This is a genomic window from Enterobacter cloacae complex sp. IR5422 (assembly GCF_049238165.1).
GTDB classification, from domain to species: Bacteria; Pseudomonadota; Gammaproteobacteria; order Enterobacterales; family Enterobacteriaceae; genus Enterobacter; species Enterobacter roggenkampii.
The window spans coordinates 1-55,778 of the sequence record NZ_JBMKHT010000024.1 but is presented as its reverse complement, the minus strand read 5'-3'; the positions used below and the strand labels follow the sequence as shown (position 1 = coordinate 55,778).

The 55,778-nt window shown below is 57.3% G+C and carries 57 protein-coding genes (1 of these 57 running past the window's edge); 15 read left to right on the top strand and 42 right to left on the bottom strand.

Translation table 11 applies throughout. The annotated features are described in order from the left end of the window. From ACOTXT_RS13380 to ACOTXT_RS13345, 8 genes are all read right to left on the bottom strand, one after another. Positions 1-468, bottom strand: the start of a protein-coding gene (locus ACOTXT_RS13380) for a cytochrome c biogenesis protein/redoxin (RefSeq protein ID WP_063418582.1). The gene continues 723 nt to the left of window position 1, outside the view; 468 of the gene's 1,191 nt are visible here — the first part of the coding sequence; it begins with the start codon at positions 466-468; its stop codon lies beyond the left edge, outside the window. Between the two features lie 137 nt (positions 469-605). Further along, complete coding sequence (locus ACOTXT_RS13375; RefSeq protein WP_333164215.1) at positions 606-1,907, bottom strand: ATP-binding protein; 1,302 nt, start codon at positions 1,905-1,907, stop codon at positions 606-608. Further along, complete coding sequence (locus ACOTXT_RS13370; protein WP_008503213.1) at positions 1,904-2,644, bottom strand: response regulator; 741 nt, start codon at positions 2,642-2,644, stop codon at positions 1,904-1,906. Before ACOTXT_RS13370 ends, ACOTXT_RS13375 begins: the two co-directional genes overlap by 4 nt. 44 nt (positions 2,645-2,688) lie before the next feature. Continuing rightward, positions 2,689-3,684 (bottom strand): alpha/beta fold hydrolase, encoded by a 996-nt coding sequence (locus ACOTXT_RS13365; RefSeq protein ID WP_063435468.1) that lies wholly within the window; start codon positions 3,682-3,684, stop codon positions 2,689-2,691. A 145-nt stretch (positions 3,685-3,829) separates the two neighbouring features. After that, positions 3,830-4,270 (bottom strand): GNAT family N-acetyltransferase, encoded by a 441-nt coding sequence (locus ACOTXT_RS13360; protein WP_333164218.1) that lies wholly within the window; start codon positions 4,268-4,270, stop codon positions 3,830-3,832. A gap of 12 nt (positions 4,271-4,282) precedes the next feature. Continuing rightward, complete coding sequence (locus ACOTXT_RS13355) at positions 4,283-4,753, bottom strand: GNAT family N-acetyltransferase (RefSeq protein WP_063418577.1); 471 nt, start codon at positions 4,751-4,753, stop codon at positions 4,283-4,285. 11 nt (positions 4,754-4,764) lie between these two features. Further along, positions 4,765-5,352, bottom strand: a complete 588-nt coding sequence (locus ACOTXT_RS13350) for a hypothetical protein (RefSeq protein WP_023292418.1) — start codon at positions 5,350-5,352, stop codon at positions 4,765-4,767. Beyond that, on the bottom strand, positions 5,352-5,609 hold the full coding sequence (locus tag ACOTXT_RS13345; protein WP_333164221.1) for a hypothetical protein: 258 nt from the start codon (positions 5,607-5,609) through the stop codon (positions 5,352-5,354). The genes ACOTXT_RS13350 and ACOTXT_RS13345 overlap by 1 nt, the downstream gene beginning before the upstream one ends. A 172-nt stretch (positions 5,610-5,781) precedes the next feature. Between ACOTXT_RS13345 and ACOTXT_RS13340 the strand changes: the two genes are divergently transcribed. Then, the gene (locus ACOTXT_RS13340; protein WP_333164224.1) at positions 5,782-6,330 is read left to right on the top strand and encodes a GNAT family N-acetyltransferase; all 549 of its coding nucleotides are present in this window, start codon (positions 5,782-5,784) and stop codon (positions 6,328-6,330) included. On the opposite strand, the gene ACOTXT_RS13335 is transcribed toward ACOTXT_RS13340, so the two are convergent. The 9 genes from ACOTXT_RS13335 to sad all read right to left on the bottom strand — a co-directional run bounded on the left by ACOTXT_RS13335 (position 6,318) and on the right by sad (position 16,688). After that, on the bottom strand, positions 6,318-7,232 hold the full coding sequence (locus ACOTXT_RS13335) for a bestrophin family protein (RefSeq protein ID WP_008503207.1): 915 nt from the start codon (positions 7,230-7,232) through the stop codon (positions 6,318-6,320). The two genes, ACOTXT_RS13340 and ACOTXT_RS13335, sit on opposite strands and share 13 nt — an antisense overlap. Before the next feature lie 201 nt (positions 7,233-7,433). After that, complete coding sequence (locus ACOTXT_RS13330) at positions 7,434-8,885, bottom strand: tagaturonate reductase (RefSeq protein WP_333164228.1); 1,452 nt, start codon at positions 8,883-8,885, stop codon at positions 7,434-7,436. Between the two features lie 119 nt (positions 8,886-9,004). Next, positions 9,005-9,532 (bottom strand): GNAT family N-acetyltransferase, encoded by a 528-nt coding sequence (locus ACOTXT_RS13325; protein WP_039025068.1) that lies wholly within the window; start codon positions 9,530-9,532, stop codon positions 9,005-9,007. Between the two features lie 82 nt (positions 9,533-9,614). Further along, positions 9,615-10,580: a sensor domain-containing diguanylate cyclase gene (locus tag ACOTXT_RS13320; protein WP_023344142.1), complete on the bottom strand. Its 966-nt coding sequence runs from the start codon at positions 10,578-10,580 to the stop codon at positions 9,615-9,617. Between the two features lie 110 nt (positions 10,581-10,690). After that, complete coding sequence (locus tag ACOTXT_RS13315) at positions 10,691-12,139, bottom strand: GGDEF domain-containing protein (protein WP_333164231.1); 1,449 nt, start codon at positions 12,137-12,139, stop codon at positions 10,691-10,693. A 113-nt stretch (positions 12,140-12,252) separates the two neighbouring features. Then, entirely contained in the window at positions 12,253-12,609 is a 357-nt protein-coding gene (locus ACOTXT_RS13310) for a DUF4186 domain-containing protein (protein WP_021242499.1), read from the bottom strand. Beyond that, positions 12,609-13,535 (bottom strand): glutaminase B, encoded by a 927-nt coding sequence (glsB, locus tag ACOTXT_RS13305; protein ID WP_333164234.1) that lies wholly within the window; start codon positions 13,533-13,535, stop codon positions 12,609-12,611. The genes ACOTXT_RS13310 and glsB overlap by 1 nt, the downstream gene beginning before the upstream one ends. A 62-nt stretch (positions 13,536-13,597) precedes the next feature. Beyond that, positions 13,598-15,187: a methyl-accepting chemotaxis protein gene (locus ACOTXT_RS13300; protein WP_333164237.1), complete on the bottom strand. Its 1,590-nt coding sequence runs from the start codon at positions 15,185-15,187 to the stop codon at positions 13,598-13,600. A 112-nt stretch (positions 15,188-15,299) separates the two neighbouring features. Next, complete coding sequence (gene sad, locus ACOTXT_RS13295) at positions 15,300-16,688, bottom strand: succinate-semialdehyde dehydrogenase (protein ID WP_333164240.1); 1,389 nt, start codon at positions 16,686-16,688, stop codon at positions 15,300-15,302. Between the two features lie 98 nt (positions 16,689-16,786). Here sad and ptrR point away from each other — a divergent pair, with 98 nt between their 5' ends. Further along, entirely contained in the window at positions 16,787-17,665 is an 879-nt protein-coding gene (ptrR, locus tag ACOTXT_RS13290) for a putrescine utilization regulator PtrR (protein WP_021242502.1), read from the top strand. On the opposite strand, the gene ACOTXT_RS13285 is transcribed toward ptrR, so the two are convergent. From ACOTXT_RS13285 to ACOTXT_RS13275, 3 genes are all read right to left on the bottom strand, one after another. Further along, complete coding sequence (locus ACOTXT_RS13285) at positions 17,619-18,101, bottom strand: GNAT family N-acetyltransferase (protein ID WP_023292427.1); 483 nt, start codon at positions 18,099-18,101, stop codon at positions 17,619-17,621. The two genes, ptrR and ACOTXT_RS13285, sit on opposite strands and share 47 nt — an antisense overlap. A 92-nt stretch (positions 18,102-18,193) precedes the next feature. Then, on the bottom strand, positions 18,194-18,985 hold the full coding sequence (locus tag ACOTXT_RS13280; RefSeq protein ID WP_055321918.1) for a PhzF family phenazine biosynthesis protein: 792 nt from the start codon (positions 18,983-18,985) through the stop codon (positions 18,194-18,196). A gap of 27 nt (positions 18,986-19,012) precedes the next feature. Continuing rightward, on the bottom strand, positions 19,013-19,801 hold the full coding sequence (locus tag ACOTXT_RS13275; protein WP_055321919.1) for a PhzF family phenazine biosynthesis protein: 789 nt from the start codon (positions 19,799-19,801) through the stop codon (positions 19,013-19,015). Positions 19,802-19,978: 177 nt separating this feature from the next. Between ACOTXT_RS13275 and ACOTXT_RS13270 the strand changes: the two genes are divergently transcribed. Further along, entirely contained in the window at positions 19,979-21,175 is a 1,197-nt protein-coding gene (locus ACOTXT_RS13270) for a sugar transporter (RefSeq protein ID WP_008503194.1), read from the top strand. Between the two features lie 95 nt (positions 21,176-21,270). Here the strand turns inward: ACOTXT_RS13270 and ACOTXT_RS13265 are convergent, their stop codons facing one another. Further along, a complete protein-coding gene (locus tag ACOTXT_RS13265; RefSeq protein ID WP_008502235.1) occupies positions 21,271-21,936 on the bottom strand; it encodes a MarC family NAAT transporter in 666 nt (221 codons plus the stop codon). A gap of 255 nt (positions 21,937-22,191) precedes the next feature. On the opposite strand from ACOTXT_RS13265, the gene marR reads away from it, so the two are divergent. Genes marR through marB form a run of 3 tightly spaced genes read left to right on the top strand, consistent with a single transcriptional unit; the run spans position 22,192 to position 23,280 of the window. Continuing rightward, positions 22,192-22,626 carry a multiple antibiotic resistance transcriptional regulator MarR gene (marR, locus tag ACOTXT_RS13260; RefSeq protein ID WP_008502236.1) on the top strand — a complete coding sequence of 145 codons (435 nt, stop codon included), beginning with the start codon at positions 22,192-22,194 and terminating at the stop codon, positions 22,624-22,626. A gap of 21 nt (positions 22,627-22,647) precedes the next feature. Beyond that, on the top strand, positions 22,648-23,028 hold the full coding sequence (marA, locus tag ACOTXT_RS13255; RefSeq protein WP_008502237.1) for an MDR efflux pump AcrAB transcriptional activator MarA: 381 nt from the start codon (positions 22,648-22,650) through the stop codon (positions 23,026-23,028). A gap of 33 nt (positions 23,029-23,061) precedes the next feature. Further along, positions 23,062-23,280: a multiple antibiotic resistance protein MarB gene (marB, locus tag ACOTXT_RS13250; RefSeq protein ID WP_008502238.1), complete on the top strand. Its 219-nt coding sequence runs from the start codon at positions 23,062-23,064 to the stop codon at positions 23,278-23,280. A 31-nt stretch (positions 23,281-23,311) separates the two neighbouring features. Here marB and eamA read toward each other — a convergent pair whose 3' ends face one another. Then, positions 23,312-24,217, bottom strand: coding sequence for an O-acetylserine/cysteine exporter (gene eamA / locus ACOTXT_RS13245; RefSeq protein WP_421625323.1), 906 nt, complete (start codon positions 24,215-24,217; stop codon positions 23,312-23,314). Between the two features lie 194 nt (positions 24,218-24,411). Between eamA and ydeE the strand changes: the two genes are divergently transcribed. Beyond that, positions 24,412-25,605, top strand: a complete 1,194-nt coding sequence (gene ydeE / locus ACOTXT_RS13240; RefSeq protein WP_055321920.1) for an efflux MFS transporter YdeE — start codon at positions 24,412-24,414, stop codon at positions 25,603-25,605. Between the two features lie 46 nt (positions 25,606-25,651). Here the strand turns inward: ydeE and zinT are convergent, their stop codons facing one another. The 8 genes from zinT to ACOTXT_RS13200 all read right to left on the bottom strand — a co-directional run bounded on the left by zinT (position 25,652) and on the right by ACOTXT_RS13200 (position 33,668). Beyond that, positions 25,652-26,293, bottom strand: a complete 642-nt coding sequence (gene zinT, locus ACOTXT_RS13235) for a metal-binding protein ZinT (RefSeq protein WP_008502241.1) — start codon at positions 26,291-26,293, stop codon at positions 25,652-25,654. A gap of 52 nt (positions 26,294-26,345) precedes the next feature. Next, positions 26,346-27,044: an urea ABC transporter ATP-binding subunit UrtE gene (urtE, locus tag ACOTXT_RS13230; RefSeq protein WP_049120503.1), complete on the bottom strand. Its 699-nt coding sequence runs from the start codon at positions 27,042-27,044 to the stop codon at positions 26,346-26,348. Positions 27,045-27,053: 9 nt separating this feature from the next. Then, complete coding sequence (urtD, locus tag ACOTXT_RS13225; RefSeq protein WP_008502243.1) at positions 27,054-27,851, bottom strand: urea ABC transporter ATP-binding protein UrtD; 798 nt, start codon at positions 27,849-27,851, stop codon at positions 27,054-27,056. Further along, a complete protein-coding gene (urtC, locus tag ACOTXT_RS13220) occupies positions 27,851-28,924 on the bottom strand; it encodes an urea ABC transporter permease subunit UrtC (RefSeq protein WP_058654421.1) in 1,074 nt (357 codons plus the stop codon). The genes urtD and urtC overlap by 1 nt, the downstream gene beginning before the upstream one ends. Next, positions 28,924-30,498 carry an urea ABC transporter permease subunit UrtB gene (gene urtB, locus ACOTXT_RS13215; RefSeq protein WP_059364014.1) on the bottom strand — a complete coding sequence of 525 codons (1,575 nt, stop codon included), beginning with the start codon at positions 30,496-30,498 and terminating at the stop codon, positions 28,924-28,926. Before urtB ends, urtC begins: the two co-directional genes overlap by 1 nt. Before the next feature lie 24 nt (positions 30,499-30,522). Then, positions 30,523-31,794, bottom strand: coding sequence for an urea ABC transporter substrate-binding protein (gene urtA, locus ACOTXT_RS13210; protein WP_008502246.1), 1,272 nt, complete (start codon positions 31,792-31,794; stop codon positions 30,523-30,525). Between the two features lie 200 nt (positions 31,795-31,994). After that, positions 31,995-33,098 carry a cobalamin-independent methionine synthase II family protein gene (locus ACOTXT_RS13205; protein ID WP_046092665.1) on the bottom strand — a complete coding sequence of 368 codons (1,104 nt, stop codon included), beginning with the start codon at positions 33,096-33,098 and terminating at the stop codon, positions 31,995-31,997. A gap of 156 nt (positions 33,099-33,254) precedes the next feature. Next, entirely contained in the window at positions 33,255-33,668 is a 414-nt protein-coding gene (locus tag ACOTXT_RS13200) for a rhodanese-like domain-containing protein (RefSeq protein ID WP_008502248.1), read from the bottom strand. A gap of 73 nt (positions 33,669-33,741) precedes the next feature. Between ACOTXT_RS13200 and ftrA the strand changes: the two genes are divergently transcribed. The 3 genes from ftrA (at position 33,742) to ACOTXT_RS13185 (ending at position 35,881) form a co-directional block, all read left to right on the top strand. Further along, positions 33,742-34,749, top strand: a complete 1,008-nt coding sequence (gene ftrA, locus ACOTXT_RS13195) for a transcriptional regulator FtrA (RefSeq protein WP_021242516.1) — start codon at positions 33,742-33,744, stop codon at positions 34,747-34,749. 40 nt (positions 34,750-34,789) lie between these two features. Continuing rightward, a complete protein-coding gene (locus ACOTXT_RS13190) occupies positions 34,790-35,326 on the top strand; it encodes a dihydrofolate reductase family protein (protein ID WP_232945575.1) in 537 nt (178 codons plus the stop codon). A gap of 324 nt (positions 35,327-35,650) precedes the next feature. Further along, positions 35,651-35,881: a DUF2554 family protein gene (locus ACOTXT_RS13185; RefSeq protein WP_008502251.1), complete on the top strand. Its 231-nt coding sequence runs from the start codon at positions 35,651-35,653 to the stop codon at positions 35,879-35,881. Here ACOTXT_RS13185 and ACOTXT_RS13180 read toward each other — a convergent pair whose 3' ends face one another. After that, positions 35,882-37,846: a peptidase U32 family protein gene (locus ACOTXT_RS13180; RefSeq protein WP_025911165.1), complete on the bottom strand. Its 1,965-nt coding sequence runs from the start codon at positions 37,844-37,846 to the stop codon at positions 35,882-35,884. It lies immediately after the preceding gene. 80 nt (positions 37,847-37,926) lie between these two features. Then, entirely contained in the window at positions 37,927-38,454 is a 528-nt protein-coding gene (locus tag ACOTXT_RS13175) for a helix-turn-helix domain-containing protein (RefSeq protein ID WP_008502254.1), read from the bottom strand. Positions 38,455-38,543: 89 nt separating this feature from the next. On the opposite strand from ACOTXT_RS13175, the gene ACOTXT_RS13170 reads away from it, so the two are divergent. Beyond that, positions 38,544-39,710: a benzoate/H(+) symporter BenE family transporter gene (locus ACOTXT_RS13170; RefSeq protein WP_055321926.1), complete on the top strand. Its 1,167-nt coding sequence runs from the start codon at positions 38,544-38,546 to the stop codon at positions 39,708-39,710. Here ACOTXT_RS13170 and ACOTXT_RS13165 read toward each other — a convergent pair. Next, positions 39,690-40,562, bottom strand: coding sequence for a helix-turn-helix transcriptional regulator (locus ACOTXT_RS13165; RefSeq protein WP_023292442.1), 873 nt, complete (start codon positions 40,560-40,562; stop codon positions 39,690-39,692). The two genes, ACOTXT_RS13170 and ACOTXT_RS13165, sit on opposite strands and share 21 nt — an antisense overlap. Positions 40,563-40,735: 173 nt before the next feature. Between ACOTXT_RS13165 and ACOTXT_RS13160 the strand changes: the two genes are divergently transcribed. Continuing rightward, entirely contained in the window at positions 40,736-41,632 is an 897-nt protein-coding gene (locus ACOTXT_RS13160) for a DMT family transporter (protein WP_008502257.1), read from the top strand. Positions 41,633-41,666: 34 nt separating this feature from the next. Here the strand turns inward: ACOTXT_RS13160 and ACOTXT_RS13155 are convergent, their stop codons facing one another. Continuing rightward, entirely contained in the window at positions 41,667-42,341 is a 675-nt protein-coding gene (locus ACOTXT_RS13155) for a DUF3313 domain-containing protein (RefSeq protein ID WP_008502258.1), read from the bottom strand. Between the two features lie 135 nt (positions 42,342-42,476). Next, on the bottom strand, positions 42,477-44,072 hold the full coding sequence (locus tag ACOTXT_RS13150) for an ABC transporter substrate-binding protein (RefSeq protein ID WP_055321927.1): 1,596 nt from the start codon (positions 44,070-44,072) through the stop codon (positions 42,477-42,479). 111 nt (positions 44,073-44,183) lie between these two features. Here ACOTXT_RS13150 and pepT point away from each other — a divergent pair, with 111 nt between their 5' ends. After that, positions 44,184-45,413 carry a peptidase T gene (gene pepT / locus ACOTXT_RS13145; RefSeq protein WP_055321928.1) on the top strand — a complete coding sequence of 410 codons (1,230 nt, stop codon included), beginning with the start codon at positions 44,184-44,186 and terminating at the stop codon, positions 45,411-45,413. Here the strand turns inward: pepT and tehB are convergent. Beyond that, positions 45,410-46,003, bottom strand: a complete 594-nt coding sequence (gene tehB / locus ACOTXT_RS13140) for a tellurite resistance methyltransferase TehB (RefSeq protein ID WP_333164255.1) — start codon at positions 46,001-46,003, stop codon at positions 45,410-45,412. The two genes, pepT and tehB, sit on opposite strands and share 4 nt — an antisense overlap. Positions 46,004-46,138: 135 nt before the next feature. Between tehB and ydcK the strand changes: the two genes are divergently transcribed. Next, positions 46,139-47,119, top strand: coding sequence for a YdcK family protein (gene ydcK / locus ACOTXT_RS13135; protein WP_232928964.1), 981 nt, complete (start codon positions 46,139-46,141; stop codon positions 47,117-47,119). Here the strand turns inward: ydcK and rimL are convergent. The 4 genes from rimL to ACOTXT_RS13115 form a co-directional block, all read right to left on the bottom strand. After that, on the bottom strand, positions 47,114-47,653 hold the full coding sequence (rimL, locus tag ACOTXT_RS13130) for a 50S ribosomal protein L7/L12-serine acetyltransferase (protein ID WP_032651826.1): 540 nt from the start codon (positions 47,651-47,653) through the stop codon (positions 47,114-47,116). The genes ydcK and rimL overlap by 6 nt on opposite strands. A gap of 103 nt (positions 47,654-47,756) precedes the next feature. Continuing rightward, positions 47,757-49,412 carry a glucan biosynthesis protein gene (locus tag ACOTXT_RS13125; protein ID WP_333164260.1) on the bottom strand — a complete coding sequence of 552 codons (1,656 nt, stop codon included), beginning with the start codon at positions 49,410-49,412 and terminating at the stop codon, positions 47,757-47,759. Positions 49,413-49,654: 242 nt separating this feature from the next. Beyond that, positions 49,655-50,428: a transporter substrate-binding domain-containing protein gene (locus ACOTXT_RS13120; protein ID WP_023292447.1), complete on the bottom strand. Its 774-nt coding sequence runs from the start codon at positions 50,426-50,428 to the stop codon at positions 49,655-49,657. Between the two features lie 10 nt (positions 50,429-50,438). Continuing rightward, positions 50,439-51,608: a pyridoxal phosphate-dependent aminotransferase gene (locus ACOTXT_RS13115; protein ID WP_277738464.1), complete on the bottom strand. Its 1,170-nt coding sequence runs from the start codon at positions 51,606-51,608 to the stop codon at positions 50,439-50,441. A 114-nt stretch (positions 51,609-51,722) separates the two neighbouring features. Here ACOTXT_RS13115 and ACOTXT_RS13110 point away from each other — a divergent pair, with 114 nt between their 5' ends. Further along, positions 51,723-52,565, top strand: coding sequence for a LysR family transcriptional regulator (locus ACOTXT_RS13110; RefSeq protein ID WP_008502268.1), 843 nt, complete (start codon positions 51,723-51,725; stop codon positions 52,563-52,565). On the opposite strand, the gene ACOTXT_RS13105 is transcribed toward ACOTXT_RS13110, so the two are convergent. Together ACOTXT_RS13105 and hglS are read right to left on the bottom strand one after the other, a co-directional pair. Then, a complete protein-coding gene (locus tag ACOTXT_RS13105) occupies positions 52,552-54,057 on the bottom strand; it encodes a carboxylesterase/lipase family protein (protein ID WP_045415998.1) in 1,506 nt (501 codons plus the stop codon). The two genes, ACOTXT_RS13110 and ACOTXT_RS13105, sit on opposite strands and share 14 nt — an antisense overlap. A gap of 43 nt (positions 54,058-54,100) precedes the next feature. Further along, positions 54,101-55,444, bottom strand: a complete 1,344-nt coding sequence (hglS, locus tag ACOTXT_RS13100) for a 2-oxoadipate dioxygenase/decarboxylase HglS (RefSeq protein ID WP_059360506.1) — start codon at positions 55,442-55,444, stop codon at positions 54,101-54,103. Positions 55,445-55,778: the final 334 nt, after the last annotated feature.

The window sequence follows — 55,778 nt, the reverse complement described above, 5'->3', positions numbered from 1 at the left end:
AAGCAGTGCGCCTGTGGCGATGGCCGAATGCCCCGCAATATTAATGCTGAAAATCGCGCCCAGAATAGGCCCGGCGCAGGGAGACCAGAGCAGCCCAACCGCTAGCCCGGCCAGAAAAGCCGATGCCATTCCGCGCGTTTGCCCGCTACGGCTGTTGAGAACATTTCCCGCGCTGACGGCCGGTCCCGCAATACGCTGGGCGAAAGACGGGAAAATCAAGGCCAGCGCGGCGGTGGCCAGAATGACGAGCGCGATCCAGCGCCCGACAATGGTTGCCTCTGTTATCCACTCGCTGGCGACGGTGACGACCATTGCCACCAGAGTGAACATCACGATCATCCCCGCAAGCAGGGCCAGAATATGCCGACGCTGCCCCTGGAAACCGGCGAACAGGAGTGGAATAACCGGGAGCGTACATGGGCTGAGCAGGCTTATCATCCCGCCCAGAAAAGCGATTACCAGAAACATAGTGACCTCACATGACATGTCCTGCGACACTGCAGTGAGGCTATTTCATCGTGCGGATGTGTTCAGGGTATGTGTAAACGCGTGGGTTTTGTCTGGCTCTGTATCGCCCAGGCCGGGAGATACAAAGCCGTACAATTCTACGAACGACGCGGTAGCGTAATGGCGACATCCAGTCCGCCCCCGGCGCGGTTCGCCAGCCTGAGTTTTCCTTCCAGCTGTGCGGTCAGCTGCGCGGCAATCGCCAAGCCGAGTCCTGTCCCGCCGGTATCGCGGTTACGCGAGGTTTCAACCCGATAAAACGGCTGCAGAACCGCCTCCAGCTCGGCTTCGGGTATTCCCGGTCCGTCGTCCATAATGTGAATAATGACCTCGCTGTCCGACGAAACGTCTATCGCAATCGCAGCACGCTCGCCGAATTTGAGGGCGTTATCCAGCAGGTTGGTCATCACCCGGCGAAGCGCCTGCGGCCGCGTGACGATGGGCAAGCGGGTTTCGCTTGCCTGAAAGTGCACGTTTTTACCGATGTCCTGATAATCGCAGGCGATGCTGTTGATCCAGGCGTTCAGCTCCAGCTTCAGTGACGTCTCCTCCAGTGATTCCGATGACCGGGCATACGCAATGCCCTCCCGTACCAGACGAGACATATTATCAAGGTCGTTCAGGAGCTTGTCGCGAAGTTCAGGCTCTCCGGCCATTTCGACGCGCAGCTTCATGCGGGTAATGGGCGTCTGGAGATCGTGAGAAATCGAGGCCAGGATCTGCGCGCGTTCCCGGAGATAAGACTGTATGCGCGCCTGCATGACGTTGAAGGCATGCGCTGCCCGCTGCACCTCAAGCGGCCCTTTTTCCGTCATAGGCGTGCTGGCCGCCGGATCCAGCGCATCCACCGCGCGGGTAAAGTGTGAAAAAGGCCGTACCACCTGCCGCACGGCGATCCAGGCGCAGACGGCCAGCACGAGCAGCTGCAGGATGAGGACGACCGGGAGCCAGCTGGCGACGGGCGGCATGCGTGGGATCAGGTCAATGGTCAGCGGTGCGCCATCACGTAACGTAAGGTGGGCCTGAATATGTGAAATGGCGCCAGGAACGGCGGTAAAGCGAAGCGGGTAATGCGCGGCCAGCGTCGCTTTTAAGGTTCTGATGGCGTCCTGCGAACGCTTATCCGTCGGCGCTTCGCCGGGTTCCCCTGTGCCCAGGATATAACGATAGTTACCTCGTTCAAGCCGCGGCAGCCAGGCGGCGCGTTCGCTGGCCGGTAAGCGGTCTAAAATGGCGACGCTGGTTGCGACATCGTTTTCCAGATTACCGAGCATCACCGTGCGGGCGCTGTGCATGCGTTCAACCATGACCAGCGTCAGGCTCAGCGCGTTAGCCAGCAGCAGACCGGCCAGCACGACGAGCAGCAAACGGGCCAGCAGCGAGCGCGGCCAGATCGTCATTCGTTAACCTCTTTGATGGTCACCGGCATCGTAAAGACGTAGCCTTCGCTGCGCACGGTTTTGATATAGGCGGGCGTGCGGGCATCTTCATTGAGACGCTGGCGAACCCGGCTAACCAGCAGGTCGATTGAGCGTTCAAACAGCTCGGCGTCTCGCCCCTGCGTCAGGTTGAGCAATTGGTCTCGGGTCAGCACGCGCTGCGGATGGTCAAGGAAAACGCGCAGCAGACGATACTCCGCTCCGCTGAGCGCGACGATCACCCCTTCCGGGTCGATTAAGTGGCGAGCGACGGTATCGAGCTGCCATTCACCGAACATCACCAGCCGCCCTGCTTCCGTTACCTGTAAATTGGGCGGCATTGTGCGAAAACGCCGTAAAATCGCTTTAATGCGCGCCAGCAGTTCACGCGCGACAAACGGCTTCACGACGTAATCATCCGCCCCCATCTCCAGCCCCAGGATTCTGTCCGTCTCCTCGTTGCGCGCGGTCAGCATCAGAATGGGCAAATCTTTATACTTCCCGACGCGCAGCTCTCGACACAGCGTAAGGCCGTCGTCACCGGGCATCATGATATCCAGCACCACCAGGTCGATATGCTGTTTATCCAGCACGGCACGCATCTCTTTGCCGTTCGCCGCGCCGGAGGCGCGATAACCGGACTTAACGAGATAGTCGACAATCAGTTCACGAATATCCCTGTCGTCATCGACGACAAGGATGTGGTCAATATGTTCCACCGAACTCTCCAGACCGAAGGGTAACGTACTGAAAATAGCACATTTCACAGCTTATCCGCGTCGATAACCGCCTTAACGAAATCCTGCGGATCTTCCTGAGGCGGATTGTGCCCCACGGTTGCGCCGAAGGTGCGGTGCTCATATTTGCCGGTAAATTTAGCTGCATAGGCCTGCGGTGCCGGATGCGGCGCGCCGTTGTTGCCGCCTTCGATGGTGATCGTTGGTACGGTGATATTCGGCAGCGTGGCCAGTTTTTGCTCGTAGCGGTCGTATTTGCGCTCGCCTTTTTCCAGCCCTAAACGCCAACGATAGTTACTGAGCGTCACCGCGACGTGGTCCGGGTTATCGAGGGATTTGGCGCTGGCGTTAAAGACCGCGTCGCTGAATTTCCAGTCAGGCGAGGCCTGCGACCAGATTAAGCGTGCAAAGTCATGCGTGTTTTTGGCATAGCCTTCAGCACCGCGCTCGGTGGCGAAATAGAACTGATACCACCACTGCTGCTCTGCTTTTGGCGGCAGCGGCTGTTTGCCAATCTGCTGGCTGCTGATGAGATACCCGCTCACCGACACCAGTGATTTTACGCGCTCTGGCCACAGCGCCGCGACGATATCCGCCGTCCGGGCGCCCCAGTCATAGCCTGCAAATACCGCCTGCCTGATATTCAGGGCATCCATCAGATTAACGATGTCTTTCGCCATCGCCGAGGGCTGGCCGTTGCGCGGTGTGTTTGCTGACAGGAAGCGCGTGGTACCGTAGCCGCGCAGAGACGGCACAATGACCCGGTACCCTTTTGCCGCCAGTACGGGTGCAACCTCGGCATAGCTGTGAATATCGTAGGGCCAGCCGTGCAATAAAATAACCGGCTGACCGTCTTTCGGGCCAATGTCGACATAACCGACGTTCAGATCGCCAGCGTTAATTTGCTGGGGATGATCAAAGGCGGCCGCGAAATTCGTGCCGGTGGCTTCCGCCTGACAGGACATCACGGTGCCAAGCGAAACGGTCAGTGCGAGGGTTGAGTAAGCAAGTTTGCTGAACAAGTTGGTATCTCCGGTTGAGTACAATTCACGGGGATATCACAACACCTCAATGTATAGCGGATATGTGCGAAAGCGGGTTTATTGCAAGCCTGTGTATGTATCCGGGACGCTGATACAGTGTGATACAAACACAGGCCTTGAAGTCTTAGAGGGAGAGACGGTAGCGGACGTAGTCGTCAGCTTCACCATATTTGTCATAAAGTTTACGCGCCGGGTTGTTCTCCCGGGTGACCCAGTACAGTTTCGACCACCCTTCGCGCTTGCCTTCCTCAATCAGAGCGTCAATGAGCGCCTTACCGGCCCCCGTCCCGCGTTCGGCAGCATCAACAAACAGATCTTCCAGGTAGCAGATGGGCGCGGTTGACCAGGTGCCTTCGTGCAGAATACACATTGCGAAACCGATGATCTTTTCGTCCTTCTCCACGACCCGGCAGAACATCGATGAATGCGCTGAGAGCGCCCTTTCCCACGTCGCTGCGGTGACGGATTCCTCAAGGTAGCAATCATAAAAATGGGTATAGCCGTCCCACAGCGGTCGCCATTGGGAATAGTCGTCTTTGCATAGAGATCGTACCGTAACAGCCATGTTTTCCTCACATTACAGAGTAATCGCCATTTCAAAACAGCGTAAATCAGCCCCCGCCATACGCGAGTGATGATAGTTTTCGCGCAGCGTCACAAACCCCAGCTTCTGATAAAACGACTGGGCGTTAGGCGTTGCATCAAGCGTCAGGCGGGTTATCCCCCGGCTACGGGCCTCATGTTTGAGGACCTCGATAATCCGGGTCGCCATGCCTTTGCCGGAGGCTGCGGGCAAGGTGAAAATCGCCTCCAGGCAATGGGTATCCAGATCGAGGTAGCCGGTTGCCGCAACATCGCCCTTTTCATCTTCAACCACGTAAAAAGGGTATTCAATGACCATTTGCCGATAGCGTTCGGGCATCAGATCGGGCGTCCAGCGCGCAATGACCTCAGCGTCGTAACTGGTTGTACAGCCGTGACGAATCGCCTGATTGCGTATATTCCAGAGTGTTTCGGCTTCCTGTGGCGTGGCTTTTCGTAATGTCATAACCTCCCCCTTTAACGGCTTTTTAGCCGCATTTCCCGTGCCAATCTGGCAAGACGCTGAGTACGACAATAGAGCGTAAACAGAACAAAGCCGCTGCCGTTCATCACCACCCGACAAAGTAACAGCGCGAAAGATGCAATGACGTGTGGCCAGAGGCTTCCATCATGAGAAAGCATGACATGTAGAACCTGAACGAGGGTCGTTATCAGCAGGATGATGAACAACGCCATAAAGCCCGACAATCCCGACGTCTTTCCACGAGCCAGGAGTACGCTTGTCACAATGAGCGCGCCTGTCATCGTCAATGATGGTAAGAAAAAGCTCAATGCATGATGTAAAGGTGACAAACCCTGCAACGTGCTGAGAAAAGGCAAAAGGTTTAGCGCAAACGCCACTAAAAACAAAGGTAACAGCATAGCTACCGGGTAAGGATTTTGACGCGGAAGCTCGCTGAGGGGGCGCGAAAAATACCGTTCCAGCTCGGGAGTGGAATTATCCAGAAGGCGGGTATCACGACGAGCAATAGCCTCCTCTATATCTTTACCATGTTGCAGGAGATCCTGGAAAACCCGTCCGGTTAACAAACTCAAAAACTTCATCAGAATACCGCCAGTGACTGAATGGTACCGATAATGTTTTTACCACTTTGGCCATTAGGATGACGCTGACCAGAGCGAACCAGGTAGCGTTGAGTACCATCAGAATAAATGACACCGGCCTGAGCAAATTCGCGATTACAGTCCATGGCGGAACCCAGTGCTTTGAAATCGAAATCTGCAGCCCCTAAACCTGCCATTCGCGCATAATCATAACCGGGGAGATTGGTCTCAGGATTCATTCCAGGCAAACCATACATTATTCCTTATGTGGGTAGGTAAGTTAGCCCAACTAATCTGATGGTAGTCGAACGCTCAGCAGAGCAAAATTTTGGTAGTAAATACGTTACAACGCAACTAAACAGAACGTCATATAGATGAAAATACCAGAACGCAAACAAAAGCATAACGCCTAAAAAGGGAGATCCGCGGATGACCATACCGACGCTCATGACAGAACGCTTACTGCTGAAACCGCTGGTTGCCGAAGATGCCGCCCAGATACAAACGCTGTATCCGCGCTGGGAGATCGTCCGTTATATGGTCTCTTCCGTCCCCTGGCCCTACCCGGATAACGGCGCGGAAAACTATGTCAACAACGTGGCGCTGCCGGATATGGCAAAAGGGATTGCCTGGTTCTGGAGCATCCGGCGACGTGAGGAGCCGGATGAATTGATGGGCATTATTTGCCTGTACGACGTCGAGGATAACAACCGCGGGTTCTGGCTCGCGCCGGAGTTTCAGGGGCACGGATATATGCGCGAAGCCAGCATTGCCGCGACGGATTACTGGTTCAACACGCTAAACAAATCCGTTTTGCGGGCCCCGAAGGCCGCCGCCAACAGCCGCTCCCGTCGTATTTCGGACAGTAGCGGCATGCGGCTTATCAGAACGGAGAAGAAAGCCTACGTCAGCGGGATGCTGGACTCCGAGCTGTGGGAGATTAACCGCGACGAGTGGAACGCCCGTCAGGTCAGCTGATAGTGCTTATCCGGCATCAGCCTGTCCGGAATGTTCTCTTCATCATTCATCTGCAGCAGATCGCGTTCCATCATGTTGCAGATGGCGTCCAGCGGCAGGTCGTTATCTTCTGTGCCAAACGGGTCTTCCAGCTCTTCCGCCAGGGTGTCCAGCGAAATAAAGGTATAAGAAATCAGCGCAGAGACAAAGGGCGTCATGTAGTGCAGGTCCACAACCAGCGCGAACGGCAGCATGATGCAGAACAGATATACCGTGCGGTGCAAAATCAGCGTGTAGGCAAACGGCACCGGCGTGGTCGCAATGCGCTCGCAGCCGGAAAGGACGATAGACATGTCGTTCAGACGGTTGTTCAGGCTATGGAACAGAATGTCTGAGAGTTGCCCGTTTCGCCGCCGCACGGCCAGCCACTCCCCCATGATCAGCAAAATACGGTTCGCCGGTGAGTTGGCGTCCATGACATTACGTAAATCCTCCGCAGCAAGATAACGAGAGAGCTGCTCAGCATTCAGTTCCCGGCGCAGGGTCATGCGCAGACAGTTGGCGAAAGCAATCTGCAGACGGACAAATTCGCCGAGGTGCTTATCGTCGGGTAAGGTGTTTTTTACCTCGCGAAACAGCGAGCGTGCCGCTATCATCAACTGCCCCCAGAGCAGCCTCGCCTCAACGTAGCGGGAATAACAGGCGTTGTTTCTGAAACCCAGAAAGATAGCGATCGCCACGCCGAGAATGCTGAATGGCGCCACGGTAAATTTGATACCGAGCGAGGTATACCACGGTAACATCAGGATAACGGCGATAGAGAGCAGGAAGTTGAGCAGCAATCGGGTATAGATCTTGGGAAGTACCGAACCGTGCCAGACAAAAATCAGTTGTAGCCAGTGCTGTTTAGGACGAACGATCATAGTGAGTTTCAGGCAAGAAAAGAGCGAGGCTATTAAACGTGATCCCCGTCACCGTTGCAAGCTTGTTAACGGGACATTGCATTTTCTCCCCTGATTAGCGAAATTCGCACGGTGCTGCATGTGCTTTTTTAAAAATAAAGCACATAGTATGTTGTAACTAAATGGGGCCTATTCAAACCCGGCCGAAGCCGGGTGAATGCATTAGCAAAGCGGTTTAACCGCGGCGCGCATGCCCTTAAGCAGAATGGCATCCAAATCCAGCGTCACCTGGTCGACAAGACCGCTTACCTGCGTCAAGTCCTGCTCCCAGTGGTCGCGTGCGCTGAGCACCGACTGCACCAGTTCACGGGTGCTAAGCTGCCGATCGCGGTGCTGCGCCCACAGCTGCTGATAACGTTCCAGCCAGCGTGCATCATCCTGCACCGGATAGCTCTCCCCGTTACGCTCCGCGCGATAAAACGCGATCAATGCGGCCAGAGCAAACGTCAGGCGAGCCGGTAATTGCCCCGTTGCCTTCTGCCCTGCCAGCAGCTGCGGCAGAATGCGGGTGCGGTATTTGGTCATACCGTTAAGCGCGATGGAGAGCAGCTGGTGTCTGATGTAGGGATTACGAAAACGTCCTGTCACCGCACTGGCGAACGATTCCAGCTCGTTACGCGGCAAATCGAGGACCGGAATGATCTCCTGATAAATCGCTTTTTCGACGAACGCGCAGATCTCCGCATCATTCATCGCCTCGCCTACCGTATCCAGCCCGGCCTGGAAGGCGACCGGCACCAGCGCCGTGTGCGCGCCGTTCAGAATGGCGACCTTGCGTTCTTTGTAGGGCCTGATGTCATCGACAATCAGCACGTTTAACGGGTACTTATCCAGACGAAGTTCGTGCGCAAGAGATGCCGGTCCCTGAATCACAAACAGATAAAAATGTTCGGCCGTGTCGAGGAACCCATCGTGATAACCCAGTTCAGCCTCCAGTGCGGCCGCTTCATCGCGGGGATAGCCTGTCACGATACGGTCAACCAGCGTCGAGCAGAAGCTGTTGGCGTCGTTGAGCCACTGCATAAAGGCGGCAGGCAGCGCCCACTCCTGCGCATAGCGTAAGACGAGTTCACGCAGTGCGTCACCGTTGTAGTCAATCAGCTCGCAGGGAATGATGATCCAGCCCTTGTCAGCCGCACCGTTGAAGTGGCTAAAGCGCTCAAACAGCAGACGCGTCAGCTTCGCCGGATAGCTCACCGCAGGGGCATCGTCGACGCTGTCACCCGCGTGGTAGCTGATACCCGCTTCGGTGGTGTTCGAGAAGACAAACCGCATATCGGGATTGTGAGCCAGTTTCAGAAATGCGCCATAGTCGTCATAGACGCTGATTTCCCGGTTAACGGAGCGGATCAGCCGGGCCTCGCTCACCGCCTCGCCCTGCTCATTCAGGCCACGAACGATCGTGGTGTACAACCCATCCTGAGTGCTTAACGACGGCGGGAAGTCGCTCTGAATCGGGCGAACGATTACCACGCCAGCGTCAAGATCGGTATGTTCGTTTAACAGGTCAATTTGCCAGTCGACAAACGCACGCAGGAAATTGCCTTCACCAAACTGAATGATGCGTTCTGGATAGTGCGCACCGGGAAAATCACGACGGTTGAGCGTGTTCACAAGGGGGGTTCCTTTTATGATTAGTCATACAGCTTGATAAGATTGGTACGATAACTTATCAAAACTTAACGACCAGAAACCCTGTTTTGATCAATCCGCGGTGCGGTTGTGCAAAATAATTATAAGAACTTATAAAACACAGAGGTGGCGGTAATGGCGCCGTCAGGCATCAGCGCGTAGCGCGGGATCTCACCAACCTTTTGCCAGCCGGCACGCAGGTAGAAAGTTTCGGCCCCGCTGCCGGTGGAGGTATCGAGCACCAGCACAGAAATGTCTCTGGCCCGGGCCTCAGCCTCCAGCGCTTCCATCAGCGCCATTGCGGCCCCTTTTCGACGCGCTTTTTCATGCACCAGCAGCTTCGCCACATCCGCCCGGTGCGGCTGGTTTTCCGGCTGGTCTGCGATCAGCTGCACCGTTCCAATGACCCCGTCCTGCGCATCGACGCAGGCAAACACCAGCCGCTCGCCTCGCGCGACGCTTTCGGCAATACCGCGCCAGAAAGTACGGGCCTTGTCGAGGCTAAAAGGGAGCATAAAGCTGACGGATGCCCCGCCGTTTACGCAGTTTTCGAGGATCCCGGCCAGCGCATCAAGATGGATGAGGATCTCTTCCCGGGTGAGGGTTTTGATTTGCAGTGAGGTATTCATTGTTTTTCCTTACGTTGAATACGCTCACTTTGGGTTTAACAACTTATTAACGCAAGCGGTTCGGACATAGGCTTTTATTATGTCACCGGGCGCGCTGGCGCTGCTGCTTCATGGCATACATCTTTTCATCGGCATCTTTTAACCACTGCTGCAGGTCGTTGCCGTTATGATCGAATTCACTGAGCCCCCATGAGAAGTGTAGCGACCACGGGTGAAGCTTGCGGGCGTTATAGCTTTCCACCTGCTCGGCGAGATACTGCATGGCTATCCAGGCGCCCTGCTCGTCGGTATCCGCGAACAGCACCGCGAACTCATCCCCGCCAAAACGCACCAGCATATCGGCCTCACGGAAAGCGCTGCGCATCAGCTGCGCCATAACTTTAAGCGCCTTATCGCCCTCTTCATGCCCGTAGCGATCGTTAATCTCCTTAAAGCGATCCAAATCCAGCCAGCCGAGCGTCAGCGGCTCCGCCCGGCGTCGGGCAACCGAAAGCGTAAACCGCACCAGCTGATTAAAGCCCCGGCGGTTGAATAAGCCGGTTAACTCATCCGTGGTCGCCGCGCTGATGGCGGCAAACTCATCTTCTGCCAGCGCGCCCAGGTCTCCCAGCACGGCAAGATCGGCCGCCGAGAACTCACGGGGGGCGTAATCAATCAGACACAGCGAGCCCACGCTGGCGCCGTCACGCAGGCGCAGCGGGAAGCCCGCATAAAAACGCACACGAGGTTCACCCGCCACCAGCGGATTATCCGCAAAACGATCGTCCTGCAGCATATCCCCTACCACCAGCGGTGCTTCGGTGAGGATCGTATGGCCACAAAACGAGATATTACGCGGAACGGTGTCAGGCGCCTTGCCATCGGCCGACTTCACGATCAGCGAGTGCTCATCAATGAGGTTGACCATTGCCAGCGGCACCTGGAAGAAGCGCTTCGCCAGACGCGTAAGCCGGTCAAACGCCGGGGAATTGTCGATCTCAAGCAGACCTGATTCGCGCAGCGAGTTCAGTCTGTCTGTTTCATTTTCAGGGGTTGCAGGTGCTTTCATAATGTCTCCTGACGTAAAGCGTTACTAAAAGCGTAGCTTAAACAGTGACATTGTCAGTGTTCTGACAGTCTGTTAAGCCACTTGCTATTCACGTCAATGCCTTATGACGATTAACGCAGCTCTGTTTCATGCCCGGTGGCGGCAGTAATATGCTCGTCCGCGACCCGGGCGCTGGTACGATTTCGACCCGCTTTTTTTGAACGATAGAGGTAATCGTCCGCTTCGGTCATGAGTTTGTTGAAGACCTCGGTCAACTGCCATGCCTCCGCCTTCCCGCTTCCAAGGCCAATACTGACCGTCAGAGAGAGCGTTTGCTGACGCCATGTAAAAGGATGGTTAGCGACGGTAGTTCTGATACGTTCCGCCAGTTCATAACCGTGTCGAGCGTCGCCAGAGTTGACCACCACCGCGAACTCTTCCCCGCCCATACGCGCGACCATCCCGTCTTCACCGACCACCTGCTGAACCTGCCGGGCGAATGACGCCAGCACGCGGTCGCCACACTCGTGGCCGTAGTTATCGTTGATGCTTTTGAAGTAATCGATATCCAGCAGCATAACGGTCAGGAAACGCGAATGGCGGTGCGTCTCTTCGTGTTTTAACGCCTCATAAAGCCCGGAACGCGAATAAACCTGCGTTAAAAAGTCATAATCCGCCCGCAGGGAAACCTGACGGATCAGGGAATTAATGGCTGCCATGCTGACGGAGACCAGCACCGGACAGATCGCCATCGTGGCAATACCCAGCCGGGCAGAAAACATCATTGGGGTGGTCAGCGGTGTCGCCACGGCAATATTAATCACCGAGTTGGCGACCAGAATAATTTCAATGGCGCCCGTGACAAACGTCAGCAAGCAGGTCACAGGCAATGGGTAGCGTACCGCACACCAGATAAGCGCAGGCAGTGGAAAAGAGAGGCTCCCCGCGCCGCCAATCACGACTGACGCGACCACCGAGACGATCAGCGCAATAACCGGTAATAGCTGCTCCAGACGTAACCTGAATTCGCGCACGGGCATGCCTATCGTGAGCATACACGGCACAACAAGCACGCCGGTTGAGAACTGCTCGCTAAACCAGTCGGCAAAGAGCGGCCAGAAGGTGTGGCTGTCAATCCCGACCGACCCTACCGCGCCGAGCAGTGCGCACAGCAGCGCAGCAATCAGGCAGTAGTTGAACAGGCGTAATGCGTTAAGCGGATCCGGGGTTTTCTTCATCAGCCGCCTGTCACGCTGGATCAGCACGGCGACCACGACGATAAAGACCATGTTAGACAGGTTGATCACCACGGAGGCTATCCCCCAGTTGGTCGTCACCGCGTCGTACATCAGCATGGCGACATAGGATACCGCGTAGTAATGCAGGCGATTCAGAAAAACATAGCGGGCAAAGATCCCTGCCATCACGCCGTTGAGGGGCCAGAACAGCGACAAGGCCTCCACGAGACGTAATTCCGCCCCCACAAAATAGAACAAAGTGGTGAGGATAAAGATCGTCGATGCATTTCGCAGCGGCGTGTCAGGCTGGAACGGCCTGAAAGCGGTAAGAGCAGAACGCATTAAATTTCATTCCATATGAAAGCTTATGGCAGTTATTGCGGTCGTCAGCACGATCGGCGCTCACTTAGGATGAATCTATAACACAAATATAACGGGATCATAACTCGTCAAATTTAGGCGTTCATCTGGAGCACCAGCCAGTGGTGAATCACGCTGACGATATACTGCTGCTGCTGCGCGGTGAGCTGAACACCGTGAGGAATATTATGCCATTTCGCCAGACAGCCCCGACAACAGGTGGCGGTGGCATGCTGGGCGATAAATACCGGGTGACCGCGCATGGGCGTCTGTTTGCCGTCATTCGCGGGTTGTGCAGGGGCAAGGCGCTTTTCGACAAAATCAGCGGCATGCTGATCAATGGTATCGGGGCCTTTGTCCCAGCAATACTGCCGTTCCTTATCGCCTAAGCGGAAGCGCGAGCGAAACGTCGATCGCGCCAGACGGGAAAAAAGGGGATCCAGGTCAGACATCAGTAAACGGAACGTCCCATACGCTGGGTCAGTTTCTCCAGAACCGCGACACCGGCAAGCGAATTTCCGGTTTCATCCAGCTCCGGGCTCCAGACCGCAATCGCCATTTCATGCGGTACAATCGCCACCACTCCGCCGCCCACGCCCGACTTGGCCGGGAGACCAACGCGCCAGGCAAACTCGCCGGCGTTTTGATACATCCCGCTGGTTGCCATCAGCGCGTTGACCTGGCGCGCCTGCAGAGGAGAAACCACCTCCTGGTCGAGGTGCGGCGCATGCCCCTGATGCGCAAGGAACAGGAACGTCTGAGCCAGCTCAACGCAGCTCATTTTCAGGGCGCAGTAGTGGAAATAGTTTTGCAGGACGGTCGCCACGTCGTTATTGAAGTTGCCGAAGGATTTCATCAGCCACGCGATGGCCGCGTTACGGGCAGAGTGTTCGAACTCCGAGCGGGCCACCACCGGATCGTAGGCAATGTCGTCAACCCCCGAGAGCTGGCGTACTATCTCCAGCATTCGCTGACGCGGCGCGCTGAGGCGGCTCTGCAACATATCGCAGACCACCAGCGCCCCGGCGTTGATAAAGGGATTTCGCGGTTTACCCTGCTCGATTTCAAGCTGAAGCAGCGAATTAAAAGGCTGGCCGGACGGATCTTTACCCACGCGCTGCCAGATTTCGTCTTCTTCATACTGGCGCATCGCCGCAACCAGACTGAGCACTTTCGAAATGGACTGAATGGAAAAACGTTCTGTTGCATCCCCTGCCTGGAATCGCTGTCCGTCGATGGTGCTGATAGCAATACCCAGCTTATTCCCGCTGACCGAGGCAAGGGCCGGAATATAGTCGGCAACCTTCCCCTTTCCAATTAACGGACGAACCTGCGCCAGAATCTCGTCCAACATCTCATTATGGATGACCGCAGCCACACTTTGCTCCTTGCCCTCAGGCTAAAACGGGCTGCGAGTATAACAGAGGCTTATGTATTGCGTCAGGCGCTAAGACGAAAACGCGAAACGGCCTGCAATAAAAGATCGGATTGCTTTTGCAGCCGCTCAGAGGCCTCCGAGGCGTCAGAGACCAGCAGGTCCGTCTGACGGGAGACCTGGTTCAGCGACTGAAGCTGACGCGTCATCAGGTGAATACGCTCTCCCTGACTGAGCGTGGCGGTGGAGATCTCATTCAGCAAACTGCTCAAATTGCCCACCAGACCGGTGACCTGCTGCAAATTCTCTTCCATCAGGGTGACGGCACGGGAACCGTCTTCGATACCCTGCAGTGAACGGTTGATCAGCTCCTGAATGGTCTGCGTCGAGTGGCTGCTCTTTCTGGCCAGCAGTCCAACCTCGCGGGCGACGACGGCAAACCCGCGCCCCTGATTTCCGGCATGGGCGGCCTCAATGGCGGCATTCAGCGCCAGGATGTTCGTCTGAAACGCCACGCTGTCGATCATCGCCACGATCCCGCGCATCTCAGACGATCGGTCGACGATCGCCTGCATAGACGCGTTTACGGTCGACATCATCTGGTCGCCGCCCACGGCTGCCTGGCGTGCTTCATCGGCCCGGGAGCTGGCGAGTCTGGCATAGCCGGTATTCCCTTCCACGTGGCTTTCCAGCGCCGCAATATGCGCCGTCACATCCTCAAGCTCTTTCGCCTGACGTGCCGACTGCTGATACAGCTTCTGGTTACCCTGCGCCAGAGAATCAATGTTCTCCACCATGGTAGCCGTGGCGTGGCTGACCTGCGTCACCAGCTGCTGCAGGCCGTGCTGCATCGTGGCAATGCTGTCGCTAAGCTGCCCTATCTCCCGGTTGAAGCGCATGACGTTCGGCGGCGTGCCGGAGAGATCCCCTGCTGCCAGCCGGTTGATATGCGCGATGAGCCGACGCAGCGGCGTAATCACCCATCGGGACATACCGAACCAGACGACAGCGGCAATGGCGACTAACAGCAACGGGGCAAACAGGAATAACGTTTGCAGGTCAGAGAGCTGCGCCATGAGGCTCTGACGCCCCTGCATGGCCTGCTTCTCGCTTGCCTGCTGGTAGCGCGCATAGTTGTCGTTAAAATCAGTCTGAAAAGCCTGCGCCGGGACGGCAAAAAAAGCGTCGATGGTATTGGTTTTGACCAGACCTTCCGCCTGCTCTTTGATCGCGCCGTAGAAGAGCTGATAGCTGTTCACCAGGGCGTCGTCTTTCGGTGGATTCAGCGCCAGCCAGGCCTTCCACGCCTGCTGAGACACCGTCAGCGCCTTTTGCGCGTCATCCATCAGGCTGTGCCAGCTTCCGTCGGATCCGGTCTCTTTATCCTGCATAAACCACACCCCGGAGCGGTTAAGGAGATCGCTTGCCGCCAGCAGAGAGACGCGGGCCAGATCCAGCTTGCTCTGCTGCTGCCACGCCAGCAGGTTTTGCTGCTCGTTGCGCTGGGCTTCGTTCAGGGAGGCGTTAAGCAGGAATGACGAGGAGAGCTGCAGCGCGGAGAAAAGGCCAATAATGCAAAAGATCCCTGTCAGCAGGCCAAAGTGACGGGGAGTGAGACGCTGCGCAATACGGCGAAAAATTTGCGTTAGGTTCATAATTAGCTTCATTTACAAGGCGTTAGACGCGAGCGAGTCTACGAAATGAAAATGACAGAACCATTGCAGATTAATGACAACGGCCCTCGCGATGAGGGCCGACATCGCGGGATTACACGCGATCCTTCCACACCGTCTGCACGTTGCAGAACTCGTGCAACCCAAAGTGGGAAAGTTCGCGGCCAAAGCCACTTTTCTTCACGCCGCCAAAGGCCACGCGCGCATCGCTGGCGCTAAAGCCGTTGATAAACACCCCGCCGCACTCCAGCTCGCGGGAGAAGGTCTCTGCCAGCGCATCACTGGCGGTAAAGACCGTGGCAGACAGGCCAAAATCGCTGTCGTTGGCAAGCATCAGGGCATGCTCCGCGTCTTTCGCGATAGTAATGGCCGCGACCGGACCAAACAGCTCCTGCCGGAAGGCCGTCATCGCCGGGGTGACGTTCGCCAGCACGGTTGGGGCGTAATAATTCCCCTCACCGCTGATTTTCTCACCGCCCAGCAGCAGCGTTGCACCTTCCGCCAGCGTCGCCTGCACCTGCTGATGGAGTTCATCGCGCAGGTCAAAACGCGCCATCGGGCCAATATAGTTTTCTTCCTGGTCCGGCGCGCCCAGCTTCAGCGCAGCAACCGCGTCGACAAAGCGCTGGGTAAAGGTCTTCGCAATACCCTCTTCCACAATGAAGCGTTTGGCCGCCGCGCACACCTGCCCGGTATTCTGGTAGCGGCCTGCTACCGCCGCCTTCACGGCAAGATCCAGGTCGGCATCGTTGAGGACGATGAACGGGTCAGAGCCGCCCAGCTCGAGAACACATTTTTTCAGCGCGGCCCCCGCCTGAGCACCAATGGCAGCCCCGGCACGCACGCTGCCGGTGACGGTCACCGCCGCAATACGACGATCGTTAATCGCCTGGCTGACGCCGTCATTGGTGGCGTTTACCCAGCCGAACACGCCTTCAGGGAAACCGGCATCCGCAAAGATCTGCGCGATAAGCTCCGCCGAGCCGAGGACGTTGGGCGCGTGTTTGAGCAGATAGCTGTTACCTGCCAGCAGAATCGGCACCGCGCCGCGCAGCACCTGCCAGAGCGGGAAGTTCCACGGCATGACCGCGAGGATCGGCCCCAGCGGACGGTATTCAATGACCGCATTCTCGTTTTCGACCAGCGTCGGTTCCGCGTGCAGCATCGCCGGGCCGTGCTCGGCGTACCAGTCGCACAGGCCGGCGGATTTTGCCACTTCTGCCCGCGCCTGCTGAATAGGTTTGCCCATTTCTCGGGAGATCGTCTGCGCCATCTCTTCAGCGCGATGACGCAGCGCGGCGCCAAGATCGCGCAGCTTTTGCGCCCGGTGGGAGACGCTTTCGCGACGCCACTGGCGATAGCCCGCGTCGGACTGAGAAATCGCGCGTTCAACCTGTTCCGGCGTCGCCCACGGATACGCGGCGAGGGTTTCACCCGTGGCCGGGTTGACAGAGAAGGCATGTGTTGCAGAGGAATAAGTCATGGTGTTCTCCACGTTTTTCGGTTGATTCATTGTGGCCCACTCTGCTATTTCTTAAAAATGAATAATACTAACCACCTTATTCACGAAACGAGAACGCTATGGATTTAACCCAGCTTGAAATGTTTAACGCCGTCGCGCTGACGGGCAGTATCACCCAGGCGGCGCAGAAGGTGCATCGCGTGCCGTCAAACCTGACGACCCGCATCCGCCAGCTGGAAGCCGATCTTGGCGTTGAGCTGTTTATTCGTGAGAACCAGCGTTTGCGTTTATCCCCGGCTGGCCATAACTTCCTGCGCTACAGCAAGCAGATCCTCGCCCTGGTGGATGAAGCGCGCATGGTCGTCGCGGGGGATGAGCCGCAGGGGTTATTTGCCCTCGGCGCGCTGGAAAGTACCGCCGCCGTGCGCATTCCTGAAACGCTGGCACAGTTTAACCAGCGCTATCCGCGCATTCAGTTTGCCCTTTCTACCGGGCCGTCCGGGACGATGATTGATGGCGTACTGGAGGGAACCCTGAGCGCCGCCTTTGTCGACGGGCCACTGTCGCACCCGGAGCTGGAAGGAATGCCGGTCTATCGGGAAGAGATGATGCTGGTCACGCCTGCCGGGCAGGCGGAAATCTCACGCGCCGCGCAGGTGAGCGGCAGCGACGTTTATGCCTTTCGCGCCAACTGCTCTTATCGCCGGCACCTGGAGAGCTGGTTTCACGCTGACCGCGCCGCGCCCGGCCGCATTCACGAGATGGAGTCCTATCACGGCATGCTCGCCTGCGTCATTGCGGGCGCGGGCATCGCGCTGATGCCGCGCTCGATGCTGGAGAGTATGCCCGGGCATCATCAGGTTGAAGCCTGGCCGCTGGCCGAAAACTGGCGCTGGCTCACCACCTGGCTGGTGTGGCGACGCGGGGCAATGACCCGCCAGCTGGAGGCCTTTATAGCGCTGCTAAACGAACGTCTTCAACCAGCGCCTTCTCCATAAACAGGCTGAGCGGATCGTCAACGTACGGGGGAAACGCCGGACGCAAATCGTATCCGCACTGTTCATAAAGACGCACCGCGGCGCGCTGCTTGATGCCCGTCTCCAGCCGTACCGTATGGCAATGACGGCTCAGGGCCTCATCTTCCAGGGCGGCCAATAGCGTCTCCCCAAGGTGCTGCCCACGATGGGCCGGATCGATATAGACCCGCTTCATCTCCCCCGTACCGTCGCCGTTGAGCACGATGGCGCCACAACCAACGGCCTGAAGCTGCTGGTCGCGAATGACCATCAGGATCAGCGACGTTTCCGGCAGCGCAGCCAGATCGATCAGATGATTGCTTTCGGCGGGATAGAGTTCGCTCTGATAGCGGTCCAGCGCCGCGATCAGGCTGAGAATGTCCGGGTGACGTGCAGATTCAGAGGTAATGGAATACATGGCAGGCTCCTTGCTTTTTTTGTGAGGCTAAATGTCAACATAGCGCAGGCCTGCCAGGGTGCTTCATACAATTAACTTATCGTACCGCTCCGTTAGCGCAAAAAGATTTTCCCTTTCAGGTACAGGGTGGCCTGACCGCCAATCAGCACGCGGTCGCCCTTCATTTCGCAGCGCAGATCCCCGCCACGGTGCGCCCCCTGGTGGGCATAAAGTGACGTTTTACCCAGCTTTTCGCTCCAGTATGGGATCAGCATGCTGTGGGCGGATCCGGTAACCGGATCTTCCGGCACCCCTTCCCCCGGGCAGAAGAAGCGGCTGACGAAGTCATATTTTTCGCCCGGCGCCGTCACGCAGACCATTTTATCCAGCGGGATCATCGCCCCAATATCCGGCGTTAACGCTTCCACCTGCTGCTGGCTCTCCAGCACCACCAGGTAATCACGTCCGACGCGCACCTCTTTTGCGTCTGGGATGCCCAGCGCGCTAAACAGCAGCGCAGGTGGGTTCTCGACCACCTCCGTTGACCACGCGGGGAAGTTCAGCGTCAGCCAGTCGCCGCTGCGTTTAACCGTCAGTTCGCCCACGAAGCGCGTGGTGAAGGTAATTTCAGTATACGGATAGTCAAGGTATTCGAAAATAACGTGCGATGCGGCAAGCGTAGCATGGCCGCACAGGTTAATTTCATCGAGCGTGGTAAACCAGCGCAGTTCAAACCCACCGTCGGTGCGTACAAAAAAGGCGGTCTCAGACTGGTTATGCTGCTGCGCCATTTTGAGCAGCGTCTCGTCCGGCAGCCACGCTTCCAGAGGACATACCGCTGCCGCGTTGCCGCCAAAGGTTTTGTCGCTGAAGGCATCCACCAGATAAAAATCAATTTCCTGCATTGTCTCTTCCTCTCTTGTTATGGGTATTTAGCGCAGAAAAACTGTGCCTTTCAGATAAAGTGAAGCCTGTCCGCTCATCAGCACGCGCGAGCCTTTCAGCTCACAGCGCACGTCGCCGCCGCGCGCGGAAACCTGACGGGCAAGCATGGCTGTTTTCCCCAACCGTTCACCCCAGTATGGGATCAGCATGGTGTGCGCGGAGCCGGTGACCGGGTCTTCCGGAACGGATACCCCGGGGGAGAAAAAGCGGCTGACAAAATCGTATTCCCCCTCACCCCGTGCCGTCACGCTCACCTTATGCTCGCCCGGCGTCATCGCCGAAAAGCGTGGCGCGAGCGCTTCAATCTGCTGGCGATTGTCCAGCACGATCAGCCAGGCGCGCCCTTTGCGGGCTGCAACGTAATGACGGATACCGAGCGCCGAGAGCATCTCCGGCGGCGGCGTCTCTTCTTGGGTTGGACATGCCGGGAAGTCCAGCGTCATCCACTCCCCCTCCCGGCTGACCGTCAGGCGGCCAGAGGCGGTATCAAAGTGGATCCGCGAGTCGGGATAATCCAGTTCATTAAACAGAACGTACGCGGCGGCAAGGGTGGCGTGGCCGCAGAGATTGACTTCGGTAAGCGTGGTAAACCAGCGTAGCTCAATGCCTCCTTTAGTGCAGACGAAAAAGGCCGTTTCCGACTGATTATGCTGCTGTGCCATTTTCAGCAAGGTCTCATCGGGTAACCATTCCTTGAGCGGACAAACGGCGGCCGGGTTGCCGCCAAACGTGGTATTGCTGAACGCATCGACCAGATAAAAATCAATCTCCTGCATTGTCTTACCGCCTGTTTTTATTGTGTTGTTCTTTTATATTCAATGAAAACAGCGCTCCCGGCTACCGCTTTCATAAGGTAAATATTGAGATCTGCGTCACATAATGGTTGAGTTTTCGCCATTCAACGTTTTAAGATCGTCTCCTCTTCTTTTCAGCAACGAATCTCCGACATCCCTATGACAACGAACACAGTTTCCCGCAGGGTTGCGTGGCTACGCGTGGTCACGCTGGCCATCGCCGCGTTTATTTTTAACACCACAGAATTTGTGCCGGTTGGGCTGTTGTCTGACATCGCTGACAGTTTCCAGATGGAAACGGCGCAGGTGGGCATTATGTTGACCATTTACGCCTGGGTGGTGGCGCTGATGTCCCTGCCGTTCATGCTGCTGACCAGCCAGATAGAGCGGCGCAGGCTGCTGATCGGTCTGTTTGTCTTGTTCATCGCGAGCCACGTGCTGTCGTTTATGGCGTGGAATTTTACGGTGCTGGTCATCAGCCGCGTCGGTATCGCCTTTGCCCATGCGGTGTTCTGGTCGATCACCGCGTCGCTGGCGATTCGCCTGGCACCGGCGGGTAAACGCGCGCAGGCGCTAAGCCTGATTGCTACCGGTACCGCACTGGCGATGGTGCTGGGCCTGCCGATTGGCCGCATCGTGGGGCAATACTTCGGCTGGCGTACCACCTTCTTCGCCATCGGCATGGGCGCGCTGGTGACGCTGGTGTGTCTGATTAAGCTGCTGCCCGCGCTGCCGAGCGAGCATTCCGGCTCGCTGAAAAGCCTGCCGCTGCTGATGCGTCGCCCTGCGCTGCTGAGCATCTACCTGCTGACCGCCATCGTGGTAACGGCCCATTACACGGCGTATAGCTACATTGAGCCGTTTGTGCAGGTGGTAGCAGGCTTTAGCGCCAACTTTGCCACCGTCTTACTGCTGATCCTCGGCGGCGCGGGGATTATTGGCAGCGTGCTGTTCGGCAAGCTGGGTAACCGGCATGCCTCATCGCTGGTGAGCAGCGCTATCGGCCTGCTGCTGGCCTGTCTGCTGTTGCTGATGCCCGCCGCGGGCAGTGAAAGCCATCTGGCGATCCTCAGCCTGTTCTGGGGCGTGGCGATCATGATTATTGGCCTGGGCATGCAGGTGAAGGTGCTAGCCCTGGCGCCGGATGCGACGGACGTCGCCATGTCGCTGTTCTCGGGAATTTTCAATCTGGGGATTGGCGCGGGTGCGCTGGTGGGAAACCAGGTCATCCTGCACGTGTCGATGTCGGCGATTGGCTATCTGGGTGCCATTCCGGCGCTGATGGCGCTGATCTGGTCCGTGCTTATCTTCCGTAAGTGGCCGGTGGCGCTGGAGGAACAGGGGCAGCACGGGTGAGGTTTGTTGGTGCCGGGTGGCGCTGCGCTTACCCGGCCTACAAAAAGACGGATTTCGTAGGCCGGGTAAGGCGAAGCCGCCACCCGGCAATGAACTTAATGGTAAGTCTTAATAATCTCCAGCACGCCGTTAATAATAAACTGCACGCCCATACAGACCAGTAAGAAGCCCATCAGGCGGGAAATCGCCTCGATACCGCCCTTGCCTACCCAGCGCATGATGGCGCCGGAGCTGCGCAGCGATGCCCACACGATAATCCCGATAATCGCAAAAATCAGCGGCGGTGCCACCGTCAGCACCCAGTCCGGGAAGGTTGCGCTGTCACGCACCGTCGACGCGGAGCTGATGATCATCGCGATGGTCCCCGGCCCCGCCGTGCTCGGCATGGCAATCGGCACAAAGGCGATATTCGCGCTCGGTTCGGTTTCCAGCTCTTCCGATTTGCTGGTCGCTTCCGGCGATTCATGCGCTTTTTGCGCCGGGAACAGCATGCGGAAACCGATAAAGGCCACGATCAGCCCCCCGGCGATACGCAGGCCAGGGATGGAAATCCCGAAGGTATTCATCACCAGTTGCCCGGCGTAGTAAGCCACCATCATGATGGCAAACACATACACCGAGGCCATCATCGACTGATGATTGCGCTCGGCGCTGTTCATGTTCCCTGCCAGCCCGAGGAAAAGCGCCACCGTCGTTAACGGGTTAGCCAACGGCAGCAAGACCACCAGCCCAAGGCTGATTGCTTTAATCAAATCCAACATAGTGCGTTGTCGTCCTTATCCATATTTAACACAGCAATTATAGGGGGAAAGCGTGACATTCAGCCATGGGCGCAACGTAACGATTATTTTCCTTCTGAAAAGATAACAGGAAGTTATCCCTATGATTTGAAACACCTTAAAAAAAGTTCATGAAACGTTTTAGCAATTCGTGGCATCGGCTGATTCATTCAGTTGACTTATACTTGCCTGAGCAATAATATCTGCCGTGACTAATTACTTGCCAGGGCAACCATTGTGAAAAGCACCAGTGATATCTTTAACGACGTTGTTCCGCTGGGTCGTCTTATTCATATGGTCAATCAGAAAAAAGATCGCCTGCTCAATGACTATCTGTCACCGCTGGATATCACCGCAACACAGTTCAAAGTGCTGTGTTCCATTCGCTGCGAAGTGTGTATCACGCCGGTTGAGCTGAAAAAGGTGCTCTCTGTCGATCTGGGTGCGTTAACCCGCATGCTCGATCGTCTCGTCTGCAAAGGATGGATAGAACGAAGCCCTAACCCGAATGACAAACGCGGCGTACTGGTGAAGCTGACCAGCGATGGCGCGGCCATGTGCGAGCAATGTCATCAATTAGTAGGACAAACACTGCATCAGGAACTAACAAAAAACTTAACGGCAGATGAAGTGGCAACCCTTGAGCTTTTGCTGAAGAAAATCCTGCCGTAAACAGAAAAAAGAGGTATGACGATGTCCAGACGCAATACTGACGCTATCACCATTCATAGCATTTTGGACTGGATCGAGGATAACCTGGAATCGCCGCTCTCCCTTGAAAAAGTGTCAGAGCGTTCGGGTTACTCCAAATGGCACCTGCAACGGATGTTCAAAAAAGAGACCGGCCATTCATTAGGTCAATATATTCGCAGCCGCAAGCTGACGGAGATTGCCCAGAAACTGAAAGAAAGCAATGAGCCGATCCTTTATCTGGCGGAGCGTTACGGATTTGAATCGCAGCAAACCCTGACGCGTACGTTCAAGAACTATTTTGACGTGCCGCCTCATAAGTACCGAATCACCAGCGTGCCGGGCGAATCCCGATACCTGTATCCGTTAAAACACTGTAGTTAATCATCGCCTGTCACAGACGTAACCGAGGAAATCATGAAAGTTATCGCCTCCGCCGCCCTCGCCTTGCTGGTGCTGTTCTCCAGCCAGACCTTCGCGGAGCAAACCCCTCGTGCAACGCAGCAAAATAATCCGGATACGATGATTTTGCCGTCCGCACATGACCAGTCGCCCTATGATTTCAACCATATGGGTGCTGGTAGCGACAAATCCGACGAATTAGGCGTGCCTTATTATAATCAGCACGGCTTCTGATTCGTTTTTGCCCCGCAGACGCGGGGCTTTTTTATGCCTTTTCGCTTACCCGCGTCGTCCGACGAACCCGCAGACCAAACACGTTAATGTACAGCCCGGCCATGATCAGCACGGCACCGAACAGCTGCAGCGCGCTTAGCGTTTCATCCAGCAATATCGCCGCACTGGCAAGCCCTACCACCGGCACCAGCAGAGATAACGGCGCGACGCGCCAGGTCTCATAACGCCCCAGCAGCGATCCCCAGATCCCGTAGCCCACAATGGTGGCGACAAAGGCCAGATAGACGAGAGACAGGATCGTGGTCATATCGATGTCAACCAGACTGTTCAGCATCACCGCCGGACCGTCCAGAATACTCGACGCCAGCAGAAACGGGATAACCGGGATCAGTGCGCTCCACACCACCAGCGACATCACCGCCGGGCGCGCCTCGTGCTGCATGATCAGCTTGTTGAAGATATTTCCGCAGGCCCAGCTCAGCCCCGCCGCCAGCGTCAGCATAAACCCGAGCAGCGCCACGTGCTGACCATTCAGGCTGGCCTCGATCAGCACCAGTACGCCAAACACCGCCAGCGTGATCCCCGCCAGCTGTTTGCCCTGCAGGCGCTCGCCAAACACAAACGCCCCGAGAATAATGGTAAAGAACGCCTGCGCCTGTAACACCAGCGAGGCCAGACCGGCCGGCATATCGAACTTGATGGCGCAAAAGAGAAACGCAAACTGGCCAAAGCTGATGGTCAGACCGTAGCCCAGCAGCAGTTTAAAGGGGATCTTTGGACGCGCCACAAAGAAGATGGCCGGGAAAGCGACCAGCATAAAACGTAAGCCGGCTAGCATCAGCGGCGGCATATTGTGCAGCCCCAGCTTAATGACCACAAAATTGAGTCCCCATACTACGACCACCAGCAACGCCAGCAGCCCGTCTTTCCGCGTCATATCCCGCCCCTGAATTATTAATAATTTGTTAACACTTCAAGGTAACAGAAAAAAGTGCGTCACGAGAAGATCATTATTTCTGGCAGGCAGCTGAAGCACTTAGGGATAAATCGGGTGCTATACAAGCCCCTTATGTCATGGTAATCCTGTTAACACACATCGAATAAAAGCATAAGCAACTGTCGGGCAGGAATATGAAACCATCTCTCAGGCGCTCAACCGCAGCGCTGCTGGCATCGTCATTGTTATTAACCATCGGTCGAGGGGCAACGCTGCCGTTTATGACCATCTATCTCACGCGCGTCTACAGCATGAGCGTTGAGAATATTGGTTATGCCCTGACGATTGCGCTGACTATCGGCGTGGTGTTCAGCCTGGGATTTGGCATTCTGGCCGATAAGTTTGATAAAAAACGCTACATGCTGATCGCGATTGTGGCGTTTATCGCCGGATTTGTGGCGATCCCGCTGGTCAATAACGTCACGCTGGTGGTGCTTTTTTTTGCGCTGATCAACTGCGCCTACTCCGTCTTTTCGACGGTGCTGAAAGCCTGGTTCTCCGAGGTGCTCACCTCCAGCCAGAAGGCGCGGGTCTTCTCGCTAAACTACAGCTTCCTGAACATTGGCTGGACGGTCGGCCCGCCGATTGGCACCCTGCTGGTGATGTACAGCCTGCAGCTGCCGTTCTGGCTGGCAGCCTTCTGTGCCGCCCTGCCGCTGGGCTTTATCCACTTCTTTGTGCAGAAAAGCGTGGCGTTAGATACCGCCGAGGAGAAGACGCCGTGGCAGCCGTCGGTCTTGCTGAAAGATCGCGCGCTGTTCTGGTACACGCTCTCTGGCCTGCTGGCGTCGTACGTGGGCGGGTCGTTCGCGAGCTGTATTTCGCAATACGTTCTGGCCGCACATGCGGACAGCGATTTCGCCGAAAAGGTGGTCGCCGTGGTGCTGCCCGTCAACGCCGCCGTGGTGGTAACGCTGCAATATGCGCTGGGCCGTAAGATCTCAGCCAGCAATATCCGCCCGCTGATGTCCCTCGCCACCCTGTTTTTTATCGTGGGGCTGGGCGGCTTTATGCTCTCCGGGGAAAACCTGGTTTACTGGGGTATCGCTGCCGCCATCTTTACGCTGGGTGAGATTATCTATGCCCCGGGTGAATACATGCTGATTGACAACATTGCGCCACCGGGAATGAAGGCGAGCTATTTCTCCGCGCAGGCGCTGGGCTGGCTCGGCGCGGCGGCAAACCCGATGATCACCGGCATCATCCTGACCAACCTGCCGCACTGGTCGCTGTTTGTGATTATGATGGCCGCGATTATTGTGGCGTGGCTGATGATTTTGCGCGGGATGAGCGTGAAGGCATGGTGCGAGTCACCCAAAGCGGCGTAGCAAATGTAGGCCGGGCAAGGCGAAGCCGCCACCCGGCAATAAAGCATCAGTGGTGCAACATCTCCTCCACGACCTGCTCTTTATACATCTCGTTCGGATAATAGGTCGGCCAGTTATCCATCTCTTTCAGCAGCGCCTCGTGGGAGGTATTGCCCATGAAAATATGGAAGTGCGAAGAGGCCTTCGGGCCGATGGTATGGTCGCTGAACTGGACAAACTTCGGCGCCTTGCTGCTGGCGTCCTTGCACTCAAAGAGATAGCGCACGCCTTTCTTGCCTGACGCGTAGGTCAGAATTTTATAGCCGCTGTAATCATACTGGCAGCGGCTGACCGCTTTCCCCTGATGGAACTCCATCACGTTATTTTCGATGCCGATGGCATCCACGTCCGTCGCATAACCCGTGCGGTAGTAGGCTTTCACCTCATCAAAGGATTTGCTTTTATCCTTCTGCGCTTTCTGCTTAAAGACCGGATCCAGCGAACCATCGAGCAGGAACGGATAGACCGACTGCCAGGTGCCGTCCCAGTCAGACAGCGCTCTGTCCTTCACGTCTTTATCCTCAAACACGCCGTTCGCCGCTTTCTGTTCTGCTTCGGTCATCTGGTGGCCGTGCGAGTGAGCAAACAGCTGGCCGCTGACCAGCAGCGCCCCCAGAGTCATGGCAAATTTCCCAATATGTGCAGCCAAAGTAACGCCCTCATTCCGTTTTATAAGAATGAAGATGTTATATTATAACATTTCAGATCGCAACCAGCCCGCGAACGCCCTCCTGCTCCATATTTTCACCCCGCCCGCGCTGAATAATGGTGCCGCGGGACATCAGCAAATAGCTGTCGGCCAGCTCGGCGGCAAAGTCGTAAAACTGCTCAACAAGCAGGATCGCCATGTCGCCTCTGTTTGCCAGGGTGCGGATCACGTGGCCGATCTCTTTAATGACGGAAGGCTGTATGCCTTCGGTCGGTTCATCCAGGATAAGCAGCCGCGGACGACTCGCCAGCGCGCGACCAATCGCCAGCTGCTGCTGCTGCCCACCCGAGAGATCGCCCCCGCGACGGTACTTCATCTCTTTGAGCACCGGGAACAGCTGCCAGATCTCCTCCGGCACCTGCTTCGCCTCGCGGGCGGAAAACCGCGATAGCCCCAGCAGGAGGTTCTCCTCCACGGTCAGGCGCGGAAAAATCTCGCGTCCCTGCGGGACATACGCCACGCCAGACTGCACCCGCTGGTGCGGTTTGCTGTGGGTAATCGTTTTCCCCTGCCAGATGACCTCCCCGGTTTTCGCCGGGATCAGCCCCATCAGACACTTCAGCAGCGTAGTTTTCCCCACGCCGTTGCGCCCCAGCAGGCAGGTGACTTCGCCGGTGACCGCCTCAAAGCTCACGCCGCGCAGGATATGGCTGCCGCCGTAATACTGATTCAGTTCGTTGACCTGTAACATTCCCTCTCCTTAACGTCCCAGATAGACCTCAATCACCTGCTCGTTGGCCTGCACCTCACGCAGCGACCCTTCCGCCAACACCCGCCCCTGATGCAGCACCGTCACGTGGTCGGCAATCGTTTCTACAAAGCCCATATCGTGCTCCACCACCATCAGGGAGTGTTTGCCCGCCAGCGTTTTGAACAGCTCTGCGGTGTATTCCGTTTCCGCGTCGGTCATTCCGGCTGCGGGTTCATCCAGCAGCAGCAGATGCGGGTCCTGCACCAGCAGCATGCCGATCTCCAGGAACTGTTTCTGCCCGTGGGAAAGCAGCCCGGCCCGTCGGTCGCGCTCCGCGCTAAGGCGCAGCAAAACCAGCATCTCGTCAATGCGGTCACGCTGCTCGCCGTTGAGTTTTGCCCGCAGGCTCGCCCAGACGGACTTATCGGTTTTCATGGCGATCTCCAGGTTTTCCCACACCGTCAGCGCTTCAAAAACCGTGGGCTTCTGGAATTTACGCCCGATGCCCTGGCGGGCGATGGCCGCAGGCTCCAGCGCGGTCAGGTCGATGGACTGATCGTAAATCGCCCTGCCGCTCTTTGGCCGCGTTTTGCCGGTGATGACGTCCATCAGCGTGGTTTTACCCGCACCGTTGGGGCCAATCACGCAGCGCAGCTCGCCCACGCCGATATTCAGCGAGAGATCGGTCAGGGCCTGAAAACCATCAAAATTGACGTTAATGGATTCAAGCTGAAGCACCGGGTCAGTCTGGTCCCGGTAGCGATCGCCGGGCAGCTGGCGGGTAAATAATCCTTCCGTTGGCTGCATTATTTCTCTCCCTTACGCAACAGACCGTAGACGCCGCGCGGCAAGAACAGCGTGACGGCGATAAAAATCAGCCCCAGAAACAGCTGCCAGTACTCCGGCATCGCGACGGTGAAGAAACTTTTCGCCCCGTTCACCAGCGCCGCGCCAATCACCGGCCCCACCAGCGTGCCGCGCCCGCCCAGCGCCACCCAGATGGCCGCTTCTATCGAGTTCGTCGGCGACATTTCACCGGGGTTAATAATGCCGACCTGTGGGACGTAAAGTGCCCCCGCCAGACCGCACAGCACGGCAGAAAGCGTCCACACCAGCAGCTTGAACCCGCGCGGATCGTAGCCGCAAAAGGTCAGGCGGTTTTCGGCGTCGCGCACGGCGGTCAGGATGCGGCCAAACTTGCTCTTCGCCAGCGCAAACCCGGTGCCCAGGGCCAGAAGCAGCAACAGCACGGTCGCCAGGAACAGCGCGATGCGGGTGGTCGTTTCCGTTACCGAAAACCCGAGCAGCGTGGTAAAACCGGTAAAGCCGTTATTGCCGCCAAACCCGGTTTCGTTGCGAAAGAACAGCAGCATCCCGGCATAGGTCAGCGCCTGGGTCATAATCGAGAAATAGACCCCTTTGATCTTCGAGCGGAAGGCAAACCAGCCAAACACCAGCGCCAGCAGGCCCGGCACCAGCACAATCAGCACCAGCGCCCAGGCAAAATGCTGGGTGCCCCACCAGAACCAGGGCAGCTCGCTCCAGGAGAGAAACGACATAAACGCGGGCAGACCGTCACCTGCCGCCTGGCGCATCAGGTACATGCCCATCGCATAGCCGCCCAGGGCGAAGAAGAGGCCGTGCCCAAGGGACAGCATACCGGCGTATCCCCACACCAGATCCAGCGCCACCGCCACGATGGCATAGCAGAGGATCTTGCCAATCAGCGTCAGCATCCAGGTCGACAGCGCCAGCGGATGCGTCGCAGGCAGTAAGGCGAAAAACGGCAGTATCAGCAAACACACCACCAGCAGGCTGCCCACTATCTGCGTGGTGCGTGGCGCTTTGCGCGCCAGCGTTAAGGTCAGCGGCTGGCTCATCAGTCAATCACCCTCCCTTTCAGCGCAAACAACCCCTGCGGGCGTTTCTGAATAAACAGCACGATCGCCACCAGAATCACGATCTTGCCCAGCACCGCCCCCATCTGTGGTTCAAGGATTTTATTAAAGATCCCCAGCCCAAACGCCGCGGCCACGCTGCCTGCCAGCTGGCCTACGCCTCCGAGCACCACCACAAGGAAGGAGTCGATGATATAGCCCTGGCCCAGCTCAGGCCCGACGTTACCGAGCTGCGATAGCGCCACGCCGCCTAACCCCGCAATCCCGGAGCCAAGCCCAAACGCCAGCATATCGACGCGCCCTGTCGGTACCCCGCAGCAGGCGGCCATGCTGCGGTTTTGCGTCACCGCCCGCACGTTAAGCCCCAGACGGGTTTTATTCAGAATGAGCCAGGTAAAGAACAGCACCAGCAGCACGAAGCCCAGCACCACGATGCGGTTCCACGGCAGCGTCAGGTTGGCAAAAACCTGCACCCCGCCGGAGAGCCATGCCGGGTTCGCCACCTCCAGGTTCTGGGCACCAAAGGTCATGCGCACCAGCTGGATAAGCATCAGGCTGATGCCCCACGTCGCCAGCAGCGTTTCCAGCGGACGACCGTACAGATGACGGATCACCGTGCGCTCCAGCACCATTCCAATGCCCGCCGTCAGGCAGAACGCGACCGGCAGCGCGATAACGGGATAGAGCGCCAGCCACTGGGGCGCAAGCCCGGCCATCGCCTGCTGCACCATCCAGGTGGCATATGCCCCCAGCATCAGCATCTCGCCGTGGGCCATGTTAATCACCCCCAGCAGGCCGTAGGTGATAGCCAGCCCCAGCGCGGCCAGCAGCAGCACCGACCCAAGGGACAGCCCCATAAACGCCTGGCCCAGCAGGTCGCCCCACATCAGGCGGTGCTGGATCTGGCTAAGACTCTCTTCTGCGGCCGCGCGCACCGCGCTATCCGGCTCCGTCTGTGGCAGGGTAAACGGGGTAAGCCTGGACTGCACGTCCGGATCGTCTGACTGGCCTAACAATTCGACGGCCTTGCGGCGCACTTCCGGCTGCGGGCTGGCCAGCTGGAGATTCGCGACCGCCAGCAGCAGCGCCTGACGCGCCACGGCGTCCGTCTCATCGTTCACACGCTTTTCCAGAAAAGCGAGCATCCCGGGCTGGGCATCGCGCTGCAGCTGACGCGCCGCCGCCCGTCTTTCGGTGACACTGTCACTCACCAGCTGATGCGTGGCGATAGCGGTTGCAGCCAGCACGCGCAGCCGGTTCGTCAGACGAACGGCTTTGGTTGGGCCCTCTGCCGTCTGACTGTCCCCCAGCGGGATGACGTTGCCATCGCGTTGTGCAAAGGCGTGCTTTTGCGTATCGACGTAGAGATTTTCCTTTTGTAGCGCCTCAAGGAGCGGCAGTCTTGACGCATCCGGCGCGGCGGCCCACTGCGTCAACAAATCCGCCTGCTGGCTGCGGCTGGCGGCAACAAAACGATCGGCATCCGATGCCTGCACCATCCCTGGCAGCAGTCCGGAAAGCCATACAAGAGCGATGAACAGGCGCATGGCGTTCATGACGTTTCTCCCTGCGGTGATGGCTTAGTTGCTGGCGGTTTTCATCGGCTGGTCGGGCTTTTTATCATTCCCGGCGATGAACGGGCTCCACGGCTGGGCGCGTACCGGCTGTTCGGTCTGCCACACCACGTTGAACTGGCCGTTGCCCTCGATTTCACCGATCATGACCGGCTTGTGCAGATGATGGTTGGTGGCATCCATGGTGAGCGTAAAGCCTGACGGCGCCTTAAAGGACTGACCGGCCATCGCCGCACGCACTTTGTCCACATCGGTAGTGCCCGCTTTTTCCACCGCCTGCGCCCACATGTGAATACCTACGTAAGTGGCTTCCATCGGATCGTTAGTTACGACGGTATCGGCGTTCGGCAGCTTGTGCGCCTTCGCATAGGCTTTGTAATCCGCGACGAAGGCCTGGTTGGTCGGGTTATCGACGGACTCAAAGTAGTTCCAGGCCGCCAGGTTACCCACCAGCGGTTTGGTGTCGATCCCGCGCAGCTCTTCTTCACCCACGGAGAACGCCACCACCGGCACGTCCGTCGCCTTCAGCCCCTGGTTAGCCAGCTCTTTGTAGAACGGCACGTTGGAATCGCCGTTGATGGTTGACACCACGGCGGTTTTGCCGCCCGCAGAGAATTTTTTGATGTTGGCGACGATGGTCTGGTAGTCGCTATGGCCAAACGGGGTATAAACCTCTTCGATGTCCTTATCCTCCACCCCTTTCGAATGCAGGAACGCGCGCAGGATCTTGTTGGTGGTGCGCGGATAGACGTAATCGGTGCCCAGCAGGAAGAAGCGTTTCGCCGCGCCGCCGTCTTCGCTCATCAGGTATTCCACCGCCGGGATAGCCTGCTGGTTCGGCGCCGCGCCGGTATAGAAGACGTTTGGCGACATTTCCTCGCCCTCATACTGCACCGGATAGAACAGCAGGCCGTTCAGCTCCTCGAAAACCGGCAGTACGGATTTGCGCGACACCGACGTCCAGCAGCCGAATACCACCGCCACTTTATCCTGGCTCAGCAGCTGACGCGCCTTCTCGGCAAACAGCGGCCAGTTTGAGGCCGGATCCACCACCACCGGCTCCAGTTTCTTGCCCAGCACGCCGCCTTTGGCGTTGATCTCATCGATGGTCATCAGCGCGACGTCTTTCAGCGGGGTTTCGGAGATGGCCATGGTGCCGGACAGCGAATGCATGATCCCCACCTTGATGGTATCGGCCGCCTGCGCGCCAAAACTCATCCCCATCGCCACGACGGACGCGGATAACGCAAAAGCTTTTAATAAGGTACGACGCTGCATATTTTCACTCCTGAAAAAGAACGCTGTGCGAAAACGTCCGGTACGGCGTGGACGCGGAAAAAAAGTGTCAGCGAAACAGGAGCAAAAAGAGTGCCAGAATGGAGATAGCGCTATTTCTGGGAGGGGAACGCCGGATGTAAAGAGAACGACTCAGAATGGTACAGCGCTGCACTTTTATAATGCAGCGCCGTATAACGGGGTTACCAGACTTCGCTGGCGATCTGCGTGACCAGCCGGACTTTGTCCCACTGCTGGGCTTCGCTCAGGCTGTTGCCCTCTTCGGTCGAGGCAAAACCGCACTGCGGGCTGAGGCAAATCTGCTCTTTCGCCACGTATTTCGCCGCCTCTTCGAGACGGGCTTTAATTCCCTCCGGATTCTCCAGCTCGCCGTTTTTTGTAGTGATAAGACCCAACACAACCTGCTGTTTGCCCGGGCGAACAAAGCGCAGGGGCGCGAAATCCCCGCTGCGGTCGTTATCATATTCGAGGAAGAAGGCGTCCACGTTGACCGTTCCGAACAGCACTTCCGCTACCGGCTCGTAGCCGCCTTCGGAAATCCAGGTGGAACGGAAATTGCCGCGACAGACGTGCAGTCCGATGGTCAGATCGTCCGGCTTGCCCTCCAGCGCCTTGTTCAGCACGCGGGCATAGATGCGCGCCAGCTCATCGGCGTCGTCGCCGCGCTCGCGGATCTGACGGCGCTGGTCGTCCGAACAGAGATAGGCCCAGACGGTGTCATCCAGCTGCAGATAACGGCAGCCCGCGTCGTAGAAGGCCCGGATGGCATCGCGCCACGTGGTCGCCAGGTCATCGAAATAGACGTCAAGGTCCGGATACACGGTCGCATCAATATCTTTGCGACCGCCGCGGAAGTGCAGCACGCTTGGGCTCGGAATGGTCATTTTTGGCTGGGCGTTACCGCTGATGCTTTTCAGATAGCGGAAATCGTCCAGCATCGGGTGCTCGCCAAAGCCCAGCTTGCCGGTAACGCGCACGCCGTGGGCTTTGGTTTGCACGCCGTTAAACTGGATGCCCTGCTGGGAATCGTAACGCTCAACGCCCTGAAGACCGTCGAAGAAGTCGAAGTGCCACCAGGCACGGCGAAACTCACCGTCGGTCACCACATGCAGGCCGCACGCACACTGCTGCTCGACGACGTGGCGAATGGCCTCGTCCTCCACCGCACGAAGCTGCCCGGCATCAATCTCGCCGCTGGCAAATTTCAGGCGAGCCTGCTTGATGGCATCCGGGCGTAAAAAACTGCCGACTACGTCGGCGCGGAACGGGGCGTGGTGTCGTTGCATGGCAATCTCCTCAGTCTGCCGGCAATAATTGCCCGCAGTGATAATTTATCATTTGAAGCTTTAGACTTCTGGATGTCTAAATGTCCAAAAACAATGTCATACCTCACCGGTGCCGGCAAACGAGAAAATTTCACGTATGTTGAAAAAAATTCATCTTCACAGCGCGGCGACGGACGCCTCGCTGGCAAACGCGTAGCGTTCATCTTCCCAGCCGGTGATCCCACCGAGCATGATTTTGACCGGCAGCCCGAGACGCGCCAGCTTCAGCGCGGCTCTGTCCGCGCCGTTACAGTGCGGCCCTGCGCAGTAGACGACAAACAGCGTCCCTTCAGGCCATTGGGCCATGCGCTCAGCGGTCATCTGGCTCCACGGCATATGCAGAGCGCCCGGCACATGGCGACGGGCAAACTGCTCCGGGCTCCCCACCACGTGCAGCAAAACAAAGTCCTGCTCGTTATGCGTGATGGCATGATGCACATCGGCGCAGTCGGTTTCGACGCTCAGGCGACGCAGAAAATGGGTAACGGCTTCCTGCGGTTCGGCAGCCGGAAATTCAGTAACATAGCTCATGATCCTTCCTCATCTTTGGCGTTTGTGTTAACACTACTCTATCCACAAATTCAGCTCATGAATGCGCTCGCTTATGCCAGAAAACAGCAAAAAGATGACAACGTTAAGACAGATTGCCCGCCCGAAGGTGGTGGTGCTGGCGTATGACGGTCTGTGTACCTTTGAGTTTGGCGTGGCGGTGGAAATCTTCGGCCTGCCGCGCCCCGAGCTGGGCGACGACTGGTATCGTTTTGCCGTGGCAAGCGTTGATAACGGTGAGCTTCGGGCGACAGGCGGGATCCGTATCATTACCGATGGCGATCTCTCCCTGCTTGCGTCTGCCGATCTGATCGTGGTGCCGGGCTGGCGGGGGGTGGACTCGCCGGTCCCGGACGCGCTCTGCAACGCATTACGTCAGGCCAGCGCGCGGGGCTGTCAGCTGCTCTCCATCTGCTCGGGTGTGTTTGTGCTGGCCGCCTCCGGTCTGCTCAACGGACGCAAAGCCACGACGCACTGGCGTTACATTGAGACGCTTAAAGCCCGCTACCCTGACATCGACGTGGTCGAGGATGTGCTCTACCAGGACGAAGGCGAGATCCTGACTTCCGCAGGCAGCGCGGCGGGGATCGATCTCTGTCTGCACGTCGTGCGTCGGGATTTCGGGATGGAAACCGCCAACAGCGTGGCGAGGCGGCTTGTCATTCCCCCTCACCGGGATGGATCTCAGCCGCAACAGCTGAGCCGCCCGGTAGCGCAGCTGCGGGAAAGCCAGCGCCTCGGTCAGCTGTTTGATTTTCTGCACACGCATCTCACCGAGCCGCACAGCGTCGACTCGCTGGCGCGTCGTGTCGGTATGAGTCAGCGCACGTTTCTGCGTCGCTTCGAAGCGGCAACGGGAACGACGCCTGCCCGCTGGTTACTCAATGAGCGCCTGCTGCGGGCGAAAGATTATCTGGAAAGCAGTCGTTTAAGCATCGACAGCATCGCGGAACAGACCGGGTTTGGTCAGGCATCGACGCTGCGTCATCATTTTCGCCAGCAGTTCGCGATTTCCCCGGCCCAGTACCGTAAACAATTTTCTCATGCCGGTACTGCCCGCTGAGGCGTCAGTCTTTTGGTTTCGCTGGAATACGGAGAACCTGATGGTCACCACACACGTTTTTATTGCAACCAGTCTTGATGGCTACATCGCCCGACACAATGATGATATCGACTGGCTGCTGCAGCGCGATGACCCGAATGAGGATCATGGCTACACGGCGTTCATCGCAGACAAAGACTGGATCGTGATGGGCCGGGGGAGCTATGAGAAGGTGCGGACCTTTGAGACATGGCCTTATGACCGGCCCGTGCTGGTGCTCTCCCGACAGCTGGTCGACACGCCCGTACCCGACGCGCTGAGGGGCAAAGTACAGTTTTCCGGCCGCACGCCAAAGGAGGTGCTCGACGATCTGGCGATACAGAACGCCCGTCGCGTCTATCTCGATGGTGGGCAAGTCATACAGTCGTTCCTGAGAGAAGGACTGGTGGCCGATATTGTGATCACAACCGTTCCTGTCCTGCTCGGTTCGGGAAAATCGCTATTTGGCGCCCTTCCCGGGGATATCGATTTGACGCTGGTCTCCAGCCGCAGCTTCCCTTCGGGTCTGGTGCAGTCGCACTATCGGGTGACGCCATAACCCCACGGCCAACACCGCTACGTTATGCGCAAAAAAAAACCGCCAAAAAATGGCGGTAAATGCTTGCATGGATAGATTTGTATTTTGGTCTCTACGTCCCGACACTCCATGGCCGGGCTGCGGATCCCATACAACCTAACACTCGTTGTCTTAACGAAGGTTAAACAGCCTTTTTAACCCGCACTGGTAATGATCTCTGATGAGATGCAGCGCGCCCGAAATCATCCTCTTTGACATTCCCTTTGCGCTAATTTTAACTTTTGAATAATAACCATAATAAATAATCGTCATCATTAAGCCGCAACGTTATTCGGCGGTGACTTCATGGTTAAAAAAGGTTTATCTCTCGTGATGCTTATCTGTGCCCTCTTTTCAGGCCAGCTTATGGCCGGGCACAAAGGACATGAATATCTGTGGGTAAAGAATGTGGATCATCAGCTGCGTCATGAAGCCGATAGCGATGAATTGCGAAGCGCGGCGGAGGAGTCGGCGGAGGGTTTGCGCGAACACCACCTGTGGCAGAAATCGCGCAAACCGGACACGCACGTTCGGTAGTTAGCTGCCCTTGCGTTTTGGCAGGGTTTTCATCAAATCGTCCGGGCTGACGGACGCCACAATACTGCCGGGCTGCGGCATTTTGAAGATGTGGTTTTTCATCTTGCCAATCACATGCATTTCGCACGGACGGCAGTCAAATTTGAGGGTCAGCACTTCGTCACCGTTTACGAGCTGCATAGGCGTGGCCTTCCAGCTCTTGATGTTGCCTTTCGCCTGCTTAGGACACAGGTTAAACGCGAAACGAAGGCAGTGCTTGGTGATCATCACCGGCACATCGCCCTTCTCTTCATGCGCCTCATAAGCCGCGTCGATCAGCTGCACGCCGTGGCGATGATAGAATTCACGCGCTTTATGGTTGTAGACGTTGGCGAGGAAGGATAAATGCGTATCCGGGTAGACGGGCGCAGGAACGGTTTCCGCTTTACGGCTAGCGCGCGGGTAGTTCGCCAGGCGCGCGTCATCCAGCATCTCGGCGGTTTCACGTCGGAACTGGTTGAGCAAACTGTTCGGCACAAAGAGGGCATCCGGCAGATTGACCTCAACGTTGCGGGCGTAGTAAATCGTCTGCCCCAGCTTTGCGACGCCATCCTTCAGGCTGTTGCGCGCTTTCTCCGCGTTGTTTGCCACCTCGAACAGGCCATCAAGCGTATGCGTTACGCTGATGCCGTCTTCACAGGTCATGGTCAGAATCAGCTGCTCTTCCCAGCCGCCCAGTTCAATATCCACCGCGATACGACGCTCGCTGGAGGTTTTCAGCAGCGCCTGCTGCCAGTTATGATCGAGGTTACGGTTAAGCGCCGCGTTCGGCCGCGCCTTGTAGAGATCGGCCGGCATTTCATTCGGCCATACGCGGTAGCGGTTCTCTCCGGTTTTCTCGACCGTGTTGGCGCGGAAGCCCACGACCTCACGCTTAATCATCACGTTAAGGCCATCGCCGTTCGCCAGCGGCTCCGTCACCGCAACATCAAGGTGATCTTTCGCCACTTTCAGCACTTCCCCCACCGGCAAACCGATAAACTTCGGTGAGTCAAACGCACCGATATCCCCTTTACGGGCATTCACGAAATAGTCCGTGCTGCCGCGGTGGAACGTTTTGTCCGTCGACGGAATAAAGAAATGCTCGGTACGGCCAGCCGACGCGCGCGCCAGGTCACCGCGATCTTCGATGATGGCGTCCAGCATCTGGCGATAGTGCGCGGTGATGTTCTTCACGTAGCTCATATCTTTATAGCGCCCTTCAATCTTGAAGGAACGCACACCCGCGTCGATCAGCGCGCCCAGGTTGGCGGTCTGGTCGTTATCCTTCATCGAGAGCAGGTGTTTTTCAAATGCCACCACGCGGCCCTGGTCGTCTTTCAGGGTATACGGCAGACGGCAGGCCTGAGAGCAGTCGCCGCGATTGGCGCTGCGGCCCGTCTGCGCGTGCGAAATGTTGCACTGGCCGGAATAGGCCACGCACAGCGCGCCGTGGATGAAGAATTCAATCGTCGCGTCTGTCGCCTGGTGAATATCGCGGATTTGATTCAGGTTCAGCTCGCGGGCCAGAACGATCTGCGAAAAGCCGACGTCGGAGAGGAACTTCGCCTTCTCTACCGTGCGGATATCACACTGGGTACTGGCGTGCAGCTCAATGGGCGGAATATCCAGCTCCAGCACGCCCATATCCTGAACGATCAGGGCATCCACCCCGGCCTGATAGAGATCGGTAATCAGACGTTGCGCAGGCTCCAGCTCATCATCATGAAGAATGGTGTTCAGGGTGACGAACACCTTCGCCCCGAAACGGTGGGCGAACGGCACCAGTTCAGCAATATCGCTCAGGCTGTTGCTGGCGTTATGGCGGGCACCGAAGCCCGGGCCGCCAATGTAGACGGCGTCTGCGCCATGAAGGATCGCTTCACGGGCAATGGCGGCGTCACGGGCCGGGCTTAAAAGTTCAAGATGATGGGATTGCAGGCGCATACTTCGTCGTTATCCGTTATGGTCAAAATGGCGGCTATTGTAGTCAGAAGTCTGCGCCAGCGAAACAGTTTTGCGTAGCCTCAGCGGGGATAATGAATGAGGGAATGAAAATGCACCGTCCGGTCGCTGCTGTTGCGGTAGGCGTGCGGTTTATCGCCGGCAAAACGGACGCCGGAATCGGCAGAAATCGTCTGCCATTTGCCCTCGAGCTTCATCTCCAGCTCGCCGCTGACCACCACCACATGTTCAATCACCCCCGCCTCATGCGGCGTGGATTCACTCAGGGCGCCGGGGGCCAGGGTAATGGAGAAATAATCAAACCGGAGCGCCTCGTCCCACGGAAAGAGCGGCTTGACGACCATCGCCTGCTGCTGCGGGTCAAACACCGCCTGCCGGTCCGCCTCCGGTGTGATGAAGGCGGAAAACGGCACGTTCAGTCCCGTGGCAATTTTCCACAGCGTCGACACCGTGGGGCTGGACTCATTTCGCTCAATTTGCCCGAGCATGGCCTTTGATACGCCGGTTTCGTCCGCCAGCTTCGACAGGCTCCAGCCCCGTGCCTGGCGTAATGTTTTCAGTGTTGCTGCAAGGTGTTGTGTGATGTCCATATTTCCTCCTGACGACGAGCATACCACTTGTACGCTATAACGCACAGTGTTACCTTACTCCGGACGTTATAACGCACAACGGAGTTTTCATGCGCCCTTCCTCTCATCTTGTTCCGGTCGTACTGGCTGGATTTGTCGCCGTTCTGGTGGGTTACGCCAGCTCGGCCGCCATCATCTGGCAGGCCGCCGCCGCGGCTGGCGCCAGCGCGCACCAGATCGCAGGCTGGATGACCGCGCTGGGGATTGGGATGGGCGTCAGCACGCTGGTGCTTTCCTGGTGGTACAAAGCGCCCGTGCTGACCGCCTGGTCGACGCCCGGCGCGGCGCTGCTCGCCACCAGCCTGCACGGCGTCACGCTGGCGGAAACCATCGGCGTGTTCATCTTTGCCAACGCGCTAATTTTGCTCTGCGGCATCACCGGGCTTTTCGCCCGTCTGATGACGCTGATCCCCCATTCGCTTGCTGCCGCCATGCTGGCCGGGGTACTGCTGCAGTTTGGCCTCCACGCGTTTGCGCATCTTGAGGGGCACTTTCTGCTGTGCGGCAGCATGATTGCGGCATGGCTGATCGCAAAAGCGCTGTCGCCGCGCTATGCCATCGTGGTCACGCTGCTGGTGGGCGGTATCGTGGCCTGGGCCGGTGGTGACGTTGTCACGGATAAGCTCACCCTTTCTCTGGTGATGCCCGAATTTATTGCGCCTGACTTCACCTTCACCAGCCTGGTGAGTATTGGCTTGCCCTTCTTCCTCGTGACCATGGCCTCGCAAAATGCGCCGGGGTTCGCCACGATGAAAGCCTCCGGCTACCCGCTGGCGGCCTCACCGCTCATTATCGTTACGGGGGGAATGGCGCTGCTGTTTTCTCCGTTTGGCGTCTTTTCAATCTGCATTGCGGCCATTACCGCCGCCATTTGCCAAAGCCCGGATGCTCACCCGGATGCGGGTAAACGCTGGCTGGCGGCCATCGCTGCGGGAGGGTTTTATCTGCTGGCGGGAATTTTCGGTGGATCCATTACCGGGCTGATGGCCGCGCTGCCGCTCAGCTGGATCCAGACGCTGGCCGGTCTGGCGCTGCTGGGCACCATCAGCGGGAGTTTATATCAGGCGCTGAGTCACGAGGCGGAGCGCGACGCGGCTATCGTCACATTTCTGATGACCGCAAGCGGCGTGACAATCCTGGGCATCGGTTCGGCATTCTGGGGGCTGGTGCTGGGCGGAGTATGCTACGCCCTGTTTTCACGCGCTCGCCGCACGTAGCTGCGACGGCGTCATGCCCGTCGCGCTGCGAAAGCGGTTGCTGAAGTGGCTGGCGGAGTTAAACCCGCAGGCAAGCGCAATGTCCGTCAGTGGCATGGAGGTATGCTGCACCAGCTCTTTCGCCTTGACCATTCGCCTGTGCATCACGTACTGATGCGGTGCCAGCCCCGTCGACTGGCGGAACATGCGGGCAAAATGGTATTCGCTGAGGGCAGCCTGCGCCGCCAGCTCGGCCAGCGTCAGGGGCTGCCCGAGATTCTCTTCGATAAAGGCGAGGACGTTGCGCAGCACGAACGGCGATAACCCGCCCGTAACGACCGGCAGCTTCCACTGCACGTTTGAGTAGTTTTGCAGCAGATGGGTCAGCAGCAGCGTGGAGGCCGTGCTCAGGGTGAGCTGGTTGGCGTGCTGCTGCCAGTCACAGCCCAGTAAAAACTGGCGATACAGCGTGGTGATCTTCGGGTCGCTGCCAAAAATACGCTCGTCCAGGGTCAGCGAAAGCGGCCGCTTATCCCAGATTTTTTCTCCCACGTCGCGCAGGTGTTCATCGGTGCAGTAGAGATGCACAAACGACAGGTCATCGCGGATATCCCACGTCGATTCGCTCTCTTTGGGCATCAGGCAGAAACGGTCCGGCCCCCCGCCGTTCTTCCAGCCTCCTGGCGTTTTTTGATAGCTTTCGTAGCCGTCCGCCACGTACAGGCTGAGAGTATGATGATTGCTCTTTACGGTGATCGTGTCGTGCTTGTTGTACCACGCGGCCAGCTGGATACCCGAATTCAGCGAGACGGTTTCCCGCAGGACTGCATTCTGTTGGCAAAGCGTTTCAAAGGTATCGTAAGCGTGAGACATAACCGTTAGCGCGTGAAGAATCGGAATATCAGTCTAAGAAGAGTTGTTGCCCGTTGCCAGTCCCTCCAGAAGAAAAAAGCGCAAGATTTTGCAAGTCTGCCGCAAGCGGGTGAAAGCCCGTTACGCATCTCAGCGTCATACTGCGGGCTTCCGCGGTTTAAGAAGAGGCAACTATGAACGCATTATTATACGGACTCGTGGTCATTATCTGGGGAACCACCTGGATTGCGATTTTCCTGCAGCAGGGCCCCGTCGCGGCGCCGGTGTCGATTTTCTGGCGCTTCGCCGTCGCCAGCCTCACCATGATGGTGGTGTTACTCGCCCTGCGTCGCCTGCGCACGCTGGCGCTTCGGGATCATCTTTTTTGCCTGCTTCAGGGATGCTGTGTTTTCTGCTTTAACTTCTGGTGCTTTTACACGGCAGCGGCCCATATCAATACCGGGCTGGAGTCGGTGATCTTCTCCATGGCGGTACTCTATAACGCCATTAACAGCTTTATTTTCTTCGGCCAGCGCCCGCCCGCGCGTTTCTGGACGGCGGCGGCGCTGGGGCTGGTCGGGATTGTCACCCTCTTCTGGGACGATCTGCTGGCCAGCGGCTGGAGCGCGTCACTCCTGACGGGCATTGGCCTTTCCGCACTCGGCACGTATGGGTTCTCGCTGGGTAATATGATCAGCATGCGCCATCAGCGCAGAGGCCTGGAAACCATGACCACCAACGCCTGGGCGATGCTCTATGGCACGCTGGTGATGGGCTGCATTGCGCTGTTCAGAGGCGATAGCTTTGTACCGGAATGGACGGTGAGCTATCTCGGCGCGCTGGTGTATCTGGCCCTGTTTGGCTCGGTGATTGCGTTTGGCGCCTACTTCACGCTGGTGGGACGTATTGGCCCGGGCAAAGCGGCCTACAGTACGCTGCTCTTCCCGCTGGTGGCGCTCTCCATCTCCACGGTCTATGAAGGCTACGTCTGGCATGTCAACGGTATCGTGGGATTAGTGCTGATTCTGGGAGGAAATATGGTGATGTTTACCAAACCGGAAACCTGGTTCAGACGCTTACGGATGGCGTAAATAAAAAGGCCTGCATTACGCAGGCCGTTTTATTTTATTTCGCAGTCTTTTTCACATCAAACATGGTGGCATCCGTCGCCATATCATCAACAACCTGCTTCAGCGTCGCAAAGGTCATTGGTGTGTTTTCGTTATTCAGCTCTTTACCTTCGCCTTTACGTACCACCTTCATGACCGGTTTATTGGTGGCCGCATCGATCAGCTCGCCTTCAAAGAAGAGATGCGTATCCATGGTGCGGTGTCCGGTTGCCATCTGCGTCCCGGCAACCACCAGCGCAACAGGCACCACTTCATAGAACTGCAGCCCCTCTTTCTGCGAACTCACCCCGGTAATCGCGCCGCGGAAAATCAGGCTATGTTTACCCGGCGTGGTCACAACCGGCTTCCGCGTACCAATCGCCGTTTTCATTTTGTTATTGGTGTAATTCAACAACTCATCAAGCGTTTTTTGCCCAATTTGCGTGGTGGGTTTTGGCGTTGGATAATAGGTAATTGGCGTCCAGAGAATGCTGTCGTAATTGGCTTCGTTATACGAAGGATCGACCCAACGCAGCGTTGGTTTTCCCGTCGCCGAGGTCGTTTGCTGCAAGCCTGAATAATCTTTTAAAAAGCCGGAGTATTGTTCCGGAGCGGCGACTTTTGAAGAACAGCCCGCCAACGCCAACAGACCAGTAAGCACTGCAACTTTAAAAAAAGTTTGAGTACGCATGATAGTTTTCCATGTTATCTGCAAGTATGCATTTGAAGTTATAGCAAAAGTCTGGCGGGTTTGTTGTGACAAAAAATGATGCCGGGAGCACAAATTGCAAAAAGATTGCCCGGACGCATGCCGGGCAGTGAAAAATTACTGATTTATATCCACTTGCCAGAACAGATGTTTGCCAAACGGGTCGATTTCATAGCCCTTCACCTCCTTGCGCACCGGTTCGAAAATCGTTGAATGCGCAATCATCACCGCAGGCATCTGGTCATGCATCATCTGCTGAGCCTGTTTATACAGCGCCACCCGTTTATCATGATCGGTTATCGATTTGGCTTCAGCAATGATCTGATCAAACGGCTTATAGCACCATTTCGCCGAATTTGAGCCACCGTTCGCCGAGGTGCAGGTAAACAGCGGACCAAAGAAGTTGTCAGGATCGCCCGTTGCGGTCGTCCAGCCCATCAGCGCGGCCTGATGTTCCCCGCCCTTCACACGCTTAAGGTATTCGCCCCACTCGTAGGTAACGATTTTGGTCTGTACGCCAATTTTCGCCCAGTCCGCCTGAATCATCTCCGCCATGCGTTTCGCATTCGGGTTATAGGGCCGCTGGACCGGCATCGCCCATAAATCGATGCTGACGCCGCTGGCAAAGCCGGCCTCTTTCAGCAGCGCTTTGGCTTTTTCAGGATCGTAGTCGTAATCCTTAAGCTCGCTGTCGGCGCTCCAGACGCCAGGCGGCAGCAGGTTCTTCGCCGCCGTTCCGGTACCGTGGAACACCGCGTCAATAATGGCCGGTTTGTTGATGGCCATCGCCAGCGCCTGACGGACCTTCACGTTATCCAGCGGCGGCTTCTGCGTGTTGAACGCCAGGAAGCCGGTATTCAGTCCGGCTTTGCTCATCAGGTTGATATCTTTATTGGCCTTCATGCGCGGCAGATCGGCCGGGTTCGGGAACGGCATCACCTGACATTCGTTCTTCTCAATTTTGGCAAAACGCACGGAGGCATCCGGGGTGATGCTAAACACCAGCCTGTCCAGCTTCGATTTCCCCTGCCAGTAGTCGGCAAACGCCGTGAACAGGATCCGGGAATCCTTCTGATACTGCGCCAGCTTAAACGGCCCGGTGCCAATGGGCTCCATATCCACCTTCTCCGGCGTGCCCGCTTTCAGCATCGCGTCGGCATACTCCGCCGAAAGGATTGAGGCAAAATACCAGGCCAGATCGGCGACAAACGGCGCTTCCGGGTGCGCCAGGGTAAAGCGCACGGTGTGGTCATCGACTTTATCAATGGCGGTTATCAGGCTGCCGAACTCCAGGCTTTCGAAGTTGGAGTAGCTGCCGTTAGAGACGTTGTGGTAGGGATGATTCACGTCTTTCTGGCGCATAAACGAGAAAATCACGTCGTCGGCGTTAAAGTCGCGGGTCGGCGTGAAGGATTTATTGCTCTGGAACTTCACGCCCTGACGCAGATGGAAGGTGTAAACCTTGCCGTCGTCGCTCACCTCCCAGCGCTCCGCCAGGCTCGGCACCAGCTCCGTGGTGCCGGGTTTGAAATCGACCAGACGGTTATAGACCGGCACGGCGCTGGCATCGACGCTGGTTCCCGAGGTGTAAAGCTGAGGGTTAAAGTTTTCCGGCGATCCTTCGGAGCAATACACCAGCGTTTTTGCAGCGACGGCGGAACTGACCGTGAGTGCCGCGAGCGCCAGCGCTATAGTTGTGAGTTTGCTTGTCATCATTTATTCCTGTCTTTTTAATTCGACGGCTAATTAATTCTTTTGCCATTTCATAAATAACATTAAAGTGAAGTGGCAAACACCCGAAAAATAAATAAGGAACAAATCACTATGGGCTCGCCGCTTTCCAGACAATTAACGCACCGTTTTTTCCGCTATCTCGCGATCACCAGCCAGAGCGATCCCAGAGTCAAAACTCTGCCCTCAACGCCGGGCCAGCACGACATGGCGCGCGAGCTGGCGCAGGAGCTGGCACACATGGGGTTAGACGATATTGTGATTGATGAATTTGCCACGGTAACGGCGGTAAAAAAAGGCAACGTGCCCGGTGCGCCGCGCATCGGCTTTATTACCCATATTGATACCGTCGACGTGGGACTTTCACCGGATATTCATCCACAAATATTAACGTTTACCGGTGAAGATCTCTGTCTGAATAAAGAGAAAGACATCTGGCTGCGGGTAGAGGAGCACCCTGAAATTCTGGCTTATCCGAACGAGGAGATTATTTTCAGCGACGGAACCAGCGTATTGGGCGCCGATAATAAATCGGCCGTCACGGTGGTCATGACGGTGCTGGAAAACCTGACGGCGGAACATCAGCATGGGGATATCGTCGTGGCGTTTGTGCCTGACGAAGAGATCGGCCTGAACGGTGCCAAGGCGCTCGATCTTAAGCGCTTTGACGTCGACTTCGCCTGGACTATCGACTGCTGCGAGCTGGGGGAAATTGTCTACGAAAACTTTAATGCGGCAGCCGCTGAAATCCGCTTTACCGGCGTGACGGCGCATCCGATGTCCGCGAAAGGCGTGCTGGTGAATCCCCTGCTGATGGCGACTGACTACATCAGCCATTTTGACCGCCAGCAAACGCCCGAGTGCACCGAGGGACGTGAAGGCTATATCTGGTTTAACGGCATTCAGGCCGGACAGAACGAGGCCGTTCTTAAGGCCAATATCCGCGACTTTGACAAGGAGCGCTTTGCCGCGCGCAAGCAGCAGATTGCCGACGTGGCCGCGCTGATTGCCGCCCAATATCCGACGGCCAAAGTGGACTATCGCATTGAAGATACCTACAGCAATATCAGCAATGCGATTGGCGAAGACCGACGCGCCATCGATCTGATGTTCGAGGCGATGGAATCGCTCGGCATCACGCCGAAACCGACGCCGATGCGCGGCGGCACCGACGGCGCGGCACTCTCGGCTAAAGGGCTACTCACCCCGAACTTCTTCACCGGGGCGCATAACTTCCACTCGAAGTTTGAATTCCTGCCGCTGTCGTCGTTTGAGGCGTCTTATAAGACTGCCCTGCAGATCTGCCTGCTCGCCGCCCGTTAAGCGGGCTTTCGTGCCAGCATCGTGGCAAAGCGCAGCTTGATGCGGTTGCCGTTTTCATCAGTGCGGTGCAGTTCGCCAACGTCCTCGTTGTATTTGAGCAACTCCCAGCCTTCGTAGTAGTTGCTCAGCTCACCGCTCCTGAACGCAAACGGGAAGCCGACCGTGCAGGGGTAATCCGCCGTATCCATGGCGGCAACAATCAGATTGTAACCGCCCGGCGTCGTGCGGCGCTGCATATTGGCGATAAGGCCCGGGATGGTTTTTGCCTCCAGGAACATCAGCACCACGGTAGAGAGAATAAAATCGTACTGGCCGTCAAAGCTCAGGTTGTTCAGATCCTTAATCGCGGTATGCAGATTAGCGATCCCTTCTTCCGCCTTGATGCGCTCGATATTGTCGATGCTCATCGGGTTCTTGTCCCACGCGGTCACATCGTACCCGTTGGCCGCAAGGTACAGGCTGTTACGGCCGTTGCCGCAGCCCAGATCCAGCGTTTTACCGGGTTTCACAATCTCCGCGCTGTACAGCACCTCTGAATGGGTACGCGTTAAGCCATATTTCTCTGTGAAGTAATTCTCATCGACGGTCATTATTTTTCCTGCGTTCGCATAAAGTGAAAGTGCATTTTACATGCCATTTTAAGGCGTTTACCGTCTGGTTGCCAAGCCGCTCGAAATGCGAAAACTTTGCTACGTTTAGTGAAGACGCTTATCAGAGACATCAAGATGAACAAATATCGCCTTAGCGACGAGACCCGCCTCTGGCAATGGAAAAACGGCGAAACCACCCACGCCACCACGCTGCGGCAGATTATCGCCACGGCGGACTTTAACGACGTGACGGTCGGCACGAGAGGCGGCTGGATTGACGATGAGCGCGCCCTCGCACAGGACGGCGACTGCTGGATCTACGATGAAAACAGCGTGGTGTTCGCCGGGGCAACCGTATCTGGCAACGCGCGCCTTACCCTTCCATGCATCATTAGCCATGACGCGCATATCGGCGACAGCTGCTGGCTGGACGGCGCGGAGGTTAGCCACGGGGCGCGAATAAGTGACAACGTCACCATTCAGCAATCCTGCGTACGGGGCGAGTGCCATATCTACGGCGACGCGCGCGTGCTGCATCACAGCGTGGTCATTGCCGCCAAAGGGCTGACGCCGGATCATGAACAGATCCTCCAAATCTACGATAAGGCGACGGTGAGCCAGTCGCGCATTGTGCACCAGGCGCAAATCTACGGCTCGGCGATGGTTAATTTTGCCTTCGTTGAACACCGGGCCGAAGTCTTCGACAACGCGATCCTGGAGGGTAACGAACTCAACAACGTCTGGGTGTGCGACTGTGCGAAAGTCTACGGCAACGCCCGCGTGATAGCCGGTTTCGACGACGATGCCATCCCGACGGTGCGCTACAGCTCGCAGATTGCGGAGAATGCCGTGGTTGAAGGCAACTGCGTCATCAAGCATCACGTCCTGATTGGCGGTCAGGCATGGCTGCGCGGCGGGCCGATCATGCTGGATGATAAAGTGGTGATCCAGGGGCGCGCGCGAATCAGCGGGGATGTGCTTATCGAGCATCGGGTTGAAATCACCGACGATGCGGTCATAGAAGCGTTTGCTGGCGAGAGCATTCATCTGCGCGGCGAAAAAGTGATAAACGGCGACCAGCGCATCACCCGCACGCCGCTGCTGGGTGCGTTATAGGGTATAAATCCTGCCGTAGATATTCACGTCGTCAAAGCGGCCATTCAGGTATTCCGCTTCCCGCAGGCACCCTTCCAGCGTAAAACCGTTGCGCACGGCAACGCTGTTGCTTTGCTGATTCGCCACCCGACACTTGATCACAAAACGGCGGATCTCACCGCGTTCAGCGTAGTAGCGCATAAACGCCTGCAGTGACTGAGAGAGGATGCCCTGCCCCTGGTGGGCTTCATCCAGCCAGTAGCCGATGTAGCCGGCTTTGTTGGTCGGTTCAATGGTGTTGAACGACAGGACGCCAACTAACGCATCATCCTTGAAAATCAAAAACATTTTGGCGTAGCCGCGCTGATGCAGCATCTGGTTGCTCTGCACGTTGCGGCGGGTATCCTCTTCGCTGCCCACGTGCTGCGCCCAGTCAAAGGCGGTTTGCAGAAAGGCTCTGTTTTTAACAACGAGATTGTGCAGGTCGGCGGTGTAGCGCTCTTCGACGGCGCGAAGTTCGATATCCTGGGTGACGGGGATGATTTCTGAAGACATGGTGCCTCTCAATTGCCGGGTGGCGCTAGCGCTTACCCGGCCTACGTTTCGAAACTGTAGGCCGGGTAAGGCGAAGCCGCCACCCGGCACAATCCCACAAGGGTTAACGCATTACCCTGTCGTCAACGTACTGACGTTTATCCGGCGCCGGTGGGAAATACTGGTACAGCCAGGTTTCACTGATGGCGTCGCCCTGACAGCGCAGGAACAGGCGCATATCCACCGGCTCCGTCGAATCCGACGTCGGGTACCAGTCAAACAGAATGCGATAGCCGTCAAACGGCTCAACGTAGAGGATCTCTACCTGCTTCGCTTCACCGCTGGAGAGCGTAATCACCGGCTCGATGCCTTTTGGCGCAGCGGCCTTCAGGTCGCCACCGACGAAGTCAATCGCAAAGCGACGGGCCCACACTTTCGGGTAGTTTTCCCCTGGAGCCCAGCCTTCCGGGAAGCCGCCCATGCCGGTGCGGGTCGCATAAACGTTCGCCAGCGGGGAGCGCACCGGCGGCATCGCGCTCCAGTAGAGACGATATTTGAAGTCCAGCTCGTCGCCCGCTTTGACGGCTTTTTCCGGCTGCCAGAAGCAGACCACGTTATCCAGCGTTTCGCCGGTGGTCGGGATCTCCATCAGGCCAACCGCGCCTTTACCCCAGTCGTTACGCGGTTCCACCCACAGGCTTGGGCGCTTGTTGTACCACCCCATCACGTCCTGATAGTGCGAGAAATCGCGATCGAGCTGCAGCAGCCCGAACCCTTTCGGGTTTTTATCCATATAGGCATTGAACTGCAGCTTCTGCGGGTTGTTCAGCGGACGACAAATCCACTCACCGTTGCCGCACCACATCGCCAGGCGGTCGGAGTCGTGAATTTGCGGGTGAATGGTGTCGCACATGCGGCGTTCGTTATTGCCGCAGCTGAACATGCTGGTCATCGGCGCGATGCCGAGCTGCTTGATGTCCTTACGCGCATAGAGGTGGTTTTCCACCTCCATGATCACCTGGCTCTTCTCGCAGTGGATCACGAACTTATAGGCGCCGGTGATGCTCGGGCTATCCAGCAGCGTATAGACGGTAAAGGTGGTGTCGCCGGGCTTGACGGTTTCAAACCAGAAGGCGGTAAAGTCCGGGAACTCTTCCGGCGTGTCGGTAAAGGTGTCTACCGCCAGACCGCGGGCGGAAAGGCCGTACTGGTAGGTGTCGTCCACCGCGCGGAAATAGCTGGCCCCCAGGAAAGAGACGATATCGCGACGCGCCAGCTCCGGCGCCTTAAACGCGCGGAAGCCCGCAAAGCCGAGATCGCTTTGCCCTTCCAGCTGTTTGGTATCCACCCCCGTTTCACCGTAGCTGAACAGCTCAGGGCGGAAGTGGATCTCGCGCGCCATAGAGGTCGACTGGTCCAGCGAGAACATCCGCACGCGGCGGCGGAACCCCATTCCCATATGGAAGAACTGCACGTCCAGCTGACGTCCTTCAATGTTGTTCCACAGAGACTGCTTTTCGTCGTAGCGAATGGCGTTGTACGCCTGCGGCGTCATGGTTGCCAGCGTCTCCGGCAGCGGACGCGGCGCGCCACCCCACGGGGTTTTCGCCAGGTCATGCGCCATGGATTGCAGTACGGAGAAGTCAAAACGACGGCTCTGGCCGTCAGCAATGTCAGAGTCGGCAGCGTATGCCGCTTTGGAAAACAGGGAAGCAAGGCCGGATGTGCCGCTCAGGGCTGCCACTGCCAGCGAGCCTTTTAGAAAACGTCTGCGATTCATGCCTGGAAAAACGTCCTTATGGTCGTGTGAATGTGTTCCGCGCTCGGCGAAATGACGGCAAGAAAGAACGCACAGCCTAAACAAAAATGGTTAAGAATCCAATTGTTGGCCGGTGATTATATGAACAAAGTGAGAAATATTTTCTGTCGACCAGAACGGCCCGAAAGTGGTGTAAAGAAAGCCTGGAAAATGTGTATAAAAATGCCCCGTCAGGACATCAGCTGACGGGGCCAATGAGGCGGTTATTTTACGCTGACATCGATACCCGGGAAGTACTTATCAGCGAGTTTGGCGATCGTGCCGTCGGCACGTACCTTATCAATTGCGGCATCAAGCTGCTTTTTGGTGGCCTCGTCACCTTTGCGCAACCCAAAACCGATCCCACTGCCGAGGATGGTGTCGTCAGACACCGGTTTGCCGATGAAGCCAAACCCTTTTCCCTGCGGCTTGCTGAGGAAACCTGCCTGCCCGGCCGCGGACATGACCAGCGAGGCGTCGATACGGCCATTCAGCAGATCGCCCCAGGCCATATTCTGATCTTTATACGACACCACGGTGACACCCTGCTTTTCCCAGTGCTCTTTGGCATAGGTTTCCTGAATCGACCCCTGCAGCACGCCGATGGTTTTGCCCTTCAGCCCTTCAGGCGTCGCCTCGACCGCCGTACCGGCCTTGCCGACCAGCTGCGACGGAATACGGTAGATCGGCTGGGTAAAATCAATGCTCTTGCGGCGCTGATCGGTGATATTCATCGCCGAATTGATGGCGTCGAATTTCTTCGCCACCAGCCCCGGGATCAGCGCATCAAACGAGGTTTCCACCCAGCTGCATTTCAGCGCTGCCGCTTTACAGATGGCATTCCCCAGCTCAACGTCAAACCCTTCCAGTTCGCCTGCCGCATTGCGGCTTTCAAACGGCGGATATTCGGCTTCCAGACCGTAACGCAGCTCGGACGCTGCGAAGGAGGAAAAGGTACACAGCAATCCCATGCCGACAACTAGCGCGCGTAATTTCATCTCAAACTCCTTAGCGTGGTTTAACCCGACACAGGGCCTGGGCACCTGCCCGTAACGTCGCCTCATCTTTCGCAAAAGAGAGACGAATCAATTTATTATCCGTACCGTCCGCATAAAACGCCGACAGCGGAATGGTGGCAACACCGTACTCAACGATCAGCCGTTTCACCAGCTCGCTGTCGCGCTCGTCGCTGAACTGGCTGAAGTCCGCCAGCATGAAGAACGAGCCGGCGCTTGGCAGCAGCGTAAACGGCGAATCGGCCAGCAGACTCTGCAGCAGATCGCGCTTGCGCTGGTAAAACGCCGACAGCGACAGCCAGGTTTGCGGGTCGACCATATGTTCAGCAAACGCGTGCTGCATTGGCGTATCGGCAGAGAACATTAAAAATTGATGGACTTTACAAATCTCGTCCATCAGTATCGCCGGTGCAACACAGTAACCCACGCGCCAGCCGGTGACGTGATAGGTTTTTCCGAAAGAAGAAATAATCACGCTACGCTCCGCCAGCTGCGGGTGCGTAGCCATCCCGTGGTGCGGCTCACCGTCAAACACCACGTGTTCGTACACTTCGTCAGACAAAATAATGATGTCAGTATTGCGGGTCAGCGCCGCCAGCTGCTGCAGATCGTCGGCGGAGAAGACCTGACCGCTCGGGTTGTGCGGCGTATTGATGATGATCATGCGCGTGCGCGGGGTGATCGCGGCGCGAACCTCGTCCCAGTTCACGGCAAAATCCGGCACGGTGAGCCTGATGGCAACCGGCGTTGCCCCCTGCAGGCGGACAATCGGCGCGTAGCTGTCAAAGGAGGGCTCAAAGTAGATCACCTCATCACCCGGGTGCACCAGCCCGCTGATTGCCGAGTAGAGCCCTTCGCTGGCGCTGGCGGTCACCAGCACCTCGCGGCCCGGGTCATACTGCGTGCCGTAAAGCGTGGCAATTTTATCGGCAATGCGCTCTTTGAGCGTCTGCAGGCCGGTCATCGACGCGTACTGGTTATGCCCTGCCTCCATCGCGCGGGTGACGCCCGCAACAAGCTTCGGGTCGCAGGAAAAATTCGGTGCGCCCTGAGAAAGGTTTATCGCGTTATGCTGCGCCGAGAGCTGGCCGATAACGGTAAAGATCGTGGTGCCCACATCGGGCAGTTTGGAGCGCGTTTGCACAGGCGTTTGTAAAGTCATCCTCTTTCCCTTCTCATGGACATTGCATAACTATTCAAACAACATCTCTGTTGTCGGGACAATCGAATTGTTGTCATAATAGCCATGAGAAAAATGCATAGCTGAGGTGTTTTCATGTCGCGCCGTTCGCTCCCGCTCAATGCCATCGACGCATTTTTAGTCACCGCGCGTCACCTGAATCTCACCCATGCTGCCGCAGAGCTTTGTCTGACGCAGGGGGCCGTGAGCCGCAAGATAGCCTCCCTCGAGGCCTGGTTTGGCTTTCCGCTTTTTGAACGCCACGCGCGCGGCCTGCGCCTCTCTTCACAGGGCTGCGCCCTGCTCCCGGAACTGCAGTCTGCGTTCGAACACTTGCTGACCGTGGCCGACCAGGCCCGCAGCCAGCAAACCGTGATCCGGCTCAAGGCGCCCACCTGCGCCATGCGCTGGCTGGTGCCGCGCCTGCTGGAGGTGGAGCGTGAGCAGCCGGATCTGCAGATCGCCCTGACCACCACCACCGATCATAACGTCAATTTCAAAACCGAATCTTACGACGCGGCCATCGTGTTCGGTACGCACATGAGCGCAGGCGACCTGCTGTTCGAAGAGGCGCTCACCCCGGTGATAAGCCCGGTGCGGGCGGGTGCAGCGCTGGGATCGCTGACGTTCCTGCATCCGACAAGGGATAAAACAGACTGGTCGCTGTGGCTGACGAAACAGGAAGGTCCGGGCTTTGCCATGCACAAAAATCAACACTTCGACACGATGGATCTCGCCATCACGGCCGCCATTCAGGGGCTGGGCGTCGCCATTGCCGACGAAACGCTGGTGGCCGAAGATGTCCGCGCGGGAAGACTGATGCGGCCTTATGAAACCAGCATAAAAACCGGCGCGAGCTACCGGCTGGTGCTGCGCGAAACGCCAGGGGAGGAAAATGGGCTGGCGGCGTTTCGCGCCTGTTTGCTTAATCGAGGCTGACGTGGTGCTTCATCACCCGTTTGAAGAGGCTCATCCGGGCGCGCATAAAGCGGTTTTCAAGCCTGAAACCTGCATGTTTATTCACGCCAATGCGTAATAATACGTCCCGCCCTTTACGGCATGCGGGCCAGTGCGTCGGCCCGGGCAGGATCTCACGAGGTCCTGCGTCTCGCGCAAAGCTCACCCAGTAATCGGCCACCTGAGCAGCAAACTGCACATCCCGTTCGTTGACATACTGGCGTGAAGGCTCCACCTGGCCGAGGGTATCAAAGACGTAAGGCACTTCATTGCCGTGCCACGCGCCGTTGATATAGGTGGCATGTTCCGCTTCCGCAACATAGTCAAACCAGTAACGCCAGCACAATCCGCCGACGCGCTGCTGCGCCTGCATCACGACGTAGCCCATCGTGGTGAACGCCATGTCGCGGCACACCTGCCGGCCCAGCTCCTCATCGCCTTTGACGCCCGGATAGAGCAGCTTAATCAGCCCCAGCCCGAAGCGGCGCTCCCGGCGAAGCTTCTGGATTTGCCCGGCGAGATCGATGCCAAACACCGCCATCACGCTGGCCTCATCGCTGTTCGAGCCGATCATTACCGGCACGGGGTGCTGGCGAGCGGCGAAAAAGACGTCCAGCATCGCTTCAGGCAGAACGCAATCCCCGACGATGGGGGCCGGAGCAATGTTCAGCGGCGCGGTGAGCGGCCAGAACGCCTCCGGCGGAATGGCGCGCAGCTGCTCGGCTGTCGCCTTTTCCAGGCCAAAATGGGCGGCCAGCGCCTCCCCTTTTTGCAACGCCTGCTCTCGCGGCGTGTCCGGCAAGGTGTACCCGCTTTGCACAATCGCCTTATGGAACAATCCTTCTGCAAGCGGGGAGGCCAGCAGAGAGAGCACGCTGCGCGCGCCCGCGGATTCACCAAACAGGGTCACGTTAGCGGGGTCGCCACCAAATGCGGCGATATTGTCCCTTACCCATTCGAGGGCGGCGATCTGATCCAGCAGGGCAAAATTATGCACCACGCGATCTTCCTCGCCTTCCAGCGCGGGATGGGCAAAAAAGCCAAGATGACCGAGACGGTAGTTGATCGTCACCACAACCACGCCGCGCGTGGCCAGCGCTTTGCCGTTATAGGGCGGTAAGCCACCCGCACCGATGGTAAAGCCGCCGCCGTGCAGCCAGACCATAACCGGAAGCGGCCCGGCGCGCTCTGTGGGAGACCAGACGTTCAGATAGAGGCAGTCTTCCGAGAACTGACCGGGATCGCCCCCGCCCAGCTCCTGGCAATATTCGCTGCTTTGCCAGCTTGAGGCCGAAAAAGCGGTAGCCTCGCGAACGCCATCCCACGGCTCAGGATGCCGCGGGGAGCGCCAGCGCCACTCGCCAACGGGCGGTGCGGCATAAGGAATACCGCACCAGACGTGGACATTTTCATCGGTTAAACCAGACAGTGCGCCCTGGCGCGTTTCAACCACAGGGGCGGAAGGATTTTGCATAACGACCTTATTTTTTCCATCACACCCCAGCAGAGTAACGCTTTCAGAGCAAACCGCAACGCTGTTTGCTGCGCGTTTCAGCCTCCTCATAGAGGGAAAATTCGTCATACACCGGGCAGCCGAGGGCCGCTTCAAACGCATCGCGGCTGGCGTTACCGTGGCTGCGGGCCTGGGTTTCATTCCCGAGATTGGACTGGAAAATCCCCGCGGCGCTGACCGGGAGGAAATCTTCGTAGGTGATCGGCTGTGCGACGACCCATCCGCGCTCGATCAGCGGCTGCGGATCGTCGCCCGGCCGGAACGCATGGCGATGCGCTTCACCCGCTGGCGTCAGACGATAGCGGAAATACGCCAGCTCCTGACGGCGCATTAACAGTTCGCTGTCAGGGAAGGCGCTAAAGATCTCCTGCAGATGCAGCTGGTGCGTCAGGTTATCTTTGCCGGTACCGGCCTGGGCAAGGAGGCTATCGTACAGTTCCCGGCCTTTCGGGGTCAGCGCCACGCCGCGCTGCTCAATCTCACCGAAGCGCGCGGTGTGGGTGCCTTTGTGTTCACCGGCAAACAGCACCGGCTCTTCCAGCGCCTTGAAACTGGTTTGACGCAGCAGGACGGGCACCTCGCGACGCGGCGGCCCTTCAATCAAAATTTTCGGCTCAATACCGTACTTCGGCATCAGCTCCTGCACCCGGTCAATGTCCAGCGTGCGCGGCGTCAGGTGGTTAATGTGGCAGCCCGGGAAGCAGACCACATCGGCGATCAGCCGGTGCTCGTTATGCAGCGCGAGATAGGTCTCCTGATCGACCGTCGCATGGCGGTGCCAGCGGAAGGTTTCCAGCGCTTCCTGCACAAACTCCTGCGCCTGCTCGACGGTAAACTGCCCTTCAGATTCATACAGATCGAGAAGCGCCAGACAGCGCGGGGTGAAGATGTTTCGGTGAGACAGAATTTCCGCCGCACGTTCGCGCAGCGCGACGTTTTCAATCAGCTCAAGGCGCAGCAGCGAAGTAAAGATGCGGAACGGATTACGGCACAGCGCCGCATCATCAATCGGCCGAAATGCCGTTGAGTGGACCGGCACCCCCGCCTGGGAGAGATCGTAATAGCTGACCGGGTACATCCCCATAATGGCAAACATACGGCGCAGGGTTGAAAGTTCTTGCGCACTGCCGACGCGGATGGCCCCGTGACGCTCGACGTTCAGACGCGCAAGCTCATCGGCGTTTGCCAGTTGTTCATGTAATAGTGGATCATTTTCCAGCACCGCCAGGTTTACGTCCGCTACCAGTTCAAGCAAGGTGCCGTACTGCGGAACTTCCTGCTGGTACATCGCCGACATAGCCTGCGAAAAGTGTTCCCGAATGTCATCAGCCGTGATGGTGTTCGCCATGATGTCATGCCTCCAGTGAATATTACCTGGAGTGTAGAGAAACCCGTTCCTTCCGGGGGGAAAGATTTCTGATTTGTGATCTTAAGACGACAGTGGTCAAACCGTGTGCGACTGGCCTCTGAACAAGCCTTAACGAAACCGCCCTTTCGCGCCTGTCGCTTTTTATCCAGGATTTTCCTTATAATTATTTATGGTTTCGCTTTCTAGGGAAGTTGCGATTAAGTGGTCCGCAGCTCCCGATATGACGCCCCAAACCGTCCTTTATCGACGTCCTGTGGCTCAATTTTCCAATTTTCAGCCCAAAATCGTCTCTTCGTGGCTGATTTTGGCCCTG

What these genes read in the sequence shown, in the direction of transcription:
- sad (WP_333164240.1), bottom strand. Translation starts at nt 16,688, where the DNA reads ATGACTTATTCCTCTGCAACACATGCCTTCTCTGTCAACCCGGCCACG.
- ACOTXT_RS13150 (WP_055321927.1), bottom strand. Translation starts at nt 44,072, where the DNA reads ATGACAAGCAAACTCACAACTATAGCGCTGGCGCTCGCGGCACTCACG.
- ACOTXT_RS13300 (WP_333164237.1), bottom strand. Translation starts at nt 15,187, where the DNA reads ATGAACCTAACGCAAATTTTTCGCCGTATTGCGCAGCGTCTCACTCCC.
- rimL (WP_032651826.1), bottom strand. Translation starts at nt 47,653, where the DNA reads ATGTCTTCAGAAATCATCCCCGTCACCCAGGATATCGAACTTCGCGCC.
- ACOTXT_RS13350 (WP_023292418.1), bottom strand. Translation starts at nt 5,352, where the DNA reads ATGAAGTTTTTGAGTTTGTTAACCGGACGGGTTTTCCAGGATCTCCTG.
- ydeE (WP_055321920.1), top strand. Translation starts at nt 24,412, where the DNA reads ATGAAACCATCTCTCAGGCGCTCAACCGCAGCGCTGCTGGCATCGTCA.
- urtB (WP_059364014.1), bottom strand. Translation starts at nt 30,498, where the DNA reads ATGAACGCCATGCGCCTGTTCATCGCTCTTGTATGGCTTTCCGGACTG.
- ACOTXT_RS13160 (WP_008502257.1), top strand. Translation starts at nt 40,736, where the DNA reads ATGAACGCATTATTATACGGACTCGTGGTCATTATCTGGGGAACCACC.
- ACOTXT_RS13310 (WP_021242499.1), bottom strand. Translation starts at nt 12,609, where the DNA reads ATGTCTGACCTGGATCCCCTTTTTTCCCGTCTGGCGCGATCGACGTTT.
- ACOTXT_RS13165 (WP_023292442.1), bottom strand. Translation starts at nt 40,562, where the DNA reads ATGTCTCACGCTTACGATACCTTTGAAACGCTTTGCCAACAGAATGCA.
- ACOTXT_RS13325 (WP_039025068.1), bottom strand. Translation starts at nt 9,532, where the DNA reads ATGAATACCTCACTGCAAATCAAAACCCTCACCCGGGAAGAGATCCTC.
- ACOTXT_RS13125 (WP_333164260.1), bottom strand. Translation starts at nt 49,412, where the DNA reads ATGAATCGCAGACGTTTTCTAAAAGGCTCGCTGGCAGTGGCAGCCCTG.
- ACOTXT_RS13285 (WP_023292427.1), bottom strand. Translation starts at nt 18,101, where the DNA reads ATGTATTCCATTACCTCTGAATCTGCACGTCACCCGGACATTCTCAGC.
- marB (WP_008502238.1), top strand. Translation starts at nt 23,062, where the DNA reads ATGAAAGTTATCGCCTCCGCCGCCCTCGCCTTGCTGGTGCTGTTCTCC.
- eamA (WP_421625323.1), bottom strand. Translation starts at nt 24,217, where the DNA reads ATGACGCGGAAAGACGGGCTGCTGGCGTTGCTGGTGGTCGTAGTATGG.
- urtE (WP_049120503.1), bottom strand. Translation starts at nt 27,044, where the DNA reads ATGTTACAGGTCAACGAACTGAATCAGTATTACGGCGGCAGCCATATC.
- ACOTXT_RS13185 (WP_008502251.1), top strand. Translation starts at nt 35,651, where the DNA reads ATGGTTAAAAAAGGTTTATCTCTCGTGATGCTTATCTGTGCCCTCTTT.
- ACOTXT_RS13200 (WP_008502248.1), bottom strand. Translation starts at nt 33,668, where the DNA reads ATGAGCTATGTTACTGAATTTCCGGCTGCCGAACCGCAGGAAGCCGTT.
- ACOTXT_RS13360 (WP_333164218.1), bottom strand. Translation starts at nt 4,270, where the DNA reads ATGGCTGTTACGGTACGATCTCTATGCAAAGACGACTATTCCCAATGG.
- urtC (WP_058654421.1), bottom strand. Translation starts at nt 28,924, where the DNA reads ATGAGCCAGCCGCTGACCTTAACGCTGGCGCGCAAAGCGCCACGCACC.
- ACOTXT_RS13315 (WP_333164231.1), bottom strand. Translation starts at nt 12,139, where the DNA reads ATGCGTTCTGCTCTTACCGCTTTCAGGCCGTTCCAGCCTGACACGCCG.
- marA (WP_008502237.1), top strand. Translation starts at nt 22,648, where the DNA reads ATGTCCAGACGCAATACTGACGCTATCACCATTCATAGCATTTTGGAC.
- ACOTXT_RS13320 (WP_023344142.1), bottom strand. Translation starts at nt 10,580, where the DNA reads ATGAAAGCACCTGCAACCCCTGAAAATGAAACAGACAGACTGAACTCG.
- ACOTXT_RS13280 (WP_055321918.1), bottom strand. Translation starts at nt 18,985, where the DNA reads ATGCAGGAAATTGATTTTTATCTGGTGGATGCCTTCAGCGACAAAACC.
- ptrR (WP_021242502.1), top strand. Translation starts at nt 16,787, where the DNA reads ATGGATTTAACCCAGCTTGAAATGTTTAACGCCGTCGCGCTGACGGGC.
- ACOTXT_RS13205 (WP_046092665.1), bottom strand. Translation starts at nt 33,098, where the DNA reads ATGCAACGACACCACGCCCCGTTCCGCGCCGACGTAGTCGGCAGTTTT.
- pepT (WP_055321928.1), top strand. Translation starts at nt 44,184, where the DNA reads ATGGGCTCGCCGCTTTCCAGACAATTAACGCACCGTTTTTTCCGCTAT.
- tehB (WP_333164255.1), bottom strand. Translation starts at nt 46,003, where the DNA reads ATGACCGTCGATGAGAATTACTTCACAGAGAAATATGGCTTAACGCGT.
- ACOTXT_RS13170 (WP_055321926.1), top strand. Translation starts at nt 38,544, where the DNA reads ATGCGCCCTTCCTCTCATCTTGTTCCGGTCGTACTGGCTGGATTTGTC.
- ACOTXT_RS13375 (WP_333164215.1), bottom strand. Translation starts at nt 1,907, where the DNA reads ATGACGATCTGGCCGCGCTCGCTGCTGGCCCGTTTGCTGCTCGTCGTG.
- ACOTXT_RS13265 (WP_008502235.1), bottom strand. Translation starts at nt 21,936, where the DNA reads ATGTTGGATTTGATTAAAGCAATCAGCCTTGGGCTGGTGGTCTTGCTG.
- ACOTXT_RS13155 (WP_008502258.1), bottom strand. Translation starts at nt 42,341, where the DNA reads ATGCGTACTCAAACTTTTTTTAAAGTTGCAGTGCTTACTGGTCTGTTG.
- ACOTXT_RS13275 (WP_055321919.1), bottom strand. Translation starts at nt 19,801, where the DNA reads ATGCAGGAGATTGATTTTTATCTGGTCGATGCGTTCAGCAATACCACG.
- ACOTXT_RS13270 (WP_008503194.1), top strand. Translation starts at nt 19,979, where the DNA reads ATGACAACGAACACAGTTTCCCGCAGGGTTGCGTGGCTACGCGTGGTC.
- urtD (WP_008502243.1), bottom strand. Translation starts at nt 27,851, where the DNA reads ATGCAGCCAACGGAAGGATTATTTACCCGCCAGCTGCCCGGCGATCGC.
- urtA (WP_008502246.1), bottom strand. Translation starts at nt 31,794, where the DNA reads ATGCAGCGTCGTACCTTATTAAAAGCTTTTGCGTTATCCGCGTCCGTC.
- ACOTXT_RS13105 (WP_045415998.1), bottom strand. Translation starts at nt 54,057, where the DNA reads ATGCAAAATCCTTCCGCCCCTGTGGTTGAAACGCGCCAGGGCGCACTG.
- ACOTXT_RS13190 (WP_232945575.1), top strand. Translation starts at nt 34,790, where the DNA reads ATGGTCACCACACACGTTTTTATTGCAACCAGTCTTGATGGCTACATC.
- ACOTXT_RS13345 (WP_333164221.1), bottom strand. Translation starts at nt 5,609, where the DNA reads ATGTATGGTTTGCCTGGAATGAATCCTGAGACCAATCTCCCCGGTTAT.
- ftrA (WP_021242516.1), top strand. Translation starts at nt 33,742, where the DNA reads ATGCCAGAAAACAGCAAAAAGATGACAACGTTAAGACAGATTGCCCGC.
- ydcK (WP_232928964.1), top strand. Translation starts at nt 46,139, where the DNA reads ATGAACAAATATCGCCTTAGCGACGAGACCCGCCTCTGGCAATGGAAA.
- ACOTXT_RS13120 (WP_023292447.1), bottom strand. Translation starts at nt 50,428, where the DNA reads ATGAAATTACGCGCGCTAGTTGTCGGCATGGGATTGCTGTGTACCTTT.
- ACOTXT_RS13340 (WP_333164224.1), top strand. Translation starts at nt 5,782, where the DNA reads ATGACCATACCGACGCTCATGACAGAACGCTTACTGCTGAAACCGCTG.
- ACOTXT_RS13175 (WP_008502254.1), bottom strand. Translation starts at nt 38,454, where the DNA reads ATGGACATCACACAACACCTTGCAGCAACACTGAAAACATTACGCCAG.
- hglS (WP_059360506.1), bottom strand. Translation starts at nt 55,444, where the DNA reads ATGGCGAACACCATCACGGCTGATGACATTCGGGAACACTTTTCGCAG.
- ACOTXT_RS13355 (WP_063418577.1), bottom strand. Translation starts at nt 4,753, where the DNA reads ATGACATTACGAAAAGCCACGCCACAGGAAGCCGAAACACTCTGGAAT.
- ACOTXT_RS13180 (WP_025911165.1), bottom strand. Translation starts at nt 37,846, where the DNA reads ATGCGCCTGCAATCCCATCATCTTGAACTTTTAAGCCCGGCCCGTGAC.
- ACOTXT_RS13115 (WP_277738464.1), bottom strand. Translation starts at nt 51,608, where the DNA reads ATGACTTTACAAACGCCTGTGCAAACGCGCTCCAAACTGCCCGATGTG.
- ACOTXT_RS13335 (WP_008503207.1), bottom strand. Translation starts at nt 7,232, where the DNA reads ATGATCGTTCGTCCTAAACAGCACTGGCTACAACTGATTTTTGTCTGG.
- ACOTXT_RS13110 (WP_008502268.1), top strand. Translation starts at nt 51,723, where the DNA reads ATGTCGCGCCGTTCGCTCCCGCTCAATGCCATCGACGCATTTTTAGTC.